Here is a 57671-nt window from a genome sequence, read left to right as displayed (position 1 = left end):
GGTGCCTCAGTAGTCTTATTTCGTTCCAAATAAACGGTCGCCTGCATCTCCCAATCCAGGTACGATGTAGCCGTGGTCGTTCAGCTTCTCATCAAGTGCCGCGATGTAAATATCCACGTCAGGATGTGCTTCTTTTACCATTTCTACCCCTTCTGGAGCTGCGATCAAACACATGAATTTAATGTGCTTTGCGCCGCGCTTTTTCAGTGAGTTGATTGCTTCAACAGCAGATCCGCCTGTTGCCAGCATTGGGTCAACAACGATGAAATCACGCTCTTCGACGTCACTTGGAAGTTTTACATAGTATTCAACCGGCAATAATGTTTCTGGGTCACGGTAAAGGCCGATATGTCCGACCTTTGCAGCCGGAATCAATTTCAGGATGCCGTCAACCATTCCGATTCCTGCACGCAGGATAGGGATGATCCCAAGCTTTTTGCCGGAAAGTACTTTCGATTTGGTCTTTTCGACTGGTGTTTCAATTTCAATTTCCTCAAGCGGCATGTCACGCGTGATTTCGAAAGCCATCAGCGTTGCGACTTCGTCTACAAGCTCGCGGAACTCCTTTGTGCCTGTGCTCTTATCGCGGATATAAGTAAGTTTATGCTGGATCAATGGATGGTCAAATACGTATACTTTTGCCATGTTTATCGCTCCTTTTAAGGTAAATGAGTTGTGAACACCTGTCTGTTATATGTAAGATCTGTTGAATCACACTTCGTATAATTTTACAGAAAAACCTTTCCACAAGCAACCGCTTCAGACTATAGATTTTTTCCAGAAAAAACGGCCCCCATTCGATGAGGACCGCTGTCTGATTTCTCGGTGAAATTCCGTCTGCTCTTAACGCTCTGGATATAATTCAAATTTGCTGGTTAAATCTTCGACGCGTTTTTTGGCTTCTTCAAGCTTGGCTTCGTCTTCGTGATTTTTTAATGTGAAGGCGATCATTGATGCGATTTCGTCCATTTCTGCATGACCGAAGCCGCGGCTTGTGACGGCAGCTGTACCGATGCGGATCCCGCTTGTTACGAATGGGCTTTCAGGATCGAACGGGATTGTGTTTTTATTTACGGTGATTCCGATATCATCCAGTACTTTTTCGGCCACTTTCCCGGTTAAGCCGAGTGAGCGCAGGTCAACAAGCAATAAATGGTTGTCGGTTCCGTCAGAAACGAGGTCGATCCCTTCTTTTTTCAATCCTTCTGCAAGGCGGCTTGCGTTCGAGATGATATTTTCAGCGTATTCTTTAAAAGAATCCTGAAGCGCTTCGCCGAAAGCTACTGCTTTTGCAGCGATGACGTGCATAAGCGGCCCGCCCTGGATGCCAGGGAAGATGGATTTATCGATTTTCTTCGCGAATTCTTCTTTGCAGAGGATCATTCCGCCGCGCGGTCCGCGAAGTGTTTTATGAGTAGTCGTCGTAACAAAGTCAGCGTAAGGAACCGGATTCTGGTGCAGGCCGGCTGCGACCAATCCCGCGATGTGGGCCATATCGACCATCAAATACGAGCCAACTTCATCTGCGATTTCACGGAAACGCTTGAAGTCGATTGCTCTTGGATAGGCACTTGCACCGGCAACGATCAGTTTCGGCTTATGCTCACGCGCTTTTTCAAGAACGACATCATAGTTGATGACATGTGTCTCTTCATCGACACCGTACTCTACAAAGTTATACTGGATGCCGCTGAAGTTGACCGGGCTGCCGTGCGTCAGGTGTCCGCCATGAGACAGGTTCATCCCGAGGACAGTATCGCCCTGTTCAAGGATTGTAAAATAAACAGCCATATTCGCTTGTGCTCCTGAGTGCGGCTGGACGTTCACGTGCTCTGCACCGAATATTTCCTTCGCGCGGTCACGGGCAATATTTTCCGCAACATCGACATATTCACACCCGCCATAATAGCGGCGGCCTGGATAGCCTTCTGCATATTTATTGGTAAGTACAGACCCCTGCGCTTCCATGACTGCCTCGCTGACAAAGTTCTCTGATGCAATCAATTCGATTTTCGTGCGCTGGCGCTTTAATTCATCCTGGATTGATGCGTAAACCTGGCTGTCCTGCTGTGACAAGTGCTTCACTTGAGTTCCCCCTCTGATATGTATTGCTAGATTCCGTTATTAGAAAATTCATTCTTATTTTAGCCGATATTCTCTCGAAAGGAAAGGACGAAGGGGAAAAGTAGTGCTGAAAAATAGCATGGCTTCCCCTTCACAAATATCCTACTAACAGGACTCATTTTCCTTCTTCTGCTCATAAACCGCCCGGGCGCCGCCGATCAGCTTTGGCCTTGTTTTCGCGAGCGTAACGTGGGCATGTCCGATGCTTTTTTGCGGTACACGAACCGGGACGGCAACATGCTTCATCTGCATGCCAATCAATGTGTCGCCAATGTCGATTCCGGCGTCAGCTTTGATGAATTCTACGACCACAGCATCCTCAAGGTTTTGAAAGGCATAAGCAGCCATTGCCCCGCCAGCGTTCCTGACCGGGATCACTGTGACTTCATCCAGCTGCTTTTGTTTAGCCGTTTCCCGCTCGACGACGATCGCCCGGTTCAAATGCTCACAGCATTGGAATGCCAGCTTGACGCCTGTCTTCGCCTGCAGTTCCCGAAGCTGCCTGAATACCATTTCGGCAACTTCCTCTGTCCCAGCAGTTCCGATCCGCCGGCCAATAATTTCACTCGTGCTGCATCCTATCACCAGGATTTGACCTTTTTTCAATTGGACCTGTTCATCAAAATCAGTCAGTATCAAGTTCAATTCTGCTTCCCATTGTTCGATTGCCAGCGTAGACGCCTCCTTTTGAAAAAGGCTGGAATAAGTTATCCAGCCTGCTGTCATTTATTTATTCTCGTATTCTTTAATTTTTCCGACACGGTTCTCGTGACGGCCGCCTTCGAATTCAGTAGACAGCCATGCTGCCGCAATTTCCCGGGCAAGTCCCGCTCCGATGACGCGCTCGCCCATCGCAAGGACGTTGCTGTCATTATGCTGGCGTGTAGCCTTTGCACTGAATACATCATGAACCAAGGCACAGCGGATTCCTTTTACCTTATTCGCAGCAATGCTCATACCGATTCCTGTACCACAAATGAGGATCCCTTTATCAAACTCACCGTTCGCCACTTTTTCAGCAACCGGAAGCGCATAGTCTGGATAATCCACGGAAGTACCGCATTCGCAGCCGAAATCCTCGTATTGGATATTCATTTCGTCCATCAAGTTCTTAATTTCTTCGCGGATATTCACTCCGCCATGGTCTGAAGCAATTGCAACTCTCATTGTAAAATCCTCCTATGTGTTCCCGGCGTGCGGGGCGATCAATTCTATCGTTATTTTCTCATATTCGTTCGATTTTATAAAGAAATCGGGTCAGTTTACAATGTCTTCATCAAAATAAAAAACCACAGCATCAGCTGTGGTTCCATGTTATAGAGAAAACTTCGTGATCGTCTTTTTTAATTTTTCCGCTTGAGTCTTCAGTTCCACAGCTAACTCCTCGACATTGCCGATGACTTCTGCCTGCTGCTCAGCTGCTGATGCGACGCTTAGAGCTCCGGCTGAGGTTTCTTCTGAGATTGCCGCCATTTCCTGTGACTGTGTGGAGGTGTGCTGGATTGTTTCCATTTGTGTTTCAACGAGTCCGGTAATCGTATGGATGACCTCGGCCATCTCGTGGATGGTTTTCGTCATTTCATCGATGACCTGGTTCGTCTTCTCACCTTTTTTCGCCTCGCCATTGGCCGTTTCAACCTGTCTGCTAATTTGGCCGACGACATTCTGGACTTCAGTCTGAATGTTTTGGATCAGCTCAGAGATGCCCTGGACAGCACCCGCACTCTGGTCAGCGAGCTTCCTGACTTCCTCTGCAACGACAGCGAATCCTTTTCCATGTTCACCAGCTCTTGCTGCCTCAATTGAAGCGTTCAAAGCAAGCAAATTCGTTTGTGCCGCGATATCGCCCACCAGTTGGATGATTTGTTCGACTTTTGTCGCGTTTTCTTCCAGACGTTTCACCGTGCCAAGCGATTCGCGATTGTCATTGGCAAGTCTCTCGATACCGGAAATCAATGAGTGGATGGCATTCTTTGATTCCTGCAAGTCTTTTACCATTTCCACGGAAATCGATTCGGATGTCCGCGCTTTTTCCTGGACATCTTCAGCAATCCGGATGACTTCATCTACTGACTCTGCCGTGCTTTGTGTTGATAATGCAGAAGAGTCGGCCCCGGCAGCAATTTCCTTAATAGTCGTTGAGATGATCGATGCCTGCTCGGAGGCTGCTGCTGACTGTCCGGAAATCTGAATGACTTTTTCATTCGTCTCTTTGAAATTCGCATCAATCTGGCTGACCATTTCACGCAAGTTAGCCAGCATATTATTGAAGGCAAGTCCAAGTGAGCGGATTTCGTCATCCGATTTGGAAACCTCTGCATCCTCGCCAATTTCCCCCTGTGCCGCTCTTAACGCTGATTGCTCAAGCTTTTGCAGCGGCTTGATGATCAGGCCTGCTGCCATATACGCAAGGAAGCCGGACCAGAAAATCCCCATTCCAAGAACGGCTGCCGTATAGACGACTGATTCAACTTCAATGAATTTTTGGACGATAGGATGAAGGAAATAAATGAAAAATGCGCTTGTTGAATAAGTAATGATTGCCAACACAGTCGTCAGCAAAACCATTTTCTTTCTTAATCCCATTTTGTAGCTGCGTTTAGACCCCACTGATAATCCCCCTGAAAAAGTAATAAAAACTCCTTAAAGGTATTATCGGATTTTATCCACGATTCTTTCGATACTTTCTTGAATTTCTTTAAAAGCTTCGCGGTAGATTTGTTCATTTCCGCCGAAAGGATCTGCTACATCCGGATTTCCCTTCACTTCGGCAAACTCTTTCAATGTAAAAGTTTTATCAGCCGCACCTGTATGCTGGCTCAAAATCAGCGCTTTATGGCTTTGCGTCATCGTCAGGACCAATGTGGCCCAGTCGATGTCTGCCTTTGTCAAAGTTGTGGAGCGATGATCATGGCTGATGTTGTTTTCCCTGAGCACGATTTTTGCGTTGACTGAAGCTTCAGCACCATTCGGAGCATACACTCCTGCCGATTTCACTTCGACCCCGAGAAGCTGCTTGCTTTTCAAAATCGCTTCCGCCATCGGGCTGCGGCATGTATTTCCGGTGCAGACAAATAGGATGTTCGCCATGCTTTTCTCCCCCTGTGAGTGCTTTTATCCATTATAAGATAATCTTTGGTAGATTGATAAGAAAAGCGTAAGCGCCTTGGTCAGCCCCGACAAGCGCTGGAGGGCCTGACAGTGAAGTCGTTCTTTGACTTCATTGGCAGGACCGAAATCGAAAAGTGTAGCCGACTGCCCAGAAACGCAGAAACTGGAGACTCCGACAAAGAAGCGTTGTTTGCTTCTGCCGGCGGAGTTGAAGTTTCGGAGTTTCTAGGAGGCGAAACTAGACAAGCGTCTCGAGGGGCTAGGCGCTGGAGCTGGACATTTCTCGAAGTAAACTTATATTTTCTTATTTTATAAAAAAATACACCTGCTTAACAGGTGCATGAAAAAGTTTTATAGAGGAAGCAGGAGTTTGATTCCGAAAGCGAGCAAAATGCTGCCGCCCAATGCTTCACTGTATGTACCGAGCCAACCCTGCACTCTTCTCCCCACCAGGAGGCCTGCCCATGTAAGGACCATTGCCGCGACACCAAAACAAGTCAGCACAAGCAGAGTCCTTGCCCCGTATATTCCAAGCGTGAGACCTACCGAAAAACTATCAAGGCTGACGCTCAGGGCAAAAATAAATAACCCCTTGCCAACCGGAGTGATCAGACTTGTCTCATCTTCCTTAAAGCTGGCCCAGATCATCTGGACACCGAGCAAAATCAAGAGTAATCCCCCAATATACCCGGCAATCGCCCCGAACTGCTCGGACAAAAATCGGCCAGCTACCATTCCAAGCAAAGGCATCCAAACATGGAATAAACCAATCGTGACGCCAATTTTAAATATATGCCTTTTGGTCAGCCTGAACATGCCCATTCCGAGACCCACGGAAAATGCATCCATTCCTAATGCGAATGCCATCAAAATCAGAGTGATTAATTCACCGGCCATTGCTGCCATGTCTTCGCCCCCTCGGACTTGCTAATTCAGCATATGCACGTCCAAAGGGATTTAGAAGCATGGATGGATCAGGTTTTTCGCAAGCTGAAAAAGAAAGCGCCTCGAAAATCCGAAGCGCTTCTCTCACTCAGCTTTCTTTTTCAATAACCGGCAACCCCGATGCCTTGGAGAGGCGGTTCATGATTGCCTGGCCGACGCCTTCTTCCGGGAAGATTTCGCCGAAAATGATATCGAGGTCCTTCCGATTGAAGGTTCGCAACGTATCGTAGAGTGCTTCGGCGACTGTTTCCAGCCTATTTCTTTCCCCGCAGGCAATAACAGCATGTGCATCATAGAAATGTTCGTTTTCCTTCGTTGTCATCACGCCAACCTTCAAGCCTTCGATTCGCTTTTCATTCACCAGTTCCTGAATTTCCTCTCTCGTTCCTTTCACAAGGTAAAAGGGAGCATCTGGAGCATAATGGCGGTATTTCATGCCGGGGGATTTCGGCGCCTGTTCAGCATCTTTCAGCGCTGGATCGACCGTTACCTCGCCGACAACCGCTTCCAGCTGTTCTTTTGTCACTCCGCCTGGCCTTAAAATAGCCGGAATATCACCAGTGCAATCGACGACTGTGGATTCAAGGCCGACTCCGGTCGCGCCGCCATCGACGATTCCGGCAATCCTGCCTGTTAAATCGTCAGCAACATGCGACGCGGTCGTTGGGCTTGGCTTGCCTGACAAATTTGCGCTCGGTGCTGCAAGCGGCAGTCCACTTGCTTCAATCAGCGCTAATGCAACTGGATGGTCGGGCATCCTGACAGCAACCGTTGAGAGTCCAGCCGTTGCTTTTTCTGAAAGCGCGCCGTCCTTCTTTTCGAGAATGATCGTCAGCGGTCCTGGCCAGAAAGCATCCATCAATAACGCTGCCTTTTCAGGTATTTCTTTTACAAAGGAATGAATCTGCTCACGATTTGCAATATGAATGATCAACGGGTTATCCCCAGGTCTTCCTTTTGCTTCGAATATTTTCAAAACGGCTTCATCGCTTTCCGCGTTGCCGCCAAGGCCGTAAACCGTTTCTGTCGGAAAAGCGACGACTTCATTTTGTTTAAGATTTTGTGCAGCTTCGCTGATTTGTGGATATGTTTTTAAATTATCCACATTCTTATCCACTGTCCACATTTGTGTATCCATGTACATCCACCTTTTAATTCTGGGTCTTCTTTCGCTATACAAGTCTATTTCTATGAAAGTATAAAAGAAGAAGAAGGCGAACACAAGTTTTTATCCACAAATTGTGTATAATTTTAAGGAATCAGTGGATAACTTTGTGGATTAATCCACAATTCACAGAATAATTTTCATAATTGCAGAGTTATCCACAGTCAGTACTTGTTTTAAATGACTTTTTTCCAAAAGAGATGCTGGAAGATCAGATTGGTTCACCATCTCAAATCCTAAGCTGCTGAAAAAAGACACCGCACTCATTTTATTGGTCACAAGATATAATGCTTCGAGCTCCTGATTTTTCGCGGTCAGAAATGCCCGTTTAAATAGAAGCATTAAATCCGGCTGGGCGATTTGCGGCGAGACGACGAAAGAACGAAGCAATCCAGCTCTATCCACAGGCTCCACACCAAGGCAAGCTTTTAAATCTCCTGACTGGTTTTCCATAAGCGAGAAATTTTCAATTGAATCATTTAATCCTTCCGGGCTCACTCCCGCCTCTGTTAAAAATGCCTCAAGCTTCGGCAGGTCCTCTCTATTTGCACTTCTGATTTTCCACGTCATATCTTTCACCTCAAAATTTAGATTCTAGTAAAAGATATGAGAGAATTGCGGAAGTAGAACCAAAAAAGGCACGGCAGCATGATGATCGCTGCCGTGCATTTGTTGGCTTGATTTTTATTTAGCCTGTTTATCAGTCGTTGTTGCGAGAATTTCCGCCTTTACGTCCTATTTCCTCATAGAAGCTTCGGTCATGATTACCTGAAGTCGCTTCTCCGCCTTTGCGGCCGATCTCCTGGTAGAAGTCCTTGTCATGGCTTTGAGATGTTGCTTCGCCACCCTTGCGTCCGATTTCCTGGTAGAATTCGCTGTCATGGCTTTCAGCAGTAGCCTCTCCGCCTTTGCGGCCAATTTCCTGATAAAAGTCTTTGTCGTGATTGTTCGAAGTTGCTTCTCCGCCTTTACGGCCGATTTCCTGATAGAAGTCGCTTCCATGGTTCTGGCTTGTTGCCTCGCCGCCCATGCGTCCTCGTTCTTCACGTGACATCTTACCATTATTATTGTTCTTAGCCATCTTACTCATCCTCCTTGAAAATCTTAGTTTTGATGTTACACTCTCTTGAATATCCGGCATGCTCTTCTTTAAAACTGGATTTAAGAGAATGTAATTTGCTTGTTCAAACCTTGTAATATTTTTGGAAATTCTCACAGAAGTTTTGCCACTGCTTCCATGTATTTCTTAAAATAGTTTCCTATCTGTTAATAGTGAAAAATTCATCATTGAGTGATTTAGGTCACTATCTTACTTGCTGCGGATGGTTATAATAAATGAAATGAAATCCTTTTTCAGCAAAGGGGGAAACGGTATGGAGATTCAAACTATTTACGAACGGATCGGCGGAGACGAAGCAATCCGAAAGATCGTTGATACGTTTTATCCAAAGGTGTATGAAAACGAGTTGCTCAGTCCTTTATTCGAAGGCGATATAAATGAGATTAAAAGGAAACAGTGGATGTTCCTAACGCAATTGACAGGCGGCGGTCCGCTTTACAGTGAGGAATTTGGACCACCCAATATGAGGGCAAGACATATGCCTTTTGAAATTACTCCTGAACGGGCACAAGCCTGGCTGAAGCTGATGAACGAAACGCTGTCCGAAACAGGTTTGATCCAAACAGAGGGAGGAAAAGCATTGTTCGAGCGCCTGAGCCAGATTGCGCCTATCATGATTAATAGCCAGTGAGATAGGAATTTTTCAAGTTGGTCGATATAATTGCAAAAGTGGTCGATATATTCGGAAATGTGGTCGATATTTTCGAAGATGTGGTCGATATAGTTGAAAATCCGCTGATATATTTCAAAATGTGGTCGATATTTTATAAAAAGTGGTCGATATCTTCTAATACCGGCTGATATAACTTCCTACTTGTGATCTTCAAGTGATAAAAAGGCCCCTGCAAACTGCGCAGGGGCCTTTGTTTATCCAAATATCCTGTTCCAAATTTCAACCAGGAAGAAAGTGACTTCTACTTCTTCTTCCTCGCCGGATTCATAGACTGGTTTCTTGCTTTTTTTAGCTTCTTTTTTATCCTTACCCTTCTCGGCATCTGCATCTTCAGCTTCGTCTTCAGCGTCTGCTTTTACATCACCTTTGCTGTCGTTCTCATCGAAGCCTTCACTTGTTGCTTCACCGTTTGAAAAATCGAGGAAGCATAGCGGCGGATACAGGACGCACCACCAGTTTGCTCCTTCTCCTTCACCCAGGGTAATGAGAATTGCCTCGTATTCACCTGCTGGATAGAGGAACAGGCCGTATAGTTTAGTAGGAAACTGTACTTTATCAAACTCTGTTTTTACTGATTGCGTCGATCCTTGTTCTGCTACGACTTTTTCTGCGATGGCCTGGATTTCAGGCAACTTCGATTTGATCAGGTTTCTTGCGGCGTCAATCGAAGTCAGGTCCTTGACCCATTTGGTGATTTCCTTGTTCACTTCATCGCGGACAAGGCGCTTGATTTCCTGGTCCTTTTCCAAATCACTTTCTGCGAGGATCCTCAGCCGGATCGCTTCGTTCGGAATGACCATCGCTTCCTGTGCTGTCACTTCGTTTTTCGGTGTATATAAACTTATAATCGTACCTGCACATAATAAGAGTATGTATAATAAAGCTGCTGATTTTTTCATCATCATTTCTCGCACCGCCCCTTCACTAGTCACAGTGTGGACAGATTGATAGATTCTTAAACTAGTAATTTTGAAAAAAATTGGACCCCTTTATAATCAGGAGTCCAACTCAGCAAACACCAACCGGTCCTTGCCGTTTATATCAAAAACAACCTCAACCTTAGCACTCGGGAAGGTTCTTTCCAGCAGTGCGCGTACGGCTTCTCCCTGCCCGGCACCAATTTCAAAGCCAACCAGGGCTTTTTCTTTTAAAACAAGCGGCAGCTCTTCCATAAAGCGGCGGTAAAGGTCCAGTCCATCTTCTCCTGCAAAAAGCGCCATATGGGGCTCATGCTCGGTCACGATGTCTGACATCCATGCCTGGTCGCCAACCGGAATATATGGCGGATTCGATATGACAGCATCGACTTTTTTTCCATGTGCAATGAGCGGCTGCAAAAGGTCTCCATGGACAAACTCAATTTCTGCCCCTAATTGGCTGGCATTTTTACGGGCAACACCGAGGGCTTCTTCAGAAAGATCGATCGCGGTCATGTTCAATTCTGGCTTTTCAAGCTTCAACGTAACCGAAATCGCACCGCTGCCCGTCCCGACATCGACAAGTTCAATTTGCGCTCTCTCTGGGAAAAGCTGTTCCAGACGCTGAATCGTGCCGTAAACAAGCTCTTCCGTTTCTGGACGGGGAATCAACACATGCTCATTCACCTGAAAACGCCGGCCGTAAAACTCTTCTGAGCCCATGATATATTGTATCGGCTCACCAGCCGCATGCTTTTTTACCGCTGCCTGGAACTCCATCCATACTCCTTCATCCAAATCATCACGCATCATCATCAGCATCGAAGTGCGCGAAAGACCGGCAAAATGGCGCAGCAGAAGCTCGCCGGCAAATTCTTCGCGATTATGTTCTTTTAAAAAAGAAGAAGCCCAATTGAGGGCTTCAAACATTTTCACATTACTCATTGTTTGCACTCTCAAGTCTTTGAGACTGGTCTTCCATAATAAGAGCTTCAATGATTTCATTTAGCTTGCCCTGAAGGATCTGGTCAAGCTTCTGGATTGTCAGGCCGATGCGGTGGTCGGTCACACGGTTTTGCGGGAAGTTGTACGTACGGATCCGTTCAGAACGGTCGCCTGTACCTACGGCAGATTTACGAACCTGGTCGTATTCAGCCTGTGCTTCCTGCTGGAATTTATCATAGACGCGGGCACGAAGTACCTTCATCGCCTTGTCTTTATTTTTGTGCTGTGATTTTTCATCCTGGCACGATACGACAATTCCTGTTGGAATATGCGTCAGACGTACAGCTGACATTGTCGTGTTAACAGACTGTCCGCCAGCACCACTTGATGCAAATGCGTCAAAGCGGATGTCTTTATCATGCAGCTCGATTTCCACTTCTTCAGCTTCCGGAAGGCATGCAACCGTCGCAGTTGATGTATGGATCCGGCCGCCTGATTCTGTCTCTGGGACACGCTGTACGCGGTGTGCTCCATTTTCGAACTTCATCTTGGAATAAGCACCATTTCCGTTGATCATGAAAATGATTTCCTTAAAGCCGCCAACACCAGTCGTGCTCGCATCGATGACTTCAGTTTTCCAGCCCTGGGATTCCGCATAACGACTGTACATACGGTAAAGGTCGCCGGCAAACAATGCCGCTTCATCTCCTCCCGCAGCACCGCGGATTTCCATGATTACGTTCTTGTCATCATTAGGGTCTTTCGGGATCAGGAGAATTTTGATGCGCGCTTCAAGCTCTTCAATGCGCGGCTCAAGCTCGGAGATTTCCTCTTTTACCATTTCACGCATGTCAGCATCAAGCTTATCCTCTAACATCGCTTTCGCATCTGTCAGTTGTTCCTTAACTTCCTTATATTCACGGTAAGCCATGACCGTTTCCTGGATGTCAGACTGCTCCTTGGAAAACTCGCGGAGTTTCTTCGAATCATTGACAATTTCCGGGTCACTCAATAGCTCATTCAATCTTTCATAACGATCCTCAACAGCTTGAAGACGATCAAACACGGACATTCACCTCTATTTTTATATCCTTAGCATATGGATTAGAAAAGTTCATTTTCATGTAAAATTGCATAGCATAACATTCTAATTATAGTATAGGTGCTATCCTCAGTCAAAGCCATTATGCTAGAGAGGTTTCAATTGGAAAAAGCATGCCCCTGGCCGAGCATGCTTCGATGATACAAAAGTGCTACTCAATATCTACATTGATGTCATAGCGCGGCAAAGCTTTGGCCAGCTTGCTTCGCAATGTCTTTTCGGCATTTTCACGGTCTTTTCTGGTTACACGGCCTTCAAGCTGAGCTGTCACGTTCAACTCTCCGCCGTTGATCCAGATTGAACCCGGCTCATAGCCTGCCTCAGAAATGACGTCCTTCGCTTTTTGGACATCCTGGGAAAAACTATGATGGTTCTCATTATCGGTATTCAATAAATTCGGGTTCTGGTCGGTCATCGTCATGCCATCATCCTGGTCCCTCGCGAAATTAGGGCCATCACCGTGACGGACACCATCATCTTCTGTCGTCAAGTCCAGGCCAGCCTGGTCCTGATTTTTGTCATAGGTTGATTCATCGTTGTCCTGGACACATCCAGTAACCATAATCAAAGCTAACATCATCAGCATCATTATTTTTTTCAAATTATGGCACCTCCCGCTGTTAGCTTGCCCTCCTCTGCCCGGTACCATGCATCCACGAAAAAAGCAAAAAAATCCCCCCAAACAGGGAGGATTTCTTCATTTATGTTAAGCTTTCTGTCGTTTTCTCGATTTTCAGCTCGTTTGGTGATTTCGGTACTTCGTGATGATGCCTGCAGCGTGGCTCGTATGCTTCAGACGCACCTACGAGGATAACGGGATCATCATAAGAGGCCGGCTTGTCGTTGATCAAACGCTGTGTACGGCTTGATGGCGATCCGCAAACGGCACATACAGCCTGGAGCTTGGTCACAATTTCAGCAACAGCCATCAACGCAGGCATCTGGCCGAATGGCTCGCCGCGGAAATCCTGGTCAAGACCGGCAACGATGACGCGGTATCCGCTGTCTGCCAGGTGCTGGACAACCTGGAGGATTTCATTGTCAAAAAACTGGACTTCATCGATGGCAATCACATCGATATCTGGGTTGATATGCTTGAAAATATCAGTAGAGTTGGCAATAGGCTTTGCAGTAACTGCAGTTCCGTTGTGTGATACAACCGATTCCTCGCTGTAGCGGTTATCAATCGCAGGCTTGAAGACAGCAATTTTTTGCTTGGCAAATTGCGTTCTGCGCACGCGGCGGATCAGTTCTTCCGATTTGCCGGAAAACATGCTGCCGCAGATCAATTCGATCCAACCGCTTTGTTTCATAACGTACATGGTCGGCCTCTCCTTCCTCGATAAAAAAAATATAAGCTTTTTTCGTAATTTTACGGCTCTTTCCTGCCATAAAGGTACGAAAAAAGCCTGGTTAAAAGTTCGACACTTTTTTTCAGCTTTTTCCATTATAACAAAAAATGGCGCCGAATCCAGACAGAAAAATTAAGTTGGCAAAATTAAATTTTTATATATATGTACCCCAAAGTACATGGAATTATAGACAATAAAAAACAGGCAAGTCACAAAGCTTCTTGCCTGTTTTATCATTTCTTATATTACTGGTTGTTTTTAAGACCGTATTTCTTGTTGAAGCGGTCAACACGTCCGCCAGCTTCAGCAAACTTTTGACGTCCAGTATAGAATGGGTGGCACTCAGAGCAAGTTTCAACGCGAATCTCGTTCTTAACAGAACCAGTTTCGAATTCGTTTCCGCATGCGCAAGTCACCTTAACTGTTTTGTAGTTTGGATGAATTCCTGATTTCATTCTTTTCATCTCCTTCCGCCCTGAATCATATCCGAAACAGAGTTATAATCAACGGCGAACCTAGTTCATACCGTTTTTGTAAAAACACACTGTACTCAGTATAACAAGTACCTTTACTTTTTTCAAGCTTGTTTTACCTGCCATAAAAAGTAAATTAAGAGCGCTTTGTATTGCCCTTCATTTCCTCGCCAAGGACCGCAAAGAAATCTTCATTCGACTTGGACTGCCTTAGCTTGCGCAGGAATTTCTCAGCGAAATCAGGCGAATCGGACATCGATTTGCGGATGGCCCACAGCTTGTCCAGATGGTCTTTCGGAATAAGCAATTCTTCTTTTCGCGTTCCGGATCTGCGGATGTCGATCGCCGGGAAGATCCTTCTTTCTGCAAGTGAACGGTCAAGGTGAAGCTCCATATTACCCGTCCCTTTGAACTCCTCATAAATAACATCATCCATGCGGGACCCTGTATCCACAAGCGCCGTCGCAAGGATCGTCAAGCTGCCGCCTTCTTCGATGTTACGCGCCGCACCGAAAAAGCGCTTCGGACGGTGGAATGCCGCAGGGTCGATACCACCTGAAAGGGTACGTCCGCTTGGCGGAATGACAAGGTTGTAGGCACGTGCAAGACGAGTGATGCTATCCATCAGGATGATAACGTCGCGTTTGTGCTCAACAAGGCGCATTGCACGCTCAAGAACAAGCTCTGCTACCTTGATGTGGTTTTCAGGCACTTCATCAAACGTTGAGCTGACAACATCCCCGGCAACTGAACGTTCAATATCCGTTACCTCTTCCGGACGCTCATCGATCAAAAGTACGATTAGTTCTGCATCCGGATGATTCGTTGTGATGCTGTTAGCAATTTCTTTGATCAGCATCGTTTTACCAGCCTTAGGCGGAGCGACGATCAATCCACGCTGCCCGAAGCCGACAGGTGCGAGGACATCCATGATTCTAGTGGAAACTTTGTTGTGCGTAGTCTCCAGCTTCATCTGGCGGTCTGGGTATAATGGCGTCAAACCAGGGAAGTGGACTCTTTCCTTTGCCGATTCAGGGTCATCACCATTGACAGCCTCAACCTGAAGCAAGCCGAAATAGCGCTCATTTTCCTTAGGAGGACGGACCTTACCCGATACTTTATCACCGTTCCTCAAATCAAAGCGGCGAATCTGTGAAGCTGAGATGTAGATATCCTCGGAGCTCGGTGAGTAATTGATCGGACGGAGGAAACCGAAACCCTCCGACTGGATGATTTCCAGGACACCTTCCATGAAAAAATAACCCTGCTGTTCGGCACGAGCTTTCAAAATGGCAAAAATAAGTTCTTTTTTCGACAACTTGCTGTAGTAAGAGACTTTATATTCTTTCGCCAGTTCATAAAGCTCTTTTAATTTCATATTTTCTAAGCTTGAAATATTTACTTCCATAATGTCACCACGCCTTAAAATATTTCGATTTCCCCCATGAAAAAATGTATTAGAATTTCAGCGTATGGATGGAAAAAGAAGAAATGAGTTTCCTTTGAAGGATGTAAGAAGAGTTTAATGAAGGTTTCGTTCATGAAATCTTTGGGCTCTTTTCGAGAAAAAATTTATAACTAAGAATGTAAAATTCATGATGTATAGCAGTTTCGTAAATGAGCCTTGTAAAGCAATTTTCATTTTACCCTTAAACAGGAAAAATAATCAATCATTTTCTTAGTCAGCTCCCTTCACCTATAGAATGCGGTGAAGGGAGCTTATTTGTAAGGGTTTGCAGTTCGTGATAAAAAAATATTCTTATTTCATAACCAAATGAGGCTTTTTCTTCAGGCTGTGCTGACCTTCGATAAAGCGGACTGTGCCTGATTTTGCGCGCATGACGACTGAGTGGGTTGAGCCGTAAGAGCCTTTGAACTGGACTCCCTTCAGCAATTCGCCATCAGTAACACCTGTGGCAGCGAAAATGGCATCATCACCGCGGACAAAATCTTCCATTAGAAGGATTTTGTTCACATCGATGCCCATCTTTATGCAGCGCTCAAGTTCAGCATCGTTTTGCGGCAGCAACTTACCCTGGATTTCCCCTCCCAGGCTTTTCAATGCTACTGCAGCAATAACGCCTTCTGGTGCTCCGCCTGAACCAAACAGGATGTCCACGCCTGTAAAATCAAACGCCGTGTTGATTGCGCCAGCGACATCTCCATCGTTGATCAGCTTGATCCTTGCTCCTGCCTCACGAAGCTGGGCAATGATATGCTCATGGCGAGGGCGGTTCAATACAGTTGCCACGACATCTTCAATATCCTTGTTTTTCGCTTTTGCGACTGCCTTCAGGTTATCAAGGACTGATGCATTGATATCCACCATTCCCACTGCTTCGGGTCCAACCGCAAGTTTATCCATATACATGTCTGGAGCATGAAGCAAGTTGCCGTTGTCTGCCACTGCAAGAACGGCAAGTGCATTCCAGCCGCCTGACGCTACGATATTCGTTCCCTCTAAAGGATCGACTGCCACATCAACGCGCGGGCCATAGCCTGTCCCAAGCTTTTCTCCGATATACAGCATCGGCGCTTCATCCATTTCCCCTTCGCCGATCACGACTGTACCCTTCATCGGGATGGTGTCAAAAACATCTCTCATCGCCGAAGTTGCAGCATCATCAGCTTCGTCTTTTTTACCGCGTCCCATCCAGCGGGCTGAAGCAAGTGCAGCCGCCTCAGTCACACGGACAAGCTCCATCGTTAAGCTACGTTCCATCGGTTTCTCCCCTAATCATAAAAGTGCTAATGCCTAGTGAAAATGTTTAGCTTCAGCAGCAAATACTCCATTCAAAAGACGCCGCCTCCAGATATCCGAGCTGGTCTTTTGCCGTCAGAATTGTACAGGAAGATATGGCGTCTTTATTGCGAAGTGAATGTGCTATACTTTTTCACATTTCGATAGGCATTAGGACTATTTTTTGTATTGCACATCTATATTGTACTATACTTTTTATGATTTTTTTACCTCTTCTTGTTCTTCCGAGGTCATATCTTCACGCCAGATTGTCGCACCAAGTCCATTCAGCTTATCAACGATATGGCTGTAGCCGCGATCGATGTGGTCTACACCTGTGATCTCAGTGACTCCTTCAGCCATAAGACCAGCAATGACAAGCGCTGCTCCGGCACGAAGATCGCTCGCCTTCACTTTTGCACCCTGCAGCTTGACAGGGCCGCTGATGATCGCCGATCTTCCTTCAACCTTTATATTGGCATTCATTCTTCTCAGCTCGTCAATATGCTTAAATCTAGCACCGTAAATTGTATCCGTCACGACACTTGAGCCCTCCGCCTTTGTGAGCAGCGCAGTGAAAGGCTGCTGCAGATCCGTGGGGAATCCAGGATACACAAGTGTTTTTATATCGACCGCTTTATATTTTTCAGCTGGGCCGACGTAAATTTGCTCGTCACTTGCTTCTATATGAGCACCCATTTCTTTTAACTTGGCCACAAGCGACTCAATATGCTGTGGAATAACGTTGTCGATCGTCACACCGTCCCCGATTGCGGCACCAAGAATCAGGTATGTTCCAGCCTCGATGCGGTCAGGGATAATCGTATGACGGCAGCCGTGAAGCTCGTCCACACCATCGATCCTGATGACATCCGTCCCTGCACCTTTGATTTTCGCACCCATATTGGTGAGCAATGTCGCTACATCAATGATTTCCGGCTCTTTAGCCGCATTCTCAATGATGGTACGTCCCTTAGCACGGACAGCGGCAAGCATGATATTGATCGTTGCACCAACGCTCACGACATCCAGATAAATCCGGGCACCCCGCAGTTCATCCGCGCGCAGGTAAATCGCACCCTGTTCATTCGTCACGCTTGCACCAAGCGCCTCGAATCCTTTAATATGCTGGTCAATCGGCCTTGGCCCTAAGTGGCAGCCGCCCGGCAGTCCGATAACCGCCTTCTTGAAACGGCCGAGCATCGCTCCCATCAGATAATATGAAGCTCGCAGCTTTTTCACTTTTCCATTCGGCAAAGGCATGGAAATCATGGAAGACGGATCAACCGTCATTTCATTGTTTGAGAATTCAACCGAACCGCCGATTTCCTCCATCAAATCCTTCAGCATATGAACATCGGAAATATCCGGCAAACCTTCTATGGTTACAGGCGATTCAGCTAAAATCGTTGCGGGGATCAAGGCAACTGCACTATTCTTCGCGCCGCTGACCCTAACAGTTCCTTTTAATGGATAACCGCCTGCAATCTTAAGCTTTTCCATTTTTGACTCCCTTCTAAGCCGTGATGTCTCATGGTCAAGCTGGAGATGCAAACAATGTACAGCTAAGACCGATATAGGCTCTTCTTTGATTTGGATTTCACCGGAACTGAATAGGTATATTTTTCCAACAAATAAAGTCAGATTCCGGGAGTTTTCTATTCCTCTAGTTTACACGATATTCCCAATTTCATGTAATAAAATGCAAAAAAGTTAAAATTGGGTGAAAGTTCCTAACCGAAAAGCGGAGACGCCTTGGTCAGCCCCGACAAGCGCTGGAGGTCCGGCCAGTGAAGTCGTTCTTTGACTTCATTGGGCGGACCGAAGCGACCTCGAGGGGCTAGGCGCCGCAGCTGGACAATTTTTAAAATTATTGCCCGCGTGATTCCCAGTCTTTCAGGAATGCTTCGATTCCTTTGTCTGTCAGCGGGTGGCTGAACATTTGCTGGATGACTTTGTATGGTACTGTTGCGATGTGCGCGCCTCTTAATGCTGCATCTGTCACGTGCTGTGGGTGGCGGATGGAAGCGGCGATGATTTCTGTTTCGATTCCGTGGATGGTGAAGATTTCAGCAATGGTTGAAATTAGGTCCAGTCCATTGTGGCCGATGTCATCCAGGCGTCCAAGGAATGGGGAAACATATGTAGCTCCTGCTCTGGCAGCTAGCAATGCCTGGTTCGCGCTGAACACCAATGTTACATTTGTCTTGATTCCTTCTTTTGAGAAAACAGAGACAGCCTTCAAGCCTTCTGGTGTCATTGGAACTTTAATTGTAATGTTCGGAGCGATTGCCGCAAGTTCTTTTCCTTCCTTGATCATGCCTTCTGCATCAAGTGCGATAACTTCGGCACTGACAGAACCAGGTACTAGCTCCGTGATTTCTTTCAAGCGATCTTCAAACTTCACATTCTTTTCTTTTGCTACGAGGGATGGATTTGTAGTGACACCTGATAAAATCCCTAATGTGTATGCCTCGCGAATTTCTTCCATATTCGCAGTATCGATAAAAAACTTCATTTGTAAACGCCTCCACTCGACAAAATTTTCAATCTTATTAAAATGGATAAAAACCGCCTTGGTTAAGGCGGTTTTAATTATAACAAAAATTTATTGCTTTTACGCTTTGTTAGAAGAACCGAATTCGCGCATTTTGCCGATTACAGTTTCTTTGATTGCGTCGCGAGCTGGTCCAAGGTATTTACGTGGATCGTACTCGTTAGGCTTTTCAGCCAATACCTGGCGCACGACTTTTGCAGATGCAATTTGGTTTTCCGTGTTAACGTTGATCTTAGCAGTTCCGAAAGAAATGGACTTCTGGATATCTTTTGTTGGGATACCAGTACCGCCGTGCAGCACTAATGGTACGCCTGCAGTCTTGTTGATTTCTTCCATTTCTTTGAAGCCAAGGTTCGGTTCGCCTTTGTAAGGGCCGTGAACAGATCCCAGTGCAGGAGCAAGGCAGTCGATGCCAGTGCGCTGAACAAGTTCTTCACACTCTTTAGGATCAGCATAGATGACTCCGTCTGCAACGACGTCATCTTCCTGTCCGCCAACAACTCCTAGTTCAGCTTCAACAGAAACACCTTTTGAGTGAGCGTATTCAACCACTTTAGAAGTGATTTCAACGTTTTCTTCGAAAGGACCGTGAGAAGCATCAATCATTACAGATGTGAAACCTGCATCGATTGCTTCTTTACATTTTTCGAAGCTTGAACCATGGTCTAGGTGAATTGCGACAGGAACTGTAATTTTATAGTCCTCCAACAAACCTTCTACCATTTTCACAACCGTTTTGAAGCCGCCCATGTAACGTGCAGCCCCTTCAGAAACACCAAGGATTACTGGTGATTTCTCAGCTTCTGCAGCCTGAAGGATCGCTTGTGTAAATTCAAGGTTATTTAAGTTAAATTGCCCAACAGCGTAGCCTTCCGCATTCGCTTTTTTCAGCATTTCAGTCATTGAAACTAAAGGCATTATTTTTCCTCCTTCGTTATGATCAATCTTCTTTTTGACTATGCTACCATTTTAAAGGTTTTCCCTCTCTGCTTTTGATTATGTACCCGAGAAGGCATTCATCAAAACGAAATGATCCTGTGGAATTCATAAGTATCATACCAAAAGAAAATCAGAATTGCCATTGTTCTACCCTTGTTTTTGCAAGTGTCATAAAATCGCTATAAAGCAAGCGCTACCAATAGTTTTACTACTCTGTAAACTCGGTTTTTCCTTGCTTTTTTAAAAGGAAAAGCCCTCCGAAAGAATCGAGAGGACATTTCTATGTAATCTGTATGAATTTCTTATGAAACGGTTTGCGAGTATTTTTTTACGGCTGCCCGGATGTCATCGATGTCGAATGGTTTTGCGAAATGGGTAAGCGCACCGAGGTCCATTGCTTCCTGGATCATATCAAGTTCGCCATAAGCGGTCATGATGATGACACGGATGTCCGGATCGATCACTTTCATTCTTTTTAAAATTTCAATTCCATCCATACCAGGGATTTTCATGTCCAATAGCACCAGATCCGGTGGATGCTTTTTAACGATATCCAGGGCCTGGACGCCATTTGCAGCCTGATACGTTTGATAACCTTCTTTTTGCAGCACTTCGTTTAGTAGAATTCTGATGCCAAACTGGTCGTCAACAATTAGTATTTTTTCTTTCATGCCGCCTCTTCCCCCTAAATAAAATAGTAAATGATGAATGTTTTTGTCCAGGAAACGTCTCCGCCTAATCCCCATTTACATAATTCGTTTAAATCCTTGAAATTCCTGCCATATTTCCAAAGTTATTTTTCGACAGATGCTTTTACTCTCTCATTGTAGTACTTTATAATCAATAATGGCAAAGACGGAGGTGCTTTTATGTTAAAAATGTTTTCGACACAGTTAACCGGATTGTTCAACAGGCTGCAGGAAAAAGAAGAGTTTTCGATGGAAGATGCCGCACGCCTGCTTGCTCAGGCTGCTGTTGGAGAAGGTAAGATTTATATTTATGGAAAAAGTGAAATGCAGGCTGTCGCCCTTGAAGCAGTATATGGCGAGGAACCAATGCAATCTGCTGCGATTTTCACTGAGGAAACAGAGTTGGAACCCGCTGATCGGGTATTAATAGTCAGCCGTTATGCAGATGATGAAGAGGCTGTCGAAGTTGCCCGTCATTTACAGGGAAAAGGAATTCACTTTGTGGCGATATCCACTGTCCGCGACGAAGCGGAAGGGTTGCAAACTCTTTCCGATGTCCACATTGATTTGCGGATCAAGAAGGGACTTCTTCCCGACGACATGGGAAATCGATTCGGATACCCCGCTTCAATGGCGGCGCTGTTTGTTTACTTCGGCCTGAAATTCACGATTGATGAAATTCTTGAGGAGTACTAACCGGATTTCCTCTGGCATCTTAATAAGTAACTATCCATAGTCTGATATGTAAAAAGCAGTCTTATAATGCACAAAAAAGCCGGTGATATCACCGGCTTTTCGAATATTAACAGAAATTATTTACTTGACTTGATTGAAGCTTCAATGAAGTCTCTGAATAATGGCTGTGGGCGTGTTGGTCTTGATGTGAATTCAGGATGGAACTGGGATGCCAGGAACCATGGGTGATCTTGCAACTCGATGATTTCTACCAGGCGGCCATCCGGGCTTGTACCAGAGAAGATAAAGCCTTCTTTTTCCATTGCCTGACGATATTCATTATTGAACTCGTAACGGTGGCGGTGGCGCTCGTACACAAGATCATCACCGTACGCGGCGAATGCTTTTGTATCTTCTGACAACTTGCATGGATACAGCCCTAAGCGAAGTGTACCGCCAAGATCTTCGATATCTTTCTGTTCAGGAAGAAGGTCGATGATTGGGTACGGCGTGCTAGGCATGATCTCAGCAGAGTGCGCATTCTTAAGGCCAAGAACATTGCGTGCGAATTCAACGGATGCCAGCTGCATGCCAAGGCAAATTCCGAAGAATGGAACTTTGTTTTCACGAGCATATTGGGTAGCAAGGATTTTGCCTTCGATTCCACGGTCACCAAATCCTCCAGGAACAAGGATTCCGTCAACATCATTCAGCAATTCAGTAACATTCTCAGTATTGAGTTCCTCAGAATTGATCCACTTGATCTCGATGTCGCTGTCGAATGCATATCCAGCATGCTTCAGTGATTCAACAACAGAGATATACGCGTCTTGCAGCTCTACGTATTTACCAACAAGTGCAATTCTTGTTTTGCCAGAAAGGTGAGTAACCTTCTCTACAAGTGCATTCCACTCGGTCATGTCGGCCTCGCCGCAATCAAGCTTGAAGTGGTCACATACAAGCTGGTCCATCTTTTGAGCCTGCAATGCCAATGGAATGGAATAAAGTGTATCTGCATCTGCAGCTTCAATTACCGCTTCCTTGTCGATATCACAGAAAAGAGCAATCTTGTCTTTCATTTCCTGTGAAATCGGCATTTCGGTACGAAGAACGATAATGTTTGGCTGGATGCCCAGGCTGCGCAGTTCTTTTACGCTGTGCTGGGTTGGCTTTGTCTTCATTTCGCCAGCTGCCTTGATATAAGGAACCAATGTACAGTGGACGTACATCACATTGTCGCGGCCGACATCATTCTTGATCTGGCGGATCGCTTCAAGGAATGGCAGGGATTCGATGTCCCCTACTGTACCGCCAATTTCAGTGATGACAACATCTGCGCCTGTTTCTTTTCCGGCACGGAAAACCTTATCTTTGATTTCATTCGTGATGTGCGGGATGACCTGAACTGTTCCGCCAAGATAATCGCCGCGGCGTTCTTTTTTCAAGACAGTTGAGTAGATTTTCCCTGTAGTCACGTTAGAGTACTTGTTCAGGTTGATATCGATGAAGCGCTCGTAGTGGCCAAGATCCAAATCCGTTTCAGCGCCATCGTCAGTAACGAATACTTCACCGTGCTGATAAGGGCTCATTGTCCCTGGGTCCACGTTGATATATGGATCGAATTTCTGGATTGTCACGTTCATGCCTCTGTTTTTCAGCAATCTGCCAAGGGAAGCTGCCGTGATTCCTTTTCCTAATGACGAAACTACGCCGCCGGTAACAAAAATATACTTTGCCATAATGTAATCCCCCTCATCAAACAGTTTGTACAATATGTACCTGTTTAATTGATTTATTAATAAAATTTTTAACTATTTCATCAAGGCGTGCATCGCTTCATGCAGACCTTTATTCCCGGGGGTTTTCACCTATCAGGTCAAAATAAAAAAAACGCCCCGCATACAAAGTATGGGGAGCGTTTTGTCGCTGTTTTAAATAATCGTCCTTTTTTAAGGAGCCCAAAAAGTATTCTACAGCCGGCTTTGGCAAAAGTCAAGCCGAGAATTACAGATCTTCTTCCTCGTCCTGATCCTCATCTTCAAGCGGAAGATCTTCATCCTCATCTTCTTCATCGATCAATTCATCATCTTCTTCGAAGTCTTCAGTTTCTTCGAGTTCTTCATCGAAATCTTCGTCATCGTCGTCATCGAGAAGATCATCGTCGTCCTCGTCATCATCTTCGTCGATTTCGTCAAAGTCGTCATAGTCAAGATCCTCTTCATCGATTTCATCGAATTCGTCAAGATCCAGATCATCCTCATCGACTGCTTTCTTCGATTTCTTTTTCTTAGGCTTGACTGTCGTGACATTGTCTTCCTCGATCTGGTCAACAGGATACCATACGCGGAGTCCCCAGCGTCCTTCTCCCTGTGACATGAAACGTCCATCTATGTTTATATCTGTATAAAACTGAACCATTCTCTCAGTTACATCTGCCCCGTCCAATTCAAGAATCTTCGTGATTTCAGCCATCAATTCTTGGAATGTGACTGCCTGCTTCTTTTCTTTTAAAATTTCGAATGCCACTTCAATCAAAGACATTTCTTGAAGCTCTTCTTTTGAGACTTGTTTTAAACTCAACCTTCGCACTTCCTTTCTCTATTCCAGGCCTTACCCGGCCTTGCGTCCGAAAACAAGGAAAATATCCCAGAATGCATATTCTACATTATAAACAAATTCCAAACCTTTATGCTAGTTTTATCTGTCGTTTTCTCGCCTTTTTTCACTTTGCTGTATGCCAGCCTTTTTCTTTTTGGAAAGCTGTGTATACGCTAGGAAAAAGAAAAGAATCGAGAGAATGAAAAAAGATACGGCACCAAGCTGACGCTGGTATAGATAAAATAAAGCAGCAACTGCGGTGGCAGCTCCGGCCAAAAGCAATACCAATCTCAAGTAATTTCACATCCTGAAGTAGGTCGTATGTAATATTTATAGCCTTTCCGCATTTGTCTGCGAAAAAACGTGTTAACTAGATTATAGTAAGATATTTTGGAAAAAGATATGAAAAATTTTCTTGTTTTGGTGATTTCCTTATCAAAATAATACAAGATGGCTCATAGTTTCCTATAAGCCATCTTGCTTCATTCGATGCACCGTAAAGATTATTGATTGCCACGTACACCATGGGCGCTAGTTATAAACTTAGCTTTTCTGAAAATCTGGCTGTTGATTATAAATACACTACTATATAACAGCCAATGAAACAGCCAGAATTTTATTGTTGGTCGATATAATTTTAAATGTGGTCGATATATTCGAAAATCCGCTGATATATTTCAAGATGTGGTCGATATATCCAAAAATCCACTGATATATTCTAAAACAATGGCTATCCTCTACATATTCCTGCGGAACTGGCCGCCTACTTCGTAAAGTGCTCTTGTGATTTGTCCGAGGCTTGCGTATTTTACGGTTTCCATCAGTTCCGCGAAGATATTGCCGCCGCTGACTGCTGTTTCTTTCAATCGCTTGAGGGCTTCTTCTGATTGATCCTTATTTTTGCCCTTGAAAGCTTCAAGGTTGCGGATCTGTGTTTCTTTTTCCTCAGTTGTCGCGCGGGCAAGTTCCATCTTGTCGATTTCTTCTTCTGATGGAGGATTTGGATTCAGGTAAGTGTTTACCCCGATGATAGGAAGTTCTCCTGAATGTTTCTTCATTTCATAGTACATGGATTCATCCTGGATTTTCCCGCGCTGGTACTGTGTTTCCATCGCACCAAGCACGCCTCCGCGGTCGTTGATCCGTTCGAATTCCTGAAGCACTGCTTCCTCAACAAGGTCTGTCAGTTCTTCAATGATGAACGCACCCTGGAGCGGATTCTCGTTCTTCGTCAATCCGTGCTCCTTCGTGATGATCATCTGGATTGCCATCGCTCGGCGGACGGATTCTTCCGTCGGTGTTGTGATCGCTTCGTCATATGCGTTCGTATGGAGCGAGTTGCAGTTATCGTGCAATGCCATTAGTGCCTGAAGCGTCGTACGTATATCATTGAAGTCGATTTCCTGCGCATGCAGCGAACGGCCTGATGTCTGGATGTGGTACTTCAGCTTTTGGCTGCGTTCGTTTGCGCCGTACTTGTTCTTCATGACAGTCGCCCAGATGCGGCGGGCAACACGGCCAATCACGGAGTACTCCGGATCCAGGCCGTTCGAGAAGAAGAAACTCAAGTTTGGTGCAAAATCATCGATCTTCATGCCTCTGCTCAAATAGTATTCAACATACGTGAAGCCGTTTGAGAGAGTGAATGCGAGCTGGGAAATCGGGTTCGCTCCTGCTTCTGCAATATGATAGCCGGAAATCGATACAGAATAGTAGTTTCTTACCTTCTCATCGATAAAATACTGCTGGATATCGCCCATCATTCTGAGTGCGAATTCAGTAGAGAAGATGCAAGTGTTCTGTCCCTGGTCTTCTTTTAAAATATCTGCCTGGACTGTGCCACGGACTGTCTGTAAAGTCATTTCCTTGATTTGAGCTAATTCTTCATCATTCAGCTTTCGTCCAAGTTCCGCCTCTTTCTTCTCAACCTGCTGTTCAACAGCTGTGTTCATGAACATTGCCAGGATGATTGGTGCCGGACCGTTGATTGTCATTGATACAGATGTTGATGGATGGCAAAGATCGAAGCCTGCATACAGCTTTTTCATGTCATCTAGCGAACAGACGCTGACACCGCTCTCGCCGACCTTTCCGTAAATATCTGGACGGTAATCCGGATCTTCACCATATAGTGTTACCGAATCAAATGCTGTGCTCAGACGCTTTGCCGCATCGTCTTTAGAGAGGTAATGGAAACGGCGGTTCGTCCGTTCAGGTGTTCCCTCACCAGCGAACTGGCGCTTCGGATCTTCTCCTTCACGCTTGAACGGGAATACTCCAGCAGTGTACGGGAAGCTGCCCGGTACATTCTCAAGATAAACCCAACGCAGGATTTCGCCATAATCCTTGTATTTCGGCAATGCTACCTTTGGGATGCTCAATCCGGATAGGCTCTTTGTCTTCAGTTCCGTTACGATTTCCTTGTCACGGATTTTTGTGACGAACTTGTCAGCACTATACTTTTCCCTCAGGGCTTCCCAGTTTTCAAGGATATATTTTGATTCTGGCGTCAGCTTCTTTTCCGTTTCTTCTTTTAACATCTGAAGAGAAGGAAGGACTTCACTGTTCGTTTCGCGCTCTTTTACCGCATCGATCGCGCCTTCAAGTTGGAACAATCTGCGGGCAAGATCTGCCTGCTCTGCCGCTTGCTTATGATAGCCGCGCACCGCCTCGGAGATTTCACGCAGATAATAGCGGCGGTCATTCGGGATGATGACGTTCTGCTTTTCAACTACTGCATTAGTAGAGAAAGTTGTCGTCCAATCTGTACCCGCTTTTTCATTAATTTTATTGACCAAGGCTGCAAAAAGCGCGTTCGTGCCTGGGTCGTTGAACTGGCTGGCGATAGTGCCATATACCGGCATTGAATCCAGTTCTTTTTCCCAAAGAAGATGGCTCCGCTGGTACTGTTTCTGAACCTGGCGTCTTGCGTCTTCAGAACCTTTACGCTCAAATTTATTGATGACGATCAGGTCTGCATAATCAATCATATCGATTTTTTCAAGCTGTGATGGCGCTCCGAATTCGCTCGTCATCACGTACATGGAAACATCGCACACCTCGGTAATTCCCGCGTCTCCCTGGCCGATTCCGCTCGTTTCGACGATGACAAGATCAAAGCCTGCTGCTTTTACAACATCGATCGCATCTTTGATTGCCAGTGAAAGTTCGGACCTGGATTTCCTAGTCGCCAGGCTGCGCATGTAAACACGTGGAGAGAAAATCGCGTTCATGCGGATCCTGTCACCAAGAAGGGCGCCGCCAGTCTTTTGTTTCGTTGGGTCCACAGATAAAATGGCAACCTTCTTTTCAGGAATTTCATTGATGAATCTTCGGATCAGCTCATCGGTCAATGAGCTTTTTCCTGCTCCGCCAGTACCCGTGATGCCGACGACCGGTACGGCCTTCGTCATTGTCTTTACTTTTTCCATCAGTGTTTCGACAGCTGCTGCGGTTTCTTTTTCGGAACCGACATGCTGCTCAGCAAGGGTGATCAGCTTTGCAACGGCATTTGGATCTCCTGCCTCAAGCTTTTCGATCTCCTCGACGCCTTCTGCGGTTACAGTCGGGAAATCACATTCCTTGATCATCTGCTCGATCATGCCGTTAAGGCCATATTTCCTGCCGTCTTCCGGCGAGAAAATACGGGCAATTCCGTACTCATGAAGTTCTTTTATTTCCCGAGGAATGATAACGCCGCCGCCACCGCCGTAAATCCGGATGTGAGAAGCGCCTTTTTCCTTCAATAGGTCGTACATATATTTAAAATATTCGACGTGCCCGCCCTGATAGGATGAAATCGCAATCCCCTGTGCATCCTCCTGGATGGCAGCATTGACGACCTCCTCGACCGAACGGTTATGGCCAAGGTGAATGACCTCGGCGCCCAACGACTGGAGAATTCTTCTCATGATATTGATTGAGGCGTCATGGCCGTCAAACAAACTTGAAGCTGTCACAAAGCGAATATGGTTCTTTGGCTTATACGTTTCCGTCATACTCATTTTGTTCCCCCTGTTCCTAATTTTATTTCCGAACCCTTTATCCCCTTAAAAAGCAATTCGGTCTGGAGCTCTGTATACTCCTCGAGAGTGTACATTTTTTGCAGTGCCCAGCGGCGGAATCCCCACATCTGCCCCTGGACGAAAATATCATGGGCGATGATCTTGATATGTTTTTCATCCAGGTCCAGCTCGCCATTTTCGACGCAGCGCTGGATAACATCCTCAAACATTCCCACCATTTCGATTTCTTTTTTCAGCACATAAGGAAGGGCATCCTTTGTCAGCGACTTTACTTCCTGATACATGACAAGCACTTCATCCTGCAGGTCATCCATGACCTTGAAGTAGTTGGCGATCCCGACCCTCAGGCTCTCGAGTGTCCCCTGGTTCGTATCGAGATTTTCCTGAAGGCGATCGCGGACCTCGTCATAGATGCTGTCACAGACGAGGTAAAGCACATCTTCCTTCGTGCGGATATATTCATAAAGGGTACCGATGCTAAAGCCTGAAGCCCGGGCAATCTCTCTGGTCGTCGTACGGTGGAAGCCCTTCTGCTTGAAAAGGGTAACGGCCCCTTTGATCATCTGGTCGCGCCTTTTTTTCACAAGTCGCTCATCTTTTACCGACGCCTGCACTTCTCGCTTTTTCATCACTTCTCTACCCGCCTTGTTCTGAATTCCATCAGGACTTATTTCGTCAGCATCCTTGAGATAACAAGGCGCTGGATTTCCTGTGTTCCTTCATAGATTTGAGTGATTTTCGCGTCGCGCATGAAGCGTTCAACTGGATAATCCTTCGTGTATCCATAGCCTCCGAATACCTGGACCGCTTCGGTTGTCACCTTCATCGCTGTGTCACCGGCAAACAATTTGGACATTGCGGATTCCTTGCCGTATGGAAGTCCTTCAGATTCAAGCCATGCAGCCTGGTAGGTTAATAGTCTTGAAGCTTCAACAGAAGTAGCCATGTCCGCAAGTTTGAAGCCGATTCCCTGGTTCGCAGCGATTGGCTTGCCGAATTGCTGGCGTTCTTTTGCATAATCCACAGCCGCATCAAGTGCGCCCTGAGCGATCCCTACCGCCTGTGCTGCGATACCGTTACGTCCGCCATCAAGCGTCATCATTGCGATTTTGAAACCCTCGCCGACTTCACCAAGGATATTTTCCTTCGGAACGCGGCAGTCTTCAAAAATGATTTCCGTTGTCGGAGATGAGCGAATGCCGAGCTTTTTCTCCTTCTTGCCAACAGAGAAACCAGGGAAGTCGCTTTCAACGATGAATGCAGTCGTCCCTTTATGCTTGCTTGAAGGGTCTGTCAAAGCGAATACCACATAGATGTCCGCTACGCCGCCGTTTGTGATGAAGATCTTTGAGCCGTTCAGTACATATTGGTCGCCGTCTTCTTTAGCAGTCGTTCTCATCGCACCTGCATCAGAACCGCTCCCCGGCTCAGTCAAACCGTATGCGCCGATGCTTTTGCCTTCTGCCATTGGCCTCAAGTATTTTTGCTTCTGCTCTTCATTGCCGAACTTGTAGATTGGCCAGCCTGCAAGTGAGGTGTGCGCTGAAAGCATAACGCCAGTGGATGCACAAACACGTGATAATTCTTCAACCGCGATGCAGTATGCAAGATAGTCGCTGCCGATGCCACCGTATTCTTCAGGCCATGGAATCCCTGTCAGGCCAAGCTCAGCCATTTTGTCAAAAATCTCGCGGTCAAAGCGCTCCTCTTCATCGCGCTCAGCAGCCGTAGGAGCCACTTCATTCTTCGCAAAATCACGGACCATTTTCCGGATCATTTCATGTTCTTCGGATAATCGAAAGTTCATTTTCATTTCCTCCGTTACTGTTTATTGGATTTGTAGATTTTTCGAGACGTCAGCAGGTTTGAGCCGCCTATCAGATTCGTTAGTGACCTCTTTTCGGATGTTCTTCCGATTTCGGACGCCAATCAGCTCCATTGGTGACCTTTTTTTGAATGCCCCGCCAATTTCGGGCGCCAATCGGCTCCATTGGTGACCTTTTTTGAATGCCCCGCCAATTTCGGGCGCCAATCGGCTCCATTGGTGACCTTTTTTTGAATGCCCCGCCGATTTCGGGCTCCAATTGGCTTGATTGGTGACCTTTTTTCGACCGCTCTGCCGTTTTTAGACACCAACCGAATTTATCACCAGTTTTATAACTGCTTACTAATAACAATCTTCTGAATCTCGCTTGTGCCTTCGTAAATCTCCGTCACTTTCGCGTCGCGGAAGTAGCGTTCGACTGGATACTCCTTCGTGTACCCGTAGCCGCCGAACACCTGGATGGCTTCTGTTGTGACTTCTACTGCTGTTCTTGATGTGAACAGCTTCGCCATTGATGCTTCGAGGCCGCATTTTTGTCCTTCCGAACGAAGCTGGGCTGCGCGATAGATTAGCAGTTTTGCAGCTTCGACTGATGTAGCCATATCTGCAAGCTTGAAACCCACGCCTTGCTGGGCGGCAATTGGCTTCCCGAACTGGACTCTCTCTTTTGCATATCCAGTAGCGGCTTCCAATGCAGCTTCCGCAATACCAAGTGCCTGTGCGGCAATGCCGATACGGCCGGAATCAAGATTGCTCATCGCAATTTTGAATCCTTCTCCTTCCTGGCCAAGCAGGTTTTCTTCCGGAACTTTCATGTCTTCAAATGTCAGCTGGACCGTGCGCGAGCCGTAAAGTCCCATTTTGTGCTCATCTTTGCCCACGATGAATCCTGGCGTGTCTTTTTCGACGATAAAAGCGGACACTCCCTTCGGACCAGCTTCCGGATTAGTGGAAGCAAATACGATATACACATCCGCTTCGCCGCCATTTGTGATGAACACCTTCGAGCCGTTCAGTACATAGTGTCCATCTTTCTTGACCGCGCGTGTCTTAAGGCTGGCGGCATCAGAACCAGCGCTCGGCTCTGTGAGGCAGAATGCTCCCAGATATTCACCTGAAGCGAGCTTCGGCACATACTTTTTCTTTTGCTCATCTGTTCCGAAGTATAGAATCGGATTCGTTCCAACCGATGTATGGACGGAAAGGATGACCCCGACCGTCGCACTGACTTTGGAAATCTCATGAATGGCGATGATATAGGAAATGAAATCCATTTCTGAACCGCCGTACTCTTCAGGCACCGGAATTCCCATCAGGCCAAGCTCGCCCATCTTTTTCAAAATCTCCCTTGGGAACTCGCCTTCCTCCATCTTTTCCACAAACGGCGCAATCTCGGTTTGGGCAAAATCACGGACCATTTTGCGCATCATTTCCTGCTCTTCTGTAAATCTCAGATTCATCTTAGATCCTCCCGACGTCCTGACAATGAGTTATGTAAGGACGGATTCTTCGATAAGAAATTATTCATATGTGTAGAAGCCGCGGCCGGACTTTTTGCCAAGCCAGCCTGCTTTTACGTACTTCCTTAACAGCGGGCATGGGCGGTACTTATCATCACCAAATCCTTCGTGCAGTGTTTCCATGATGTAGAGGCATGTGTCCAGACCGATGAAGTCAGCAAGAGTCAGCGGCCCCATTGGGTGGTTCATGCCAAGCTTCATGACTTCGTCGATTGCTTCCTTTGTTGCGACTCCCTCGTACAATGTGTAGATCGCTTCGTTGATCATTGGCATCAGGATGCGGTTTGAAACAAAGCCTGGGAAGTCGTTCACTTCAACAGGAACTTTTTCCAATGTTTTTGTGATGTCTTCGATTGTTTGATAGACTTCATCAGCAGTCGCAAGGCCGCGGATGATTTCAACCAGCTTCATCACCGGAACCGGGTTCATAAAGTGCATGCCGATGACTTTTTCCGGACGCTTTGTCGCTGCAGCAATTTCGGTGATTGGCAATGATGATGTATTGGAAGCAAGGATGGCATGTGCTGGCGCAATTTCATCAAGCTGGGCAAAGATTTTCGTTTTGATGTCCATATTCTCGACCGCAGCTTCAATGACAAGGTCCACACCTTTTGCTTCCTGCAGATCACTTGAAGAAGTAATCCTGCCAACAATCTCATCAAGCTGTTCAGCTGTCATCCGGCCTTTATCTACCTGGCGGTTAAGGTTCTTCTTGATTCCGGACAATCCACGTTCAACAAATTCAGGTTTCAAATCGTTCAGGAATACACTGTATCCTGCCTGCGCACACACCTGGGCAATGCCTGAACCCATTTGTCCAGCGCCGATTACCATAATTGTTTTTACACTCATTGTTTCTCCCCCTATAAAAAAGTTATGAAAAATTCATGTTAACGGAGGGCAGATTCATTGCTGCCCTCCTGCAGTATTATAAAAATTATTGCTTAGGGACCTCGATCATCACAGCGTCACCCTGGCCGCCGCCTGAGCAGATCGCCGCAATGCCGACCCCGCCGCCACGGCGCTTCAGTTCGTGCATCAAAGTGAGGATGATGCGTGCCCCACTTGCGCCGATTGGGTGTCCAAGGGCAACCGCACCGCCGTTCACGTTCACCTTCTCCGGGTCCAGACTGGCAATGCGTCCGCTAGTCAAAGCAACCGCTGCAAATGCCTCATTGATTTCAAAAAGGTCGATTTCTTCAAGCGATTTCCCTGTCTTCTTTAATAGCTCGTTGATGACGATTCCCGGAGTTTTCGGGAAATCCTTTGCCTCTGTAGCGATTGCTGCGTGGGCAAGGATGACTGCCTGTGGCGTCCTGCCTTCACGCATGGCGCGCTCCTCACTCATCAGCACAAGGGCTGCTGCGCCGTCATTGACGCCTGGTGCGTTGCCAGCTGTTATTGTTCCATCAGAGTTGAAAACAGGACCGAGCTTGGCAAGCTTTTCGATTGAAGTGTCCTTCCTTGGTGATTCGTCATGCTGGACAACAACAGGGTCGCCCTTCCGCTGCGGTACTTCAACAGGAACGATTTCCGCTGCAAGCTTTCCTGATTCAATCGCTTCGATCGCTCTCTGGTGGCTGCGGTAGGACCATTGATCCTGCTCTTCACGGCTGATTTCGAACTCTTTCGCTACTTCGTTTCCGTACGTTCCCATATGGACGCCCTTGAAGCTGCATGTCAACCCGTCATGGACCATCAAATCCTTGACCTGTCCGTCACCCATTCGCAATCCCCATCGTGCTTTTGGCAGCATGTAAGGTGCGTTGCTCATTGATTCTATTCCGCCGGCAACGATGACTTCCTCGTCCCCTGCACGGATGATCTGGTCGCCAAGCGTCAGACTGCGCATGCCTGATGCACAAACCTTGTTGATCGTTTCCGTCTTCACTTCCCATGGAATGCCTGCTTCTCTCGCAGCCTGGCGTGAGGGCAGTTGTCCCTGGCCTCCCTGCAATACGGTTCCAAGGATGACTTCTCCGACTTCCTCTGGCTTTACTTCCGCACGTGCCAATGCTTCTTTTACAGCGATTCCGCCGAGCTGGCTCGCTGTGAATCCACTCAAAGCTCCACCCATTTTGCCAAATGGTGTTCTTGCCCCTGCTAAAACGACTGTCTTCCCCATTGCCATCTCTCCCTTTCAATCTATTAAATTTAATTCTGGAAAAATAAACATTTAACCAGCTATGCTCGAGTGACTGAACGCTCGCTCGAAACTGGTCCAAAAAAATATGTGTTTTCTTGTTTTGTGAGGTTCTACGGTGATTTCTTGCTGAAGAATGATGAAAGCGCTTTATTATATTATTCATTTTACTTTAAAAATAGTAGAAATTGAAACACTTTGCTAAAAATTCTGTCATATGTCGAATTTTTATTGTGAGTCAACTTCTACTATTCATGGTTAGATATTAAGAAACAAGCGGTTTGAGTTCACCGAAAACGGATTTTTCAAGCAGTTCGGCTACATCAAGTGTATCGACTGATTCTTCTACTTCCTTCGCCTTCGTTCCATCTGAAAGCATTGTCAGACAGTACGGGCATCCAGAACTGATGACGGATGGGTTAACGGACAATGCCTGTTCCGTACGGGCTACGTTGATTCTGTGGCCTGTTTCTTCTTCCATCCACATCAAGCCGCCTCCTGCGCCACAGCACATTGCCGTATCGCGGTTGCGTTCCATTTCCTTCAGTGTCACGCCAGGGATCGCCTTGAGGATATCACGCGGTGCGTCATAAACCTCGTTGTATCGGCCCAGGTAGCATGAATCATGGAAAGTGATGGTTTCGTTCAAGGCATGCTTAGGTACCAGCTTTCCTTCCTTAACCAACTTCGCCAATAGCTCGGTATGGTGGTACACTTCCGCTTCAAGACCGAAATCAGGATATTCGTTCTTAAAGATATTGTATGCGTGAGGGTCGATCGTCACGATTTTCTTCACTTCATTTTTCTCGAATTCTTCGATATTTTTCGTTGCAAGCTCCTGGAACAGGAACTCATTGCCCAGGCGGCGTGGTGTATCGCCAGAGTTCTTTTCCTTGTTGCCAAGGATCGCGAACTTGATGCCTGCTTCGTTCAGCAGCTTTGCGAATGAAAGGGCAATCTTTTGGCTGCGGTTGTCGTATGAACCCATCGCGCCAACCCAGAATAAGTATTCGAATTCTTCATCTGCTTTTTTCATTTCTTTTACCGTAGGAACGACGACATCGTCGCGAAGCTCGCGCCAGTCTTCCTTTTCCTTGCGGTTCAAGCCCCATGGATTGCCCTGTCGCTCGATATTCGTCATCGCGCGCTGTGCGTCAGCGTCCATCTTACCTTCTGTCAAGACGAGGTAACGGCGAAGGTCGATGATTTTGTCAACGTGTTCGTTCATAACCGGACATTGGTCCTCGCAGTTACGGCAAGTCGTACATGCCCAGATTTCCTCTTCTGTAATCACATCGCCGATCATGCTTGGGCTGTAGGCAAGGCTTGCTGCTGCCTCATTTGCACCCTGGCCTGCTGCTGCCAATGCAATCTGGTTGCCCTTCGTGTTTGAAAAAGCAAAAGTCGGAACCCATGGCTGTTTGGATGTGACTGCTGCACCATGAAGCGTCAGATGGTCACGAAGCTTAACGATGAGGTCCATCGGCGACAACATTTTGCCTGTGCCAGTTGCCGGACACATATTTGTACAGCGTCCACATTCCACACATGCGTAGAAGTCAATCATCTGCTCATAGTTGAAATCGGTGATTTTTCCTGCACCGAATGTTTCCTGAGTTTCATCTTCAAAGTCGATTTTCTTGATTTTTCCCGGAGCATCTACCTTTGTCAAATAGACATTGGCAGGTCCTGCGATCAAGTGCGCGTGCTTTGATTGCGGCACGTAAACAAGGAATGCAAGAAGGAACAACAGGTGGATCCACCATGCGATATAGAAAATCGTGATGGCAGCTGCCTGAGGAATTCCGCTGAATGCTGTGGCAATCAAGGAAGCAACCGGTTCAGTCCATGTTCCTTCATGTCCGTGCCAGATCATGCTCATCCCGTTGCCAAGAAGAACGGAGAGCATCAAGCCGCCGATGAACAGAAGAACAAGACCATTCTTGAAGCCGCGCTTCAAACGGACAAGCTTTTCGACATATCGGCGGTAAAAAGCCCATACAACAGCCACAAGAATCGTCAATGTGACGATTTCCTGGAAGAAGGTGAAACCTGGATACAGCGGGCCCAGCGGCAGGTGGCTGCCTGGCTTCAGCCCTTTCCAGATAAAATCAATTGCCCCAAATTGGACAAGGATGAACCCATAAAAAAACATAACGTGTATAATACCGCTTTTCTTTTCCTTCAATAGCCTTTTTTGGCCAAATACATGAACCCAGATTCTTCTTACACGTTCTTTAACATCATCATCGAACTCTGACTTTTTGCCGAGCTTGATGTATTCGATTCTCGTCTTGACCACATATACAAACAAGCTGACTGCGTAAGCGGTTACAAGAAGGAACGCGACAAGATTGATCCATAGCAGACCGTTCATAAAATCATTTACCCCTTTCAACACTGATTTTGGAAGAAAATTTTTAAACAAACCAATTTTCAGAATATAACCTTAACTCCATTATATAATGAATGAGCATTCAGTCAACTCATTTCCTATCATTTCTGAAAATTGTTTACACTTTCCCTTTTAAAGGAATTTAACATATAAGAAGCAATTTCGGCAAAGATAATATGAAAAGCGGAAGTGCCTCTTTCAGCTCCGACAAGCGCTGGAGGGCCTGACAGTGAAGTTGCTTTTTGACTTCATTGGCAGGAACGAAGCGACTCGAGGGGCTAGGCGCTGGAGCTGGACACTGCTCAATGTGAGCAAAATTTTTCTTATTATTTTTTCAAGGGAGCCGAATCGCTATGAGAATTGGATGGATTGTGATTGCAATAATAGCCGGGCTCGCCCTGTGGGTCTACGCGGACTTCATGCTTGGACGAAAAAAGCATCTGGCAAATGCCAATACCAATAAATTGCCCGTCCGCGAAAGCAGCCTTGAAATTTTTGCGAAGGGTCCTGAATTATTTTCTGATCTTTTTTCCGAATTAAAAAATGCAAAACAGCACATTCATATTCTGTTTTATATCGTTCAGGATGATAAAATCAGTCAGGAGTTTCTCTCCATTCTTAAAGAAAAAGCCCAGGCCGGTGTTGAAGTCCGGCTGTTGGTTGACTGGGTCGGCAACGGTCTGAAGCACAAAACGATCAAATCTCTGAAGGCTGCCGGTGTTGAATTCTCATATTCTCAAACGCCTAAATTCCCGTTCCTGTTTTATTCTTCCCAGGTCCGCAACCACCGCAAAATCACCGTGATTGACGGACGAATCGGCTATATCGGCGGATTCAACATTGGCAAGGAATACTATGATCAGGATCCGAAGCTCACGCCATGGCGGGATTATCATTTAAAAATGTCTGGTGAAGGAGTGGAGGACCTGCAAAAAGAGTTCCTCGAGGATTGGCGGGCGGCAGCAAAAGTGAATCTGCTGCAAAGCAAAGCCTATTTTCCTGCTCTTGAAAAAGGGCCGATCCGCCATCAGATTGTTCCCACCGAAGGCATCCTTCTTGAGGAAATGATGTCCGATTTAATCAGGAACTCGAGGACTTCCGTTTTTATCGGAACACCCTACTTCATCCCGAGTACAAAAGTATTCAATCTTCTGCTTGATGCAATAGGGCGAGGTGTTTCGGTCACGGTATTAGTCCCATTTATCTCTGACCACATGCTTGTAAAAGAAGCCTCCCACCCTTATTTGCGGACCCTTATCAAGGATGGAGCCGAAGTCTATCAGTTTTTGAATGGTTTTTACCATTCAAAAATCCTGCTTGTAGATGACAAAGTTTGTGATTTGGGCACCGCCAATTTTGATAAAAGAAGCATGTACCTAAATTATGAATTGAACTGTCTGATTTATGATGGCGATTTTATCAAAAAGGTCAAAATGATCCTGGCAGAAGACATCCTGAACTCGAGAAAAGCTGCTGTGGAAGACTTCAAACACGGACTGCTGAAGGAAAAAGCCGCAAGTACGATTTCTTATTTTTTATAAATAAGCCGGCCGCCGGGCAATGAAGGAGTGTCGAAATGATCATTCGGCTAGGATATGTATCCACCGCCATAAGCCTCTGGGATGCATCTCCCTCAAAGGCACTTACATTCGCTCGTTACGGACAGCTGCCTGAGGATGAGCGGCACGAAAAGCTGCTTTCCGTAACCTATCAAAACCTCTTGAACACAGAAAGAATGATTCACTATAATATCGCCCAGGATATCCCCTTGTACCGCTTTTCCAGCTCCATTGCACCGCTTGCCACCCATCCGGAGGTCAAATGGGATTATGTCACCCCATTCCGCGATAAATGGCTGGAAATCGGGGCTCTGGTAAAAAAGCATGGGCTGCGAACGAGCTTCCATCCGAACCAGTTCACTTTGTTCACTTCTCCGAGAGAGGAAGTAACCGCAAACGCGATAAAGGATATGGAGTACCATTACGGTATGCTCGAAGCGATGGGACTGGAAAACAGCGCACTGATCAATATCCATATCGGCGGGGCATACGGAAATAAGGAAGAGACAATTTTGCGTTTTCATGAAAACTTCGCAAAGCTCCCGGATCACATCAAGAAAATCACTACTCTTGAAAACGATGATAAAACCTATAACACTGAAGAAACATTGGCGGCTTGCTTGAAAGAAGACGTGCCGTTCATGTTCGATTATCATCATCACATCGCAAATCTTTCTGAAGAATCTCTAGAGAAACTGCTTCCGGTCGGCTTCACGTCTTGGGAACGGATCGGGATGAAACCGAAAATCCATATTTCATCGCCTAAATCGGAAAAAGCATACCGGTCGCATGCCGACTATGTTGATCACGAATTCATCTTGCCTTTGATTGGAATTTTGCGGGGCATTGGACAGGACGTTGATTTCATGATCGAAGCGAAGGAGAAAGACAAAGCAGCGCTGAAGCTTGTCGAGGATTTATCCAAAATCCGCGGTGTGAAACGGATTGGCGGGGCTGTTTTGGAGTGGAAGTAAACTAATTCAATCAAGTAATTGCTGCCTATATATTGGGCAGCTTTTTTTATCAAACTTAAATACATTAATTTACAATTGTATTATTATTGTTAACAAAGATAGTTTTTTCTAACGTTCTTGTTTAATAAGGAGGGTTAAAAGGTGATGGACACGATAATAGCAGGGTTTGATGTGATCAAGAACCTGCTTTTCATTGGAGTAACCTTATTTCTAGGGTTTACCAGTCTGAAAACACTGAGGTTTCTATTCAAAGAATGGAAAGAAGGTCGAAGTTACTTTATGATCCATTCAAGATATAGCAAGTTCTTTGAAGTTTTATTAAGTGTTTTAATATTAGGAGGACTAGGAACTTTATTCGTCTTAATTGCCATATCTGGATTAATCCATCTCCTATTATAAAAAAAGGCATAATCCTCAGTAGAGGTTTATGCCTTTTCATTCATTTACATCTTCTCCGGAGCAGAAACCCCAATCAATGCAAGAGCATTCTTCAATGTAATCATTGCTGTCTTGATCAGTGCAAGACGTGCTTGTGTTCTTTCCTTGTTGTCCATATCCAATACTTTTTCAGCGTTGTAGAAGCTGTGGAAAACAGAAGCCAACTCGAAAATATAGTTGGAGATGCGATGCGGCATGCGCTTCTCAGCTGCTTCGGCTACTGCCAACGGGAATTCGCCAAGCTTTTTCAAAAGGTCGATTTCCTTTTCCGCTTCGATCAATTTAAAGTCAGCATCTTTGCCGACCGTGAACCCTTGTTCTTCTGCAGAACGCAGGATGCTGTTGATACGGGCATGCGCATACTGTGCGTAGAATACAGGGTTTTCATTCGATTGAGATACTGCCAGATCTAGATCGAAATCCATGTGAGTATCCGCGCTTCTCATCGCGAAGAAGTAACGGACTGCATCGAGACCTACCTCTTCAATCAAATCACGCATCGTCACTGCTTTACCCGTACGCTTGCTCATCTTCATCTTCTCGCCGTTCTTGTACAGGTGAACAAGCTGGATGATCTCAACTTCAAGCGCTTCACGGCCGTAGCCAAGTGCCTCGATTGCCGCTTTCATACGAGGGATGTAACCGTGGTGGTCCGCACCCCAGATGTTGATCAGCTTTTCAAAACCGCGCTCAAGCTTATCCTTATGGTAGGCAACATCCGGAAGTAAATACGTAAAGGAGCCATCCTGCTTGATCAGCACGCGGTCCTTGTCATCGCCAAGCTCAGTCGAGCGGAACCACGTCGCGCCGTCCTGCTCATAGATGTGGCCGTTCGCACGAAGTGCATCAAGCGCCACATCGATTTTCCCATTGTTATAAAGAGAAGTCTCTGAATACCAAACATCGAATTTAACACGGAAATTCTCAAGGTCCTGCTTGAGCTTTTCCATTTCATATTTCAAACCGTACTCACGGAAAGTATCAAAGCGTTCCTGATCGGCTACATTCACATACTTGTCGCCGAATTCTTCAGCAAGCTTCTTGCCGATTCCGATGATGTCCTCGCCATGATAGCCATCCTCCGGCATCTGCTTATCCATGCCAAGCGCCTGGAAGTAGCGGGCCTCAACAGACAACGCAAGGTTATTGATCTGGTTCCCGGCATCATTAATATAATACTCGCGGGAAACATCATAACCAGCCTTGGCGAGCACATTGCAAAGCGAGTCACCGACAGCCGCGCCGCGCGCATGTCCTAGGTGCAGGTCGCCTGTAGGGTTAGCTGAAACGAACTCGACCTGGATTTTCTGGCCATTGCCTACCTTCGATTCCCCATACTTTTCGCCTGCTTCCAGGATTGCCGGAATCAAGTCCGTCAAATAGCTGTTGTCCATGTAAAAATTGATGAAACCCGGTCCGGCGATCTCAATCTTCTCGATGGACGCCTTGCTTTTATCAAAGTTCTCGATCAGCTGTTCAGCAATCTGGCGAGGTGCCTTTTTCGCTACGCGTGCAAGCTGCATCGCCATATTCGTAGAATAGTCTCCGTGTGCCTTTTCCTTCGGCGTTTCAAGAATCACTGAAGGAATCTGTGTTTCTTCAGCGAGATTAGCCTTGATGATCGCCTGCTTGATTTCTTCCTTCAGCTTCAATTGAACCTGTTCAACTATATTCATTTGCCTTCCTCCTTATAATTGATCGTCAAATGGTATGTACCTGCATTCGAACCCTGGATCGCCATATCATACAGCAAGTCCACATGTCCCTCCTGCTTTTCCTCATTAAAATTCGTATCCAGACGCTTCGTGAGAGCAGATGTCTCAAGCAGTCCGTATGGAGTCTTGTAATTGCCAGGAGTTTTTTTATTCAGCAGAAAATGAAGCCTCATCTTGATCGCACTGCTGCGCAAAATCAGCACTTCGTCTCCTGTTATCTTTACCGTCGTCTGAACATCCCCTTCCTCCATCACTTCATCGTACTGGAGGTACGAGCTGTTCGCCTTTTTATAGTATCGGCCAAAAGTGGTCAATTCAAAAGTTTCCTTCTCACTGCCACTGTAAATTGCCGTTTTTACCGTCACCTTGACAGGAATCTGTTCAGCGGGTCCTTTAGACACCGATAACACACCCTTCTTTATCTCTTATTATAACTTTATAAGTATAAATATTCTCCTTTAAAAGTGCAAGGTTCGCCGGGTATTGCCTTATTTTAAAATCAGGAAAAATTAGGAATTGACGATTAGGATTAGCCCCGATTTATAGCGGGTATTGTATATCAAAACCAATAAAGGAGTTGGCATCCATGAAAATCGAAGTTAAATGTGACGTAGAAAACTGTAAATACTGGGCAGAAGGCAACGATTGTGTTGCTGACTCAATCCTTGTCGTAGCCAATACAGGAAAACAAGCAAGAAATGAACGCGAAACAATTTGTGATACATTCGAAAAGATGTAATTTTAAGAAACCGGACGGCGAGATGCTATCCGGTTTTTGTTTTTTATCGGAACTCAACTTGGGCATTCCGCGAAAAGATAGGTCTATTCCTCGAAACGGCCTGTTAATTCCGCGATATCACACCTTAATTCCGCGAAAAACAACCATCATTCCGCGAACTGGAAAATATCAACGATTTTTCCCAGTAAAAAAGGAGAAGCAATCTGCTCCTCCTTCTCAATTTTATTAGAAAAATAGCATCCCTACTGATATCACAATTCCACTCACAATCAAAGTTATCACACAATATCCCATGATATCCTTGGCTTTCAGTCCGGCAATGGCCAGAGCTGGCAGTGCCCAGAACGGTTGAATCAGGTTTGTCCATGCATCCCCCCATGCGACAGCCATAGCTGTTTTCGGTATGGAGACACCCATTGTTTGAGCTGCCTCCAGCATGATTGGAGCCTGGACAGCCCATTGTCCGCCTCCGGAAGGAACGAAGATATTAACCAAGCCGGCGCTCAGGAAAGTGAACAACGGGAAGGTAAACTCATTTGAAATCGAAACGAAACCTTCAGAAATGACCGCAGCCAGACCCGAAGTAGTCATCATTCCCATGATCCCTGCGTAAAAAGGGAATTGGATTATGATTCCGCTTGCTCCTTTTACCGCATTCAAAACTGCATCAAGGAATTGCTTCGGAGTTCCATGAAACAGGATCCCCAGGAATAAAAACAAGAAATTGACTATATCCAGATTTAGTTTAAAGCCATTGTTCGCAAAATAATAGAATAAGAATACAAGTCCAAAAACACCAATCAGCAACGATGCTACCTTACTATTTTCCAGACGCTCTGCAGGAGTCATCAATCCCTGCTCCAGCGTTGCCGCCTGCACATCGTTTTCTAACAGAATAGGATCGACCGTAATGGTTTCTTCCTTTGATGGCATCATCATACGCGTCACTATCGGCAGAATAAGCAACAGGGAAATGACAATAAATAGGTTAAAACTAGAAAAAATAGTTTGATCCGTTGGGATAACTCCGATCATTTTTTCAGTGAAATGTCCTTCTGTAGCAATGGTTAGCGGGATGGAACCTGATATCCCTCCATGCCAGACGACAAACCCTGAGTAAGCGCTTGCGATTAACAGCCTATAATCAACATTATTAACTTTCTTAGCTAATTCCTTCGCAAACAGGGCACCGATGACCAAGCCAAATCCCCAGTTGATTAAACTCGCTATCATTGAAACTACTGTTACGTAAATAATCGCCTGGCCCGGAGACTTAGCAAGTGATGCGAGTGAACCCAGCCCCTTCTTGAAAATAGGGCTGCTCGCAAGTACGTGGCCTGTCACCAGAACAAGCACCATTTGCATAGTGAAGACCAACAGACCCCAGAATCCATTGCCCCAATGCTGGACCATCTGATACGGTCCGTTATCTGTAAAAATAAGGCCCAATCCGAATACAACAAAAGTTAAAATAATGACAAAAAGAAATGGATCAGGCAAGTACCGCTGCATAATGCGGTTGAAAAAAGAAACTAACATCTTCATGTTTTTAACCTCCTTATTAGTAGTTACATTCATAATCATTATATTTTCTAGATAATTAAGAATATTCCTTCTAAAAAGGGCAAATTAAAAACCGCCTCCTGATAAGGAAGCGGCTTCTCATCTAATATTACTTCACAAAACCAAGCATCATTTCACGGATGATCTTGCTTGCTGTGTTTGCTGTCATTTCAGATGTATCATAGATTGGGGCAACTTCTACCAAGTCAGCTCCTACTACGTTTACATCAGAGTTTGCAATCGCATGGATGGATGCCAACAATTCCTTGGAAGTGATTCCGCCTGCGTCGACTGTTCCTGTTCCAGGAGCGTGCGCCGGGTCCAGAACATCGATATCGATCGTCACATAAACAGGACGGCCGGCAAGCTTAGGCAATACTTCCTTCAAAGGCTCAAGCACTTCAAACTTGGAAATGTGCATACCCACTTCCTTAGCCCACTCGAATTCTTCCTTCATCCCCGAACGGATTCCGAATGAGTAAACATTTTGCGGCCCAATGTGCTCCGCAATCTTGCGGATTGGAGTTGAGTGGGACAATGGCTCCCCTTCATAGTGCTCGCGCAAGTCAGTGTGCGCGTCAAAGTGGATGATCGCAAGGTCTTCGTATTTTTTTGCCACTGCCTTCATGACCGGCCATGATACCAGGTGCTCGCCGCCCATTCCGAGCGGGAATTTTTCAGCAGCTAAAAGCTTGTCCACGAATTCCTCAATCATATCAAGGCTCTTTTGCGCATTTCCGAATGGAAGCGGGATATCTCCTGCATCAAAATACTGAAGGTCAGCCATTTCGCGGTCAAGATAGGGGCTGTACTCCTCTAGGCCGATCGATACCTCACGGATACGCGTAGGGCCGAAACGTGAACCAGGGCGGTAGCTGACCGTCCAGTCCATTGGCATTCCGTAAAGGACAGCCTTGCTTTCCATAAAGTTTGAATGGCTGCCGATAAATACATTGCCAGAATAGGCTTCATCAAAACGCATTCCAAACACCTCTTTCAAATATTTTTTGCATTGGCTATGTTAACTTAAGCTAGTGATTTCCGTTCATTCCGCTAATACAGCCTTTACACTAAAATGGCCCCCGGATTTTACCGGGAAGCCGTATGGAATATGCCGGTTAAACAGGCACATAATCCTTTTTATTTTAGAAGATCGCCAACGAACTTTGGCAATACGAAAGCTGCTTTGTGAAGCTCTTTCGTGTAGTACTTTGTTTCGATTTCGTGGAAGCGTTCCTCGCTCACTTCAAGCGGGTCATGCTTCTTTGAACCTAGTGTGAACGCCCACATTCCGCTTGGGTATGTCGGGATGTTCGCTACATAAAGGCGTGTGATCGGGAAGATTTCTCTTACATCCTTTTGCACATTGCGGATCAGGACAGCCTTGAACCATGGGTTGTCAGACTGCGCTACGAAAATACCATCTTCCTTCAGCGCTTTGGAAATTCCTGCGTAGAAGCCTTTAGTGAACAGGTTCACTGCCGGGCCGACTGGCTCTGTAGAGTCAACCATGATGACGTCATACTGGTTGTCGCTCTCTGCGATATGCATGAAGCCGTCGCCAACCTGGACATCAACACGTGGATCGTCAAGCTTTCCTGCGATTTCAGGCAAGTACTTCTTGGAATACTCGATTACCTTTCCGTCGATATCAACAAGAGTCGCTTTTTTCACGCTAGGGTGCTTAAGGACTTCACGGATTACTCCGCCATCGCCGCCGCCAACAACCAATACATGCTCAGGGTTTGGGTGTGTGAACAATGGAATATGCGCAACCATCTCGTGGTATACGAACTCATCTTTTACAGATGTCATAACCATGTCATCAAGAAGAAGCATGTTGCCCCACTCTTCTGTTTCCACCATATCAAGCTTTTGGAACTCAGTCTGTTCTGTATGTAACGTCTTGTTCACTTTCATTGTGATACCAAAGTTTTCTGTCTGCTTTTCTGTAAACCAAAGACCCATTAATATCCTTCCTTTCGGCAAAAAAAATTTCCGTTATGATGCGGCGAATTCTCACGGCAGGCAGCAGTTTTGCTGTCCAAATTTATATTGATCAAGCGTGGCGCTTACATTTATTTGTTATACTTCCCCAACATCACAAATACAAACATCAGAAAAAGTATAGTTGAATCTAGCAAAAATGCAAGCAAAATTTAATTCTCTCTGATTCTATGTTTAAAAGATGCCGTTTTTTTTCATACTGATATTATCTATTTATTTAGGGGGAAGCAGTATGGAGCTGATGACTGACCAGCGGTTTCGCAAGACAATTAAATATTTGCGCGCCTTGATTTTCTTCGGGCTTGCGGGGCTTGCTTTGGCGACCGTCCTCTATTTTTCTCTGATCGGGTACGCGAAGCTCCAGGGACCGCCTCCTCTTGCCGTACCGCAGTCGACTCTATATTATTCATACGACGGAACGGTCATTGGTGAGAGCCATTCCGGGCAAAAGCGTTATTGGGTGGCGCTCAAGGATATTTCGCCGCATTTGATCAATGCCACTATTTCCATTGAAGATAAAAGCTTCTTCGCCCACAATGGGTTTGATTATAAACGGATTGCCGGGGCAGCGCTGGCTGACTTGAAGGCAATGGCCAAAGTGCAGGGTGCCAGCACGATCACCCAGCAATATGCGCGCAATCTCTACCTGGAACACGACAAAACGTGGAAGCGCAAAGCAACCGAAGCCCTTTATACTTTGCGTCTTGAAATGAATTACTCCAAGGATGAAATCCTCGAAGGCTATCTGAATACGATTTATTATGGAAATGGCGCGTACGGTGTCCAGGCAGCTAGCCGTTATTATTTTGGCAAGGACGCGAAGGATTTATCCCTGGCGGAAGCATCCATGCTTGCGGGAATACCGAAAGGCCCTAACATCTATTCGCCTTTGGCATCGATGGAAAAAGCAAAGCATCGCCAGAATACTGTTCTTTATACGATGAAAGCGAATGGCTACATCACAGAACTTGCTGCACAAAAAGCAAAAATCGAAAAGCTTAAGCTCGTTGGCAAGCACCAGCATGACACTTTAGGCGCTGCTCCCTATTTCCAGGATGCGGTCCGCAATGCACTTAAAAACTCATTGAATTTCGATGACAGGACGATTTCACTTGGTGGATTAAGAGTCTATACGACACTTGACCTTTCGCAGCAGGAAATCGCGGAAAAATCAATCAGCAAGATGATATCCGAGGATTCTGACATCCAAGCCGGATTTGTGGCGATGAATCCGAAGAATGGGCATGTAAAAGCGCTGGTTGGTGGAAGGAATTATGAGGAAAGCCCGTTCAACAGGGCGGTGCAGGCTGTCAGGCAGCCAGGCTCAACGATGAAGCCACTCCTTTATTACGCGGCACTTGAAAATGGTTTTACACCATCGTCGACAATGAAGAGCCAGTTGACAACCTTCATGTTCGATGACGGACGGTCTGAATATACACCGCATAATTTTAACAATAAATATGCCGAAAATGACATTACAATGGCACAGGCATTGGCGTTGTCCGATAATGTATATGCTGTAAAAACACATCTTTTCCTTGGCGAGCAAACACTGATTGAAACTGCCAAACGATTTGGGATCAAATCCGAAATGAACAATGTACCATCTCTTGCACTCGGCACGTCGGGCGTAAGAGTCATTGAGATGGCAAATGCATACAGCATACTCGCCAACGGCGGCAAAAAAGTGGACCCTGTACTGATCAAGAAAGTTGAAAACCATAAAGGTGAAGTCATTTACGAATATAAAGGTGAACAAGAAGAAGTTCTGAAGCCAGAACTTGCTTCTGTCATGACCCATATGCTGACTGGCATTTTTGATAAAAAACTTAATGGATATGCTTCTGTGACGGGAAGCACGCTGATTAAAAAAATGACACGTCCGTATGCAGCAAAATCAGGAACTACTGAAACAGACAGCTGGATGGTTGGCTATACACCGCAGCTCGTTTCAGCTGTATGGACTGGGTATGATAAAGGAAAACCAATCGAGCTGACAGTGGAAAAATCATATGCGAAGAATGTATGGCTTGATTTTATGGAAAAAGCGCTTGATAAAGAGCCTGCGAAGAAATTTAAAGCCGCCAAAGGCACCGTTTCAGTCTATGTCGACCCAGCAAATGGGAAGCTTGCCGCAGATGGCTGTCCGGTCAAGAGGCTGACCTTATTCGCGGCCGGCACGGAACCGACTGAATACTGCACAGATCACATTGACCATGAAGAACATAAGGAAGATAAACCGCAGGAGAAAAAGGAAAAGAAACCTTGGTACAAGCGGATTTTCGGGCGTTAGGAATCTGCCCTATCATTCAGTGTCAACGACTTTTATCTCTGTAGAGCAAAAGAAAAACCCCGGAAGCAAGCCTCCGGGGTTTTTCTCGTCCTAGCATAAAATGTGTTTTACGCTGTTATCAGTTTACTTTTTTTATTGGATTTGAGCAAGCCAGATATTGTCACTTATGAAGAAGTGTCACAATTTCGACAAATTTAAGGGACTATTATCCAACTGTAAAATTAATTAACGGATAGTCCAGTTTTCAACTCGTCTGAAGATCGATCCCACATTCCCGGGTCGTGATTCTTCAGGAAATCAGCCAGGATTGTTTTCGATTTTTCATCCATATGATTAACAATGATATGGCGCTTAATCGACTTATCAAGACGGTTCACGTGCTCAGGAAGCAGCTTATAGCCCCGGCGGATCTCACGGTTGACGGTCATTTCGCATGCTGTGACGCCAGCATAATACGGACCATCTTCCTTCCTGTCGATTGTCACCCAGACAACCCAATACAGCTTTGCATCCGGCACCTCATTGCGGTCGGTAAGAAACTTGATTCCCTTTTCCACCACACTTCGCGCATGCATCGCACCAACATCAACAGTCGCCTCTCCTGCGTCCACGTCAACGATCACCGGCGATACATTATCTAATGTGAGAGCACCTTTCCCGAAGCCCTTATGGCCGTCCATCGGGTCATTTTTAATAATATTGAATCCAATATTCTTGCCTTTTTTTTCTTCCATGAAAAATAACCTCCTCTAGAAAAACAGATTGTATATTCCATCCGTCACAGCCGGAATCAAATAGTGGAAAATCGGCTGGATTGTGTATTGGTCAAGGGGTGTGATCACCAGGATCAAAAAGATGATCGATCCGTACGCTTCATACTGTGCCATTTTTGCCCTGATTTTCGCTGGTGCGAGATCTTCGATGATTCGGTAGCCATCAAGCGGCGGGAACGGCAGAAGGTTGAAGACAAACAGCATCGCGTTCAGCCCGATGAAGATGTTGAGGAAATTCAGGAAAAACTCCGGAACCCCAGATGCCAATCCAAGTGCAACGAATATGTACCAGATGACGAATGCCAGGAAAACGAGGATCAGATTGCTGATTGGCCCCGCAATGGACACCAGCACCCCGGCCAGCTTTGGATTTTTGAACATGAAACGATTGACCGGAACCGGTCTCGCCCAGCCGAAGCCCGCTATGAAAATCAAGATGGTACCAAGCGGATCGAGATGCTTGATCGGGTTCAGCGTCAGCCGCCCCTGCCTCTGGGCAGTCGGGTCTCCGAACTTATACGCGACCCACGCATGTGCGAACTCATGCACCGCAAACGCGATCATCAGCGCCGCAGCCACATACGGAATTTCCTCCAATGAATAATAAAAAAACACAATCCATTCCCCTTTTTTGTCTTTTCTCTAAAGTATAACCCATTCTAATGTGAATGTGAAAAAGTGAATCTTCCGAGGGGCTTGCGTATTTTAGCGAATTATGAAAAACTCAATTTAGATGTACATATTAGTCATTCAAGGAGGCAAATCAAATGCCATACGTAACAGTGAAAATGCTTGAGGGCCGCAGTGAGGACCAAAAGAAAGCACTAGTCGAAAAAGTAACAGACGCAGTCAGCGAAACAACAGGCGCGCCAAAAGAAAAAATCGTCGTGTTCATCGAGGAAATGACGAAGAACCACTATGCCGTAGCAGGCAAGCGGTTAAGCGACGAGTAGGATGGACTAAAAGCTCAGGGATTCTGGGCTTTTTTCATTTATGCCGCAGTAATTTCTATTCTGAGCCTCAATCGGGAAGATATTTTTCTCTTTTATGTGACCGTCAACTCGGTTTCTACGCGCCCACAGGCACATGTTTCCCTTTTTAGTGACCGTCAACTCGATTTCTACGCATCCACGGGCACATGTTTCCCTTTTTTGTGACCGTCAACTCGGTTTCTACGCGCCCACAGGCACATGTTTCCCTTTTTAGTGACCGTCAACTCGATTTCTACGCATCCACGGGCACATGTTTCCCTTTTTTGTGACCGTCAGCTCGATTTCTACGCATCCACGGGCACATGTTTCCCTTTTTTGTGACCGTCAGCTCGGTTTCTACGCATCCACGGGCACATGTTTCCCTTTTTTGTGACCGTCAGCTCGGTTTCTACGCATCCACGGGCACATGTTTCCCTTTTTTGTGACCGTCAGCTCGGTTTCTACGCATCCACGGGCACATGTTTCCCTTTTTTGTGACCGTCAGCTCGATTTCTACGCATCCACGGGCACATGTTTCCCTTTTTTGTGACCGTCAGCTCGGTTTCTACGCATCCACGGGCACATGTTTCCCTTTTTTGTGACCGTCAGCTCGGTTTCTACGCATCCACGGGCACATGTTTCCCTTTTTTGTGACCGTCAGCTCGGTTTCTACGCGCACACAGGCACATGTTTCCCTTTTTTGTGATCGTCAGCTCGATTTCTACGCGCATACGGGCACATGTTTCCCTTTTTTGTGATCGTCAGCTCGATTTCTACGCATCCACGGGCACATGTTTCCCTTTTTTGTGACCGGTTTCTCTTCTCTTCCCCTATTCCGGGAACATATTTCCCTTCACAAAAAAATCGGGCACAAACCCCAAAAGGGTTCGTACCCGATTTAAACTCCTTACGCCAATTGCCTGGCTTTTTCTTTCAAGCTCGCTATATATGCGTTAGCTTCGTTAATTTCTTCATCAGTATATTTCTGGCTTTTTTTCACCGTCTGGATTTTTTCGCGAACCTCATCATCTGGCAAGTTATCAAAATACAAAACCGTGGAAACGAGTTCAAGGAATCTTGCATTCTGGTCGTTGATGTCGGTCAGGCAGTCTCCGAGGCATGGCATCTCGATGCTGTTTTCTCCAAGGAATTCCTGGCCTGCTTCGGTCAATGTATAGCGGTATTGGTAGTAGCCGCCTTTCTTTTCCTTCACTTCATCCAGGAAGCCCATATTGCATAGTTCTTCCACCCGCAATGTCAGTTCTTCGGAATACGGTCCGTAAAAATGGAATTGGAATCGTTCCTGGAAAGGGAACTCCATCTTTTTCGCGATATAGATCATTTTCTGAAGTTTTTTCCTGCCGATGACCTCTCCAGAAACTGAAATGGCATGTATGATTTTAGCGTGGTCTTTTAACAAAACGCGTCAACTCCTGTATCAAATGGTCCCATTGTCTAAGTTCAGCTCAAGAATCTGTGCAATCTGCCCGATTTCAGGGCGTGCTTTTTCCTTTTCCAAAAAATCGGCAGGATAATAAAGTTTATGGTCTGTCCGCCTTTTGCCAGAGATGGCATCGACAATCTCAGATTCCCGCGACAGCTCGCGTATTTCGCCGTTTTTCTTCAGCAGATGGATCGGAAGGCGCTCTTCCTCCTCACCTGGTCGGTAAAAATCGTACGGAAGGTCTGATGATGAATCGACTACCAGGTAATATTCAGGATCCAGCCCTGCCTGTTCGAATAACACGGAAAGCTTCGCCAGCTTCTTGTATTCCTTGGCAGGATCGAACTCGACATATTTAAATAGATTGCGGTTATTGAAGCGGCGGCACAAATCGCTCAGGATCTGGTCCTCTTCCTCCTCCCAAATCTGGAAATAGTAGAGGAACACGGCTTCATCCAATTTTAAATAGTCTTGCAGTGTCATACGGTCCTCGAATATTGAGTAAAAATGATGCGGCTTATGTTTAAAGGTGTAGTTTTGCTCATGAAGGTGTTTGGCACGGTGAAGAATCTTCGTCAGGATCACCTCGGCACTCCTTGTCACCGGGTGGAAATAAACCTGCCAGTACATCTGGTAGCGGCTCATTATGTAGTCCTCGACAGCATGCATCCCGCTTTGCTTAATCACGACCTGGTCTTCCCGCGGGCGCATGACACGCAAAATCCGTTCCATATCAAAATGTCCGTAGCTGACACCGGTAAAATAGGCATCCCTCTGCAGGTAATCCATTCGGTCAGCGTCAATCTGGCTTGAAATCAGGCTGATGACAAGCTTGTTTTCATACGTTTTTTCAATAACCTCAGCGACCTTTTTCGGAAAGTCTGGAGCCACTCTCGTAAGCACCTGGTTCACTTCCGTATCACCAAGGATGATTTCCCTTGTGAAATCTTCATGGTCAAGATCGAACACCTTCTCAAACGAGTGTGAGAACGGTCCATGGCCCAGGTCATGAAGCAATGCTGCACACAATGAGAGCAGCCTCTCCCCTTCATCCCATTCAGGGCGGGAAGCGAACGCGTTGTCGACAATGCGGCGTGTGATTTCATAGACTCCCAATGAATGGTTGAACCTGCTGTGTTCCGCTCCGTGGAAGGTTAAGTACGTCGTGCCGAGCTGCTTGATCCTTCTCAGGCGCTGGAACTCTTTCGTTCCGATCAAATCCCAGATCACCCGGTCACGGACATGGACATACCGGTGTACTGGATCTTTGAATACTTTTTCTTCAAGTAATTTTTCTTCCGAATATCCCATCGTTCTCCTTCTTCCTGTTCAGCTTGTTTTTATTATAGCCTGTTTCGTTCGTCAAATCATCTCGATTTTCTGCAAATTTTTACAAATTTTTCATAAAGATTTGCAAAGCCTTTTCCCATATCCCTTTAATTCCAATTTAGAAGGATTTCTAAACAATCTTGTAGTTTGCAAGTTTACCGCGGAAAAAAAATCACCTCTAAACGGTTGTTTAAAGGTGATTTATACAGGCTATGCTAACGGGCACGAGCCATTATTATGAATGATATAAAAAACAGAGAAGAAGCTTACTTCAGTTTCTTCTGGACTTTTTCCATAAGTTCTTCTTCAGTCAGCGCAGCGACGGGCCGATTATTGACGAATGCGAAAGTTTTCTTTCTTCCAGGTCCGCAATAGGACTGGCACCCAATCTCGACAGTCGCTTCAGAATCCAGCTGCTTCAGCTTTGGAATCAATGTTTTAAGGTTTACGGCCTGACAATCGTCGCAAACACGGAATTCGTTTGCCATTTAGGACAACCCTTTCTAGATCAACCGTGAAGTTGATGACACTAATATTAAGACTAAAGCGTATTTTACCTCTTATTTAAAATGAATGCAAGCTGTTGGAGAGGTCCTTTTGCATATCTATCTTTATGGAAAACACGTATTTACGCGAAAAATCTACTATCCTTCCATTTTACGATGTATAAGGTTTCCAATTTCAGGACATGATTGGAATATGAGTTTTAAATAGTTAACCAATGTAAAAGGGAGTTGAAGAAAAATGAAGGTACGACAAGATGCCTGGACAGATGAAAATGATTTATTGCTGGCTGAAACCGTGCTAAGGCATGTAAGGGAAGGCAGCACACAATTGAATGCTTTTGAAGAGGTGGGTGACAAGCTGGATCGTACATCAGCTGCCTGCGGATTCAGATGGAACGCAGTCGTGAGGCATAACTATGAAAAAGCATTGCAGCTTGCCAAAAAACAGCGAAAACAGAGACAGAGAATCCTAGGCAAGGATCAGGGCGGCAAGAAGAAATTGCTCTATGCCCCGCCGGTTCCAATGATGGATGAAAGTTTGACAGGTTCGTTGCCAGAAGCTGAACTGACTGAATCACAGGCTACATTCGATCTATCATTGCTTGAGCAGGATGACAAGCAAATTGACGCGGCACTCATGGCCGATATGCAAGATTTAATGAGTAGGAAAGAGGAGAAACAAGATTACTCTGCAGAAGCAGCTGCTGAAATCGCAGAGACGCCAGTTCCAGTTGCAAGGACACAGGCAGCACCTGTACGACATACCGTTCCTCAAACGGGCTTGACGATGGGACATGTAATCGCCTATCTGCAAAGCTTGAACGGCTCATCGCTCCAGGTCGATATTTACAAGAGCGAGAATGAAAGATTAAAGCGTGAAATAAATAGTTTAAGGAACCAAAACGGAGAGCTGCAGGAAAAAATAAACAGGCTCGAGAAAAACACGAATACAATGCAGGAAGATTACGAAACACTTATGAAAATCATGAACCGTGCACGAAAGCTTGCTCTGTTTGAAGAAGAAGAACGTCCGGCAACAAAGTTCAAGATGGACCGCAACGGCAATCTCGAAAAAGTAGCGGAATAGATTTGCTAATTACTAAATAGATAGATGTTGGATGGAGAAGGAGATTCAAGCAGCAGCCCCCTCTTTAAGAAAAAGCCGGAAACCCAATCGTTTCCGGCTTATCTTTATTTATGGGAGCCATTAATCCAGGAATTTCTCGTTCCGCTCAATGACCCTAGTATAGTAGTGATCAAACAGCTCAATCTCGTTTCCGTTCAGATAGCCAGATGTCAGCTCATTGCTGTTTCTGTTCAGGAATGTTAAGAACCGCAGCATGACATCCTGAATCGTCATCTCGACACCGAATAATTCAGACAGTGACGCCATTACTTCCGGCTGGATCTCAGGATAGCTGAATTTCGTGCTCTCCCCTTTTTTGGATCGGGCGTAAAATTCCCGAATCAGCTCGGCCCGCTCACTTCCACTGCCAGTCACGCACAAATAGATTTGCACCGCGACCCCTTTTTTCAGCCGCCGCTGCGAGATTCCAGCAAATTTTTTCCCATCAATGCTTAAATCATAGCTGCCCGGGCAGTATGACGCAGAAATCTCCCTCGCCTCTATATTTTTATGGAAATCAGCAAACATTTCCTTGATCAATAACCACATGGCATCATAGCCGCGGTTAATATCTATGCATTTTTCCTTCTCAGGTAAAATAAGTGATAGATTCAGGACTCCTTCGTCAAGCACGACTGCAAGCCCGCCGGAATTGCGGACAATGTATTGAAACCCCTGCTCTTCAAGATACTCTAGCCCTTCCTGGAGATGAGGCAACCTTGTATCCTGGATACCCAGGACGACTGTATCATGGTGCACCCATGCCCTTGCGGTAGCTGGCGACTGCCCTGTCCCGACCGATTCACAAAGCGTATCATCCGTCCCGAACGACTGGAGGGCATGAAAGTGCGTACCGAGGGCCGACTGGTCGATCAATCTCCATTTATCCTGACGCAATAAAATAAGCGCCTCATCCATCGTCATTTCCTCTTTTCATTCTGTATCTTTTCGTTGATATTATAGCATACTCCCCAGAAGCAGCTTACACCGTAAAAAAGCCGATCGGAAAATCCGACCGGCTAAAATTACTATCTTATTTAACAAGTGCCTGTGCTGCTGTAATCAAAGCTAGCTTATATACATCTTCTTCGCTGCAGCCGCGGGACAGGTCATTTACCGGGCGGTTCAAGCCTTGCAGGATCGGTCCTACCGCTTCAAATCCGCCGAGGCGCTGGGCGATCTTGTAGCCAATATTCCCTGCCTCAAGGCTTGGGAATACGAAAACATTCGCATCACCCTGGATCGGTGAGTCTGGCGCTTTTTTCGCTGCAACTGATGGAACAAATGCTGCGTCAAACTGGAATTCGCCATCTACGATCAACAATGGGTCACGTAGCTTGGCTTCTTCGACTGCTTTTGAAACTCTTTCCGTTTCAGGAGATACAGCAGATCCTTTAGTAGAGAAGCTTAACATAGCCACACGTGGCTCTACATCAAACATTCTTGCTGTCTTCGCACTTTCGATCGCGATTTCGGCAAGATCCTGGCTGTCAGGAGCGATATTGATTGCACAGTCAGCGAATACATACTTCTCATCTTCACGAACCATAATGAAAACGCCTGAAGTCTTGCGGACGCCTTCTTTTGTCTTGATGATCTGCAATGCCGGTCTGACAGTATCGGCAGTGGAATGCGCAGCACCGCTGACTAGGCCGTCTGCTTTGTTTGCGTACACAAGCATTGTGCCAAAATAGTTTTCATCAAGAAGAATTTTGCGTGCCTGTTCTTCCGTCGCTTTGCCTTTGCGTCTTTCGACGAATGCCGCGACAAGCTCGTCCATCATCGCAAAATTTGCCGGGTCGTAGATTTCAACGTTATCAAGCGATACTTCCATATCACTTGCCTTCGCCTGGATCTGTTCAATATTCCCTACTAAAATTGGCGTTAACACACCGTCTGCAGCCAATCTACCAGCTGCTGCTAAAATCCGTTCGTCGAGGCCTTCGGGGAACACGATCCGTAAATTCTGTCCGCTTAATTTGGCTTTTAAGCCTCCAAATAAATCACTCATGCTGACTCCTCCTTTAATCTATTACTTATAGCATACTTTACCAACCTTAAAATTCAAGATTGTTACCGTTTTCAACCTTGAAGTCTTTTTATTGTAAATTTTCAAGCATGTTTTTCCTGCCCCTTTTACTATTTGCAATCTTTAACAAAATATCCTTTTTTCGCAGAGGATAAACAAACAAGGTTTTATAAGCATGACGTATGGAGAAACTATGATATGATAATGGTATATTCATGATTTTTAGGAGTGATATAAATGACAGAAGCAGCACAGACATTAGATGGCTGGTATTGCCTGCATGACTTCCGAACAGTAGACTGGACAACTTGGAAGATGCTTCCCGCTGAAGAGCGCCAGGAAGCGATCCAGGAATTCCTCGGACTAGTGGAAAAGTGGAATGGAACCCAGGCAGAAAAACAGGGCAGCCATGCTCTATATACAATCGTGGGCCAAAAAGCAGATTTCATGATGATGATCCTGCGTCCTACAATGGAAGAATTGAATGAAATCGAAACTGAATTTAACAAATCAAAGCTTGCTGAGTACACGGTTCCAGCTCATTCTTATGTTTCCGTTGTTGAGCTGAGCAACTATCTTCCTGCAGGTGAAGATCCATACCAGAACCCGCAAATCCTTGCACGCCTTTACCCTGAACTTCCAAAGGCAAAGCATGTTTGCTTCTATCCAATGGACAAGCGCCGCCAGGGCGAAGACAACTGGTACATGCTTCCGATGGAAGACCGCCGCAACATGATGCGCAGCCACGGAATGATCGGCCGCCAGTATGCTGGTAAAGTCAAGCAGGTCATCACAGGTTCAGTAGGCTTCGATGATTACGAGTGGGGCGTAACTCTATTTGCAGATGAGGTCCTTCAATTCAAGAAGCTTGTGTATGAAATGCGTTTTGATGAAGTAAGCGCGCGCTTCGGCGAATTCGGTTCTTTCTTCGTAGGTAACCTTCTTGAAGAAGACCGCGTTTCTTCATTCCTGCACGTTAATTAAACATTTATTACAGCCTCAGGCAATAGCCTGGGGTTTTTTTATATCCAAAAACACTCCCCACCCCCGTCTATTTTCTGTCATAAAATCAAGCTTTCCTCATATGAATGAAATAGTGAGGATTCAGTTTACTTGTACCCCATCCTGTAAAAGTCAATTTCACCATTTTACATATAAAAGGTGAATTGAAGTAAAAGACTAATAACTTTTAAGGAGGCTATACAATGACTCAATACAATTATCCATATTATAATTACAGAACTTATCCGCAAACCTACCAGCCGTATACTGGTACCGACGAGCAGGCCGCTACTCAAGGTCAGATGGGACAGATGAACCAGATGGGACAAATGGGGCAAATGGGATACCCTCAGACACCAACCTTCCCTGCGCAAACCGGCGGAGTGATGCCGAGCAGTGCAGGACCTCAAGTTGCAGGCATGCTTCCTGCAGAACAATCGTATATCGAAAATATTTTACGTCTGAACAAAGGCAAACTTGCTACTATTTATATGACCTTTGAAAACAACAAGGAGTGGAACGCGAAAATCTTCAAAGGGATCATTGAAGCAGCTGGAAGGGATCACATTATCATCAGTGATCCCCAAACCGGCATGAGATATTTATTGCCGATGATTTACCTCGATTACATTACATTTGATGAGGAAATCGAGTACGACTATCCTTTCGGCGGAGGAGCCGGAATGACAGCCTACCCGCCGAGATAATATTTGATGCAAGAAGAGCACGCCAATCGGCGTGCTCCTTTTTTTAAGACTATAGATATTTTACAGCCGCGATCATCAAAAGTACCCAGGCAGCAAGGAATGCCACCCCCCCAAGTGGTGTGATCGCTCCGAGAATGCTTATTTTCGTCACGCTCAATACGTACAGACTTCCTGAGAATAAAATAATCCCGATTAGCATCAGCCAGCCTGACCAGCTAATAAGCGCATTTGCCGGAAGCTTTCCTGCAAAGATTCCGATTATTAAAATGCCAGTGGCATGGAACATCTGGTACGTAACACCCGTTTTCCATGTTTCCAAATACTTCGGTTCGACTTTCCCCTCAAGCCCATGTGCTCCAAACGCTCCCAGGGCCACGGCCAGGAACGCATTGATGGCTCCTATTAAAATAAATACCTTCATTTTGTTTCACCTCTTCATAAAAATTGGCTGTTCATTTCA

55 protein-coding genes and 1 pseudogene are annotated in these 57671 nt (G+C 45.9%); 11 read left to right on the top strand and 45 right to left on the bottom strand.

Translation table 11 applies throughout. From position 1 onward, the window contains the following. Positions 1–15 precede the first annotated feature (15 nt). The 10 genes from upp to ACXAEA_RS02540 all read right to left on the bottom strand — a co-directional run bounded on the left by upp (position 16) and on the right by ACXAEA_RS02540 (position 8426). Positions 16–645, bottom strand: a complete 630-nt coding sequence (gene upp, locus ACXAEA_RS02585) for a uracil phosphoribosyltransferase (protein ID WP_475094377.1) — start codon at positions 643–645, stop codon at positions 16–18. A gap of 198 nt (positions 646–843) precedes the next feature. Further along, positions 844–2085, bottom strand: coding sequence for a serine hydroxymethyltransferase (locus ACXAEA_RS02580; RefSeq protein ID WP_475094376.1), 1242 nt, complete (start codon positions 2083–2085; stop codon positions 844–846). A gap of 144 nt (positions 2086–2229) precedes the next feature. Beyond that, positions 2230–2850, bottom strand: a complete 621-nt coding sequence (locus tag ACXAEA_RS02575; protein ID WP_475094375.1) for a TIGR01440 family protein — start codon at positions 2848–2850, stop codon at positions 2230–2232. After that, positions 2851–3291 (bottom strand): ribose 5-phosphate isomerase B, encoded by a 441-nt coding sequence (gene rpiB, locus ACXAEA_RS02570; protein WP_475094374.1) that lies wholly within the window; start codon positions 3289–3291, stop codon positions 2851–2853. It abuts the gene before it with no gap. A gap of 147 nt (positions 3292–3438) precedes the next feature. Continuing rightward, positions 3439–4734 carry a methyl-accepting chemotaxis protein gene (locus ACXAEA_RS02565; protein ID WP_475094373.1) on the bottom strand — a complete coding sequence of 432 codons (1296 nt, stop codon included), beginning with the start codon at positions 4732–4734 and terminating at the stop codon, positions 3439–3441. Between the two features lie 42 nt (positions 4735–4776). Further along, complete coding sequence (locus ACXAEA_RS02560) at positions 4777–5214, bottom strand: low molecular weight protein arginine phosphatase (protein WP_475094372.1); 438 nt, start codon at positions 5212–5214, stop codon at positions 4777–4779. A gap of 372 nt (positions 5215–5586) precedes the next feature. Continuing rightward, complete coding sequence (locus ACXAEA_RS02555; protein WP_475094371.1) at positions 5587–6141, bottom strand: manganese efflux pump MntP; 555 nt, start codon at positions 6139–6141, stop codon at positions 5587–5589. Between the two features lie 127 nt (positions 6142–6268). Beyond that, positions 6269–7318, bottom strand: a complete 1050-nt coding sequence (locus ACXAEA_RS02550; RefSeq protein ID WP_475094370.1) for an L-threonylcarbamoyladenylate synthase — start codon at positions 7316–7318, stop codon at positions 6269–6271. Positions 7319–7471: 153 nt separating this feature from the next. Next, positions 7472–7915: a GNAT family N-acetyltransferase gene (locus ACXAEA_RS02545; protein WP_475094369.1), complete on the bottom strand. Its 444-nt coding sequence runs from the start codon at positions 7913–7915 to the stop codon at positions 7472–7474. Positions 7916–8045: 130 nt separating this feature from the next. Next, a complete protein-coding gene (locus ACXAEA_RS02540; protein ID WP_475094368.1) occupies positions 8046–8426 on the bottom strand; it encodes a KGG domain-containing protein in 381 nt (126 codons plus the stop codon). A 292-nt stretch (positions 8427–8718) separates the two neighbouring features. Here ACXAEA_RS02540 and ACXAEA_RS02535 point away from each other — a divergent pair, with 292 nt between their 5' ends. Further along, complete coding sequence (locus ACXAEA_RS02535; RefSeq protein WP_475094367.1) at positions 8719–9096, top strand: globin domain-containing protein; 378 nt, start codon at positions 8719–8721, stop codon at positions 9094–9096. A gap of 236 nt (positions 9097–9332) precedes the next feature. Here the strand turns inward: ACXAEA_RS02535 and spoIIR are convergent, their stop codons facing one another. The 12 genes from spoIIR to ACXAEA_RS02475 form a co-directional block, all read right to left on the bottom strand. Then, positions 9333–10040 carry a stage II sporulation protein R gene (spoIIR, locus tag ACXAEA_RS02530; protein WP_475098045.1) on the bottom strand — a complete coding sequence of 236 codons (708 nt, stop codon included), beginning with the start codon at positions 10038–10040 and terminating at the stop codon, positions 9333–9335. A 93-nt stretch (positions 10041–10133) separates the two neighbouring features. Continuing rightward, positions 10134–11000: a peptide chain release factor N(5)-glutamine methyltransferase gene (gene prmC, locus ACXAEA_RS02525; RefSeq protein WP_475094366.1), complete on the bottom strand. Its 867-nt coding sequence runs from the start codon at positions 10998–11000 to the stop codon at positions 10134–10136. Next, positions 10993–12066 (bottom strand): peptide chain release factor 1, encoded by a 1074-nt coding sequence (gene prfA / locus ACXAEA_RS02520; protein WP_475094365.1) that lies wholly within the window; start codon positions 12064–12066, stop codon positions 10993–10995. The genes prmC and prfA overlap by 8 nt, the downstream gene beginning before the upstream one ends. Before the next feature lie 187 nt (positions 12067–12253). Then, a complete protein-coding gene (locus ACXAEA_RS02515) occupies positions 12254–12703 on the bottom strand; it encodes a hypothetical protein (RefSeq protein WP_475094364.1) in 450 nt (149 codons plus the stop codon). A 100-nt stretch (positions 12704–12803) separates the two neighbouring features. Further along, on the bottom strand, positions 12804–13424 hold the full coding sequence (locus ACXAEA_RS02510) for a thymidine kinase (RefSeq protein ID WP_475094363.1): 621 nt from the start codon (positions 13422–13424) through the stop codon (positions 12804–12806). 275 nt (positions 13425–13699) lie between these two features. Further along, entirely contained in the window at positions 13700–13909 is a 210-nt protein-coding gene (gene rpmE / locus ACXAEA_RS02505) for a 50S ribosomal protein L31 (RefSeq protein WP_041964628.1), read from the bottom strand. A gap of 154 nt (positions 13910–14063) precedes the next feature. Continuing rightward, entirely contained in the window at positions 14064–15335 is a 1272-nt protein-coding gene (gene rho, locus ACXAEA_RS02500) for a transcription termination factor Rho (protein ID WP_475094362.1), read from the bottom strand. 351 nt (positions 15336–15686) lie between these two features. After that, entirely contained in the window at positions 15687–16649 is a 963-nt protein-coding gene (gene glpX, locus ACXAEA_RS02495) for a class II fructose-bisphosphatase (RefSeq protein ID WP_475094361.1), read from the bottom strand. A gap of 234 nt (positions 16650–16883) precedes the next feature. Then, on the bottom strand, positions 16884–18170 hold the full coding sequence (locus tag ACXAEA_RS02490; protein ID WP_475094360.1) for a UDP-N-acetylglucosamine 1-carboxyvinyltransferase: 1287 nt from the start codon (positions 18168–18170) through the stop codon (positions 16884–16886). Between the two features lie 367 nt (positions 18171–18537). Continuing rightward, positions 18538–19185 (bottom strand): fructose-6-phosphate aldolase, encoded by a 648-nt coding sequence (gene fsa, locus ACXAEA_RS02485; protein WP_475094359.1) that lies wholly within the window; start codon positions 19183–19185, stop codon positions 18538–18540. Between the two features lie 99 nt (positions 19186–19284). Further along, positions 19285–20142: a class II fructose-bisphosphate aldolase gene (locus ACXAEA_RS02480; protein WP_475094358.1), complete on the bottom strand. Its 858-nt coding sequence runs from the start codon at positions 20140–20142 to the stop codon at positions 19285–19287. Positions 20143–20465: 323 nt separating this feature from the next. Next, complete coding sequence (locus tag ACXAEA_RS02475) at positions 20466–20834, bottom strand: response regulator (RefSeq protein ID WP_041964634.1); 369 nt, start codon at positions 20832–20834, stop codon at positions 20466–20468. A gap of 198 nt (positions 20835–21032) precedes the next feature. Here ACXAEA_RS02475 and ACXAEA_RS02470 point away from each other — a divergent pair, with 198 nt between their 5' ends. Next, positions 21033–21548 (top strand): DUF2529 domain-containing protein, encoded by a 516-nt coding sequence (locus ACXAEA_RS02470; protein WP_475094357.1) that lies wholly within the window; start codon positions 21033–21035, stop codon positions 21546–21548. 116 nt (positions 21549–21664) lie between these two features. Here ACXAEA_RS02470 and ACXAEA_RS02465 read toward each other — a convergent pair whose 3' ends face one another. From ACXAEA_RS02465 to ACXAEA_RS02420, 10 genes are all read right to left on the bottom strand, one after another. Further along, positions 21665–23266, bottom strand: a complete 1602-nt coding sequence (locus ACXAEA_RS02465; RefSeq protein WP_475094356.1) for a CTP synthase — start codon at positions 23264–23266, stop codon at positions 21665–21667. 265 nt (positions 23267–23531) lie between these two features. Continuing rightward, positions 23532–24116 (bottom strand): DNA-directed RNA polymerase subunit delta, encoded by a 585-nt coding sequence (gene rpoE, locus ACXAEA_RS02460; RefSeq protein WP_475094355.1) that lies wholly within the window; start codon positions 24114–24116, stop codon positions 23532–23534. A 108-nt stretch (positions 24117–24224) separates the two neighbouring features. Continuing rightward, positions 24225–24419 carry a hypothetical protein gene (locus ACXAEA_RS02455; RefSeq protein ID WP_475094354.1) on the bottom strand — a complete coding sequence of 65 codons (195 nt, stop codon included), beginning with the start codon at positions 24417–24419 and terminating at the stop codon, positions 24225–24227. A 443-nt stretch (positions 24420–24862) separates the two neighbouring features. Next, entirely contained in the window at positions 24863–28123 is a 3261-nt protein-coding gene (gene icmF / locus ACXAEA_RS02450) for a fused isobutyryl-CoA mutase/GTPase IcmF (RefSeq protein ID WP_475098044.1), read from the bottom strand. Positions 28124–28125: 2 nt separating this feature from the next. Next, entirely contained in the window at positions 28126–28779 is a 654-nt protein-coding gene (locus ACXAEA_RS02445; RefSeq protein WP_475098043.1) for a TetR/AcrR family transcriptional regulator, read from the bottom strand. A 38-nt stretch (positions 28780–28817) separates the two neighbouring features. Next, complete coding sequence (locus ACXAEA_RS02440; RefSeq protein WP_475094353.1) at positions 28818–29957, bottom strand: acyl-CoA dehydrogenase; 1140 nt, start codon at positions 29955–29957, stop codon at positions 28818–28820. A 347-nt stretch (positions 29958–30304) separates the two neighbouring features. After that, positions 30305–31435, bottom strand: a complete 1131-nt coding sequence (locus tag ACXAEA_RS02435; RefSeq protein ID WP_475094352.1) for an acyl-CoA dehydrogenase — start codon at positions 31433–31435, stop codon at positions 30305–30307. A gap of 60 nt (positions 31436–31495) precedes the next feature. Next, a complete protein-coding gene (locus ACXAEA_RS02430; RefSeq protein ID WP_475094351.1) occupies positions 31496–32347 on the bottom strand; it encodes a 3-hydroxybutyryl-CoA dehydrogenase in 852 nt (283 codons plus the stop codon). 85 nt (positions 32348–32432) lie between these two features. Beyond that, entirely contained in the window at positions 32433–33620 is a 1188-nt protein-coding gene (locus ACXAEA_RS02425; RefSeq protein WP_475094350.1) for an acetyl-CoA C-acetyltransferase, read from the bottom strand. Positions 33621–33903: 283 nt separating this feature from the next. Next, on the bottom strand, positions 33904–36015 hold the full coding sequence (locus ACXAEA_RS02420; RefSeq protein ID WP_475094349.1) for a heterodisulfide reductase-related iron-sulfur binding cluster: 2112 nt from the start codon (positions 36013–36015) through the stop codon (positions 33904–33906). 371 nt (positions 36016–36386) lie between these two features. On the opposite strand from ACXAEA_RS02420, the gene cls reads away from it, so the two are divergent. From cls to ACXAEA_RS02405, 3 genes are all read left to right on the top strand, one after another. Beyond that, positions 36387–37574, top strand: coding sequence for a cardiolipin synthase (gene cls / locus ACXAEA_RS02415; RefSeq protein ID WP_475094348.1), 1188 nt, complete (start codon positions 36387–36389; stop codon positions 37572–37574). Between the two features lie 35 nt (positions 37575–37609). Further along, positions 37610–38566 (top strand): UV DNA damage repair endonuclease UvsE, encoded by a 957-nt coding sequence (gene uvsE, locus ACXAEA_RS02410; RefSeq protein WP_475094347.1) that lies wholly within the window; start codon positions 37610–37612, stop codon positions 38564–38566. A gap of 141 nt (positions 38567–38707) precedes the next feature. Then, positions 38708–38965, top strand: coding sequence for a hypothetical protein (locus ACXAEA_RS02405; protein ID WP_475094346.1), 258 nt, complete (start codon positions 38708–38710; stop codon positions 38963–38965). 44 nt (positions 38966–39009) lie between these two features. On the opposite strand, the gene argS is transcribed toward ACXAEA_RS02405, so the two are convergent. After that, positions 39010–40680, bottom strand: a complete 1671-nt coding sequence (gene argS / locus ACXAEA_RS02400) for an arginine--tRNA ligase (RefSeq protein WP_475094345.1) — start codon at positions 40678–40680, stop codon at positions 39010–39012. Further along, on the bottom strand, positions 40677–41120 hold the full coding sequence (locus ACXAEA_RS02395) for a YwiB family protein (RefSeq protein WP_475094344.1): 444 nt from the start codon (positions 41118–41120) through the stop codon (positions 40677–40679). The genes argS and ACXAEA_RS02395 overlap by 4 nt, the downstream gene beginning before the upstream one ends. 185 nt (positions 41121–41305) lie before the next feature. Here ACXAEA_RS02395 and ACXAEA_RS02390 point away from each other — a divergent pair, with 185 nt between their 5' ends. Next, a complete protein-coding gene (locus ACXAEA_RS02390) occupies positions 41306–41458 on the top strand; it encodes a DUF1540 domain-containing protein (protein ID WP_475094343.1) in 153 nt (50 codons plus the stop codon). A 225-nt stretch (positions 41459–41683) separates the two neighbouring features. Here ACXAEA_RS02390 and ACXAEA_RS02385 read toward each other — a convergent pair whose 3' ends face one another. The 3 genes from ACXAEA_RS02385 to speE all read right to left on the bottom strand — a co-directional run bounded on the left by ACXAEA_RS02385 (position 41684) and on the right by speE (position 44989). Next, entirely contained in the window at positions 41684–43003 is a 1320-nt protein-coding gene (locus tag ACXAEA_RS02385; protein ID WP_475094342.1) for a short-chain fatty acid transporter, read from the bottom strand. Positions 43004–43130: 127 nt separating this feature from the next. After that, on the bottom strand, positions 43131–44003 hold the full coding sequence (gene speB, locus ACXAEA_RS02380) for an agmatinase (protein ID WP_475094341.1): 873 nt from the start codon (positions 44001–44003) through the stop codon (positions 43131–43133). 158 nt (positions 44004–44161) lie between these two features. Beyond that, on the bottom strand, positions 44162–44989 hold the full coding sequence (gene speE, locus ACXAEA_RS02375; RefSeq protein ID WP_475094340.1) for a spermidine synthase: 828 nt from the start codon (positions 44987–44989) through the stop codon (positions 44162–44164). A 271-nt stretch (positions 44990–45260) separates the two neighbouring features. On the opposite strand from speE, the gene ACXAEA_RS02370 reads away from it, so the two are divergent. Further along, complete coding sequence (locus ACXAEA_RS02370) at positions 45261–47324, top strand: transglycosylase domain-containing protein (RefSeq protein ID WP_475094339.1); 2064 nt, start codon at positions 45261–45263, stop codon at positions 47322–47324. A gap of 221 nt (positions 47325–47545) precedes the next feature. Here the strand turns inward: ACXAEA_RS02370 and ACXAEA_RS02365 are convergent, their stop codons facing one another. Both ACXAEA_RS02365 and ACXAEA_RS02360 read right to left on the bottom strand, forming a co-directional pair. Further along, the gene (locus tag ACXAEA_RS02365) at positions 47546–48058 is read right to left on the bottom strand and encodes a YwhD family protein (RefSeq protein ID WP_475094338.1); all 513 of its coding nucleotides are present in this window, start codon (positions 48056–48058) and stop codon (positions 47546–47548) included. 15 nt (positions 48059–48073) lie between these two features. Continuing rightward, positions 48074–48661, bottom strand: coding sequence for a site-2 protease family protein (locus ACXAEA_RS02360; RefSeq protein ID WP_475098042.1), 588 nt, complete (start codon positions 48659–48661; stop codon positions 48074–48076). A 200-nt stretch (positions 48662–48861) separates the two neighbouring features. On the opposite strand from ACXAEA_RS02360, the pseudogene ACXAEA_RS02355 reads away from it, so the two are divergent. Then, a pseudogene (locus ACXAEA_RS02355) lies at positions 48862–49050 on the top strand (2-hydroxymuconate tautomerase); the annotation flags it as partial. A gap of 925 nt (positions 49051–49975) precedes the next feature. Here ACXAEA_RS02355 and ACXAEA_RS02350 read toward each other — a convergent pair. From ACXAEA_RS02350 to ACXAEA_RS02340, 3 genes are all read right to left on the bottom strand, one after another. After that, positions 49976–50488, bottom strand: a complete 513-nt coding sequence (locus ACXAEA_RS02350; protein WP_475094337.1) for a YwgA family protein — start codon at positions 50486–50488, stop codon at positions 49976–49978. Positions 50489–50506: 18 nt separating this feature from the next. Continuing rightward, positions 50507–51823, bottom strand: coding sequence for an HD domain-containing protein (locus ACXAEA_RS02345; RefSeq protein ID WP_475094336.1), 1317 nt, complete (start codon positions 51821–51823; stop codon positions 50507–50509). Between the two features lie 284 nt (positions 51824–52107). Then, a complete protein-coding gene (locus ACXAEA_RS02340; RefSeq protein WP_475094335.1) occupies positions 52108–52329 on the bottom strand; it encodes a YuzB family protein in 222 nt (73 codons plus the stop codon). A gap of 256 nt (positions 52330–52585) precedes the next feature. Between ACXAEA_RS02340 and ACXAEA_RS02335 the strand changes: the two genes are divergently transcribed. After that, entirely contained in the window at positions 52586–53434 is an 849-nt protein-coding gene (locus ACXAEA_RS02335; protein WP_475094334.1) for an RsfA family transcriptional regulator, read from the top strand. 120 nt (positions 53435–53554) lie between these two features. Here ACXAEA_RS02335 and lipL read toward each other — a convergent pair whose 3' ends face one another. Beyond that, on the bottom strand, positions 53555–54391 hold the full coding sequence (gene lipL, locus ACXAEA_RS02330; protein WP_475094333.1) for an octanoyl-[GcvH]:protein N-octanoyltransferase: 837 nt from the start codon (positions 54389–54391) through the stop codon (positions 53555–53557). A 115-nt stretch (positions 54392–54506) separates the two neighbouring features. Continuing rightward, positions 54507–55484: a phosphate acetyltransferase gene (pta, locus tag ACXAEA_RS02325; protein ID WP_475094332.1), complete on the bottom strand. Its 978-nt coding sequence runs from the start codon at positions 55482–55484 to the stop codon at positions 54507–54509. Between the two features lie 255 nt (positions 55485–55739). On the opposite strand from pta, the gene hemQ reads away from it, so the two are divergent. Then, positions 55740–56486, top strand: coding sequence for a hydrogen peroxide-dependent heme synthase (gene hemQ / locus ACXAEA_RS02320; protein ID WP_475094331.1), 747 nt, complete (start codon positions 55740–55742; stop codon positions 56484–56486). Between the two features lie 320 nt (positions 56487–56806). After that, positions 56807–57211 (top strand): spore coat protein GerQ, encoded by a 405-nt coding sequence (gene gerQ, locus ACXAEA_RS02315; RefSeq protein ID WP_475098041.1) that lies wholly within the window; start codon positions 56807–56809, stop codon positions 57209–57211. Positions 57212–57260: 49 nt separating this feature from the next. On the opposite strand, the gene ACXAEA_RS02310 is transcribed toward gerQ, so the two are convergent. Further along, a complete protein-coding gene (locus tag ACXAEA_RS02310; protein ID WP_475094330.1) occupies positions 57261–57632 on the bottom strand; it encodes a DUF423 domain-containing protein in 372 nt (123 codons plus the stop codon). Between the last annotated feature and the right edge of the window lie 39 nt (positions 57633–57671).

The sequence above is a fragment of the Mesobacillus sp. ABV4_180 genome (assembly GCF_056158485.1).
This window is presented reverse-complemented; position numbering and strand designations above follow the sequence as displayed.

Excerpts from the sequence above, each read along its gene's own strand:
- upp (WP_475094377.1), bottom strand. The coding sequence starts at position 645 with ATGGCAAAAGTATACGTATTTGACCATCCATTGATCCAGCATAAACTT.
- ACXAEA_RS02575 (WP_475094375.1), bottom strand. The coding sequence starts at position 2,850 with ATGACAGCAGGCTGGATAACTTATTCCAGCCTTTTTCAAAAGGAGGCG.
- rpiB (WP_475094374.1), bottom strand. The coding sequence starts at position 3,291 with ATGAGAGTTGCAATTGCTTCAGACCATGGCGGAGTGAATATCCGCGAA.
- ACXAEA_RS02560 (WP_475094372.1), bottom strand. The coding sequence starts at position 5,214 with ATGGCGAACATCCTATTTGTCTGCACCGGAAATACATGCCGCAGCCCG.
- ACXAEA_RS02555 (WP_475094371.1), bottom strand. The coding sequence starts at position 6,141 with ATGGCAGCAATGGCCGGTGAATTAATCACTCTGATTTTGATGGCATTC.
- ACXAEA_RS02550 (WP_475094370.1), bottom strand. The coding sequence starts at position 7,318 with ATGGATACACAAATGTGGACAGTGGATAAGAATGTGGATAATTTAAAA.
- ACXAEA_RS02545 (WP_475094369.1), bottom strand. The coding sequence starts at position 7,915 with ATGACGTGGAAAATCAGAAGTGCAAATAGAGAGGACCTGCCGAAGCTT.
- ACXAEA_RS02540 (WP_475094368.1), bottom strand. The coding sequence starts at position 8,426 with ATGGCTAAGAACAATAATAATGGTAAGATGTCACGTGAAGAACGAGGA.
- ACXAEA_RS02535 (WP_475094367.1), top strand. The coding sequence starts at position 8,719 with ATGGAGATTCAAACTATTTACGAACGGATCGGCGGAGACGAAGCAATC.
- spoIIR (WP_475098045.1), bottom strand. The coding sequence starts at position 10,040 with ATGATGAAAAAATCAGCAGCTTTATTATACATACTCTTATTATGTGCA.
- prmC (WP_475094366.1), bottom strand. The coding sequence starts at position 11,000 with ATGAGTAATGTGAAAATGTTTGAAGCCCTCAATTGGGCTTCTTCTTTT.
- ACXAEA_RS02510 (WP_475094363.1), bottom strand. The coding sequence starts at position 13,424 with ATGTACGTTATGAAACAAAGCGGTTGGATCGAATTGATCTGCGGCAGC.
- rpmE (WP_041964628.1), bottom strand. The coding sequence starts at position 13,909 with ATGAAATCAGGAATTCATCCAAACTACAAAACAGTTAAGGTGACTTGC.
- rho (WP_475094362.1), bottom strand. The coding sequence starts at position 15,335 with ATGGAAGTAAATATTTCAAGCTTAGAAAATATGAAATTAAAAGAGCTT.
- glpX (WP_475094361.1), bottom strand. The coding sequence starts at position 16,649 with ATGGAACGTAGCTTAACGATGGAGCTTGTCCGTGTGACTGAGGCGGCT.
- ACXAEA_RS02490 (WP_475094360.1), bottom strand. The coding sequence starts at position 18,170 with ATGGAAAAGCTTAAGATTGCAGGCGGTTATCCATTAAAAGGAACTGTT.
- fsa (WP_475094359.1), bottom strand. The coding sequence starts at position 19,185 with ATGAAGTTTTTTATCGATACTGCGAATATGGAAGAAATTCGCGAGGCA.
- ACXAEA_RS02480 (WP_475094358.1), bottom strand. The coding sequence starts at position 20,142 with ATGCCTTTAGTTTCAATGACTGAAATGCTGAAAAAAGCGAATGCGGAA.
- ACXAEA_RS02475 (WP_041964634.1), bottom strand. The coding sequence starts at position 20,834 with ATGAAAGAAAAAATACTAATTGTTGACGACCAGTTTGGCATCAGAATT.
- ACXAEA_RS02470 (WP_475094357.1), top strand. The coding sequence starts at position 21,033 with ATGTTAAAAATGTTTTCGACACAGTTAACCGGATTGTTCAACAGGCTG.
- ACXAEA_RS02465 (WP_475094356.1), bottom strand. The coding sequence starts at position 23,266 with ATGGCAAAGTATATTTTTGTTACCGGCGGCGTAGTTTCGTCATTAGGA.
- icmF (WP_475098044.1), bottom strand. The coding sequence starts at position 28,123 with ATGACGGAAACGTATAAGCCAAAGAACCATATTCGCTTTGTGACAGCT.
- ACXAEA_RS02445 (WP_475098043.1), bottom strand. The coding sequence starts at position 28,779 with ATGAAAAAGCGAGAAGTGCAGGCGTCGGTAAAAGATGAGCGACTTGTG.
- ACXAEA_RS02440 (WP_475094353.1), bottom strand. The coding sequence starts at position 29,957 with ATGAACTTTCGATTATCCGAAGAACATGAAATGATCCGGAAAATGGTC.
- ACXAEA_RS02435 (WP_475094352.1), bottom strand. The coding sequence starts at position 31,435 with ATGAATCTGAGATTTACAGAAGAGCAGGAAATGATGCGCAAAATGGTC.
- ACXAEA_RS02430 (WP_475094351.1), bottom strand. The coding sequence starts at position 32,347 with ATGAGTGTAAAAACAATTATGGTAATCGGCGCTGGACAAATGGGTTCA.
- ACXAEA_RS02425 (WP_475094350.1), bottom strand. The coding sequence starts at position 33,620 with ATGGGGAAGACAGTCGTTTTAGCAGGGGCAAGAACACCATTTGGCAAA.
- ACXAEA_RS02420 (WP_475094349.1), bottom strand. The coding sequence starts at position 36,015 with ATGAACGGTCTGCTATGGATCAATCTTGTCGCGTTCCTTCTTGTAACC.
- cls (WP_475094348.1), top strand. The coding sequence starts at position 36,387 with ATGAGAATTGGATGGATTGTGATTGCAATAATAGCCGGGCTCGCCCTG.
- uvsE (WP_475094347.1), top strand. The coding sequence starts at position 37,610 with ATGATCATTCGGCTAGGATATGTATCCACCGCCATAAGCCTCTGGGAT.
- argS (WP_475094345.1), bottom strand. The coding sequence starts at position 40,680 with ATGAATATAGTTGAACAGGTTCAATTGAAGCTGAAGGAAGAAATCAAG.
- ACXAEA_RS02390 (WP_475094343.1), top strand. The coding sequence starts at position 41,306 with ATGAAAATCGAAGTTAAATGTGACGTAGAAAACTGTAAATACTGGGCA.
- ACXAEA_RS02385 (WP_475094342.1), bottom strand. The coding sequence starts at position 43,003 with ATGAAGATGTTAGTTTCTTTTTTCAACCGCATTATGCAGCGGTACTTG.
- speB (WP_475094341.1), bottom strand. The coding sequence starts at position 44,003 with ATGCGTTTTGATGAAGCCTATTCTGGCAATGTATTTATCGGCAGCCAT.
- speE (WP_475094340.1), bottom strand. The coding sequence starts at position 44,989 with ATGGGTCTTTGGTTTACAGAAAAGCAGACAGAAAACTTTGGTATCACA.
- ACXAEA_RS02370 (WP_475094339.1), top strand. The coding sequence starts at position 45,261 with ATGGAGCTGATGACTGACCAGCGGTTTCGCAAGACAATTAAATATTTG.
- ACXAEA_RS02365 (WP_475094338.1), bottom strand. The coding sequence starts at position 48,058 with ATGGAAGAAAAAAAAGGCAAGAATATTGGATTCAATATTATTAAAAAT.
- ACXAEA_RS02360 (WP_475098042.1), bottom strand. The coding sequence starts at position 48,661 with ATGATCGCGTTTGCGGTGCATGAGTTCGCACATGCGTGGGTCGCGTAT.
- ACXAEA_RS02345 (WP_475094336.1), bottom strand. The coding sequence starts at position 51,823 with ATGGGATATTCGGAAGAAAAATTACTTGAAGAAAAAGTATTCAAAGAT.
- ACXAEA_RS02340 (WP_475094335.1), bottom strand. The coding sequence starts at position 52,329 with ATGGCAAACGAATTCCGTGTTTGCGACGATTGTCAGGCCGTAAACCTT.
- ACXAEA_RS02335 (WP_475094334.1), top strand. The coding sequence starts at position 52,586 with ATGAAGGTACGACAAGATGCCTGGACAGATGAAAATGATTTATTGCTG.
- lipL (WP_475094333.1), bottom strand. The coding sequence starts at position 54,391 with ATGGATGAGGCGCTTATTTTATTGCGTCAGGATAAATGGAGATTGATC.
- pta (WP_475094332.1), bottom strand. The coding sequence starts at position 55,484 with ATGAGTGATTTATTTGGAGGCTTAAAAGCCAAATTAAGCGGACAGAAT.
- hemQ (WP_475094331.1), top strand. The coding sequence starts at position 55,740 with ATGACAGAAGCAGCACAGACATTAGATGGCTGGTATTGCCTGCATGAC.
- gerQ (WP_475098041.1), top strand. The coding sequence starts at position 56,807 with ATGGGACAGATGAACCAGATGGGACAAATGGGGCAAATGGGATACCCT.
- ACXAEA_RS02310 (WP_475094330.1), bottom strand. The coding sequence starts at position 57,632 with ATGAAGGTATTTATTTTAATAGGAGCCATCAATGCGTTCCTGGCCGTG.